Source organism: Nonomuraea sp. SYSU D8015 (assembly GCF_008065375.1).
Lineage (GTDB): Bacteria > Actinomycetota > Actinomycetes > Streptosporangiales > Streptosporangiaceae > Nonomuraea.
The window spans coordinates 1-56,783 of the sequence record NZ_VJYI01000010.1; the positions used below are offsets into that span (position 1 = coordinate 1).

Sequence of the window (56,783 nt, forward strand, 5' to 3'; positions counted from 1 at the left end):
AGGATGGCGCGCTGGCTGTCGAGGGGTTTGCCTTCGCCGAAGTTGTGCCACAGGCCGAGGGAGACGGCGGGGAGCAGCAGACCGCTGCGGCCGCACCTGCGGTACGGCTGACGTGCGTAGTCCAAGGGTGAACCTTCCACCAAAGAGGAAATGAAACGTTTTACAAGGTCACGTTACCGAGCGCCGTGCCGAGCCGCCGCTCGGCGATCACCTCGGCGCCGTCAGAAGGGAAGCCGCGCCCGGACGGCGGCCAGCGTGTCGTCCAGGGTGGAGTGCACGGCCTCGTCCGGGCGCGCGAGCCGCGTCTGCCAGCGGACGTCCTCGACCCGCGGGTACCCGGGGTCGGCCCCGACCACCATCCGCCGGGCGGGGTTGTCCAGCGCCGCGCCCAGTTCCAGCATCGCGATCGGCTGGACGCTGTCGCCCGCCGGGAACCAGAACATCGTCAGCACCCCGGGCAGGTGCAGGTGGCGGTGCTCCCACGTGATCTGCACCGGCGTCTGGGCGGGATCGCCGATGGGGAACTCCCGGCGGCGCGGGTTGAGCACGATCACCCCGAGCGGCCCCAGCGCGGCCGCCGCCCGCCGCTGCCAGTCCTCCACCCCGGTGATCCCGCCGGCCAGGAAAACCGCGGGCGGATCGCCGGGTGCCGGCTCGTACGGGTCGGGAGCCTCGAAGTAGCTGCGCATGGGACGCATGCTTAGTCCATGACTGATCCATCGATGGTGCGTTTCTACGAAGACAACGGATACGTGCTGGTCAAAGGGCTGCTGACCAGGGAAGAGGCGCGGGCGTACCGGGAGGAGTGCCATGGGGTGCTGGCGCGGTTGCGGCGCACGGACCCCACGTGGGGGAGCGCCCGCGCGCTCGCCGGCCGCCCCACCGAGCTGCGGCACTGCCACGACGCGCAGTTCTACTCGGCGGCGTTCGCCCGGCTCATGGTCGATCCGCGCTTCACCGACGTGGCGGCGGCCCTCATCGGGTCGGAGAACGTGCAGCTCCACCACACCAAGATCTTCGTCAAGCCGGCGGAGAGGGGCTCGCCGTTTCCCATGCACCAGGACGCCGCGCACTTCCCGCACACCAGACACAGGGTCGGCGCGGCCATCTTCCACTTCGACGACGCGCCGGAGGAGAAGGGGTGCGTGCGCGTCGTGCCCGGCAGCCACCGGAACGGGCCGCTGCCGCACATCGAGGAGGGCGGCTGGCACCTGCCGCTCTCGCAGTGGCCGCTGGGGGACGCCGTGCCCGTGGAGGCCGAGGCGGGGGACGTGCTGTTCCTGAGCTATCTCACGGTGCACGGATCCGGGATCAACCGGGCGGCCGAGGCCCGCACGACCCTGCTCATCCAGTTCCGCGACCCTGAGGACCAGCCCGCCGACGACATGCACCTCTCGCGCGGGCAGGGGATGATGCTGCGGGGCGTCGATCCGACGACGCGCGGAGGATGAACGACCATGCGGACGCGGTGGATGTGGACCGTCCTGGCCGTGATCGCGGCGGTGGCCGTCGTGGCCGTCGCCGTCGTGGTCTTACGCGGCGCGCCGGCCTCCGAGCCCGGGGGCGGCGCGCGGATCGTGGCGCGGGAGAAGGCGGGTGAGCGCGGCTACGACCTCACCGTACGATCCCCGGCGCTCGGCCGGGAGACTCCCGTGCGCGTTCTGCTCCCGCAGGGGTGGACGCCCGGGTCCGGCCCGTGGCCGGTGCTCTACCTGCTGCACGGCTGCTGCAGCCCCAGCCACCTCGTCTGGGTCGACGAGGGCGGCGCGGAGCGGCTCACGGCCGGGATGCGGGCGATCGTGGTGATCCCCGACGGCGGTCAGGTCGGCTTCTACTCCGACTGGCTCCGTGGGCCGAAGTGGGAGACGTACCACATCAGGGAGCTCATCCCGCTGATCGAGGCCGAGTACGGCGCGGGACCCAGGCGGGCGATCGCCGGGCTGTCGATGGGCGGGCTCGGCGCCATGGGGTACGCCGCGCGGCACCCCGGCACGTTCCGCGCGGCGGCGTCGTTCTCGGGCGTCCTGGACACGACCGGCGACCGCAGCGGCCTGCGCGACCTCGTCCGCAGGAACGGCGAGGACCCCGAGGCCCTCTGGGGCGAGCCGGCCCGCGACCGGCAGGTGTGGGAGGCCCACAACCCCGCCGCGCTCGCCGGGCGGCTGAAGGACGTCCGGCTCTACGTGTCCTGCGGCGACGGCCGGCCGGGCCCGCTGGACCCGCCCGGCGCGTCGGCCGACTTCGAGGGCGCGTTGCTGGGCCAGGCGCTGACCTTCGCGGAGCGGGCCAGGCAGGCGGGCGCGCAGATCACCACAGACTTCTACGGCGCGGGCACGCATACCTTCCCGTATTGGGAGCGCGCGCTGGAGCGGGCGCTGCCGATGCTCCGCGCGGCCATCGGTGCCTGACCGGGACGGTCACGCCTTGAGGTGCTGCGTCGCCGGATCGACCGCGTGGCGCAGCGGCCGCCCGGCCGCGATGTTCGCGACCTCCGCCACCGCGCCCGCGGCCAGCCTGTGGAGCTCGGTGCCGACCGACCCGGCCACGTGCGGCGTCAGCAGCACTCCGGGCAGCGTGAACAGGGCGTCGTCCGGCTCGATCACGTCCAGCACGGCGTAGATGTGGCCGCGTGCCACGGCCTTGGTGAGCGCGTCCTGGTCCACGAGCGAGGGCCGGGCGGTGTTGATCAGGGTGGCGCCGGGCCGCATCAGCGCGATCTGGTCCGCGCCGACCAGGTGGCGGGTCTCGGGCAGCGCCGGGGCGTGGATGGTGACCACGTCGCTGCGGGCCATCAGCTCCGGCAGCTCCACCAGCTCGGCGTCCAGCCCGTCGGCGGAGTCGAGGGTGGGGTCGTACAGGAGGGCGTGCAGGTCGAAGGGGCGCAGCAGCTCCAGGAGCTTGCGGCCGACGGCGGAGGCGCCGATCACGCCCACGGTGCGGCCCGCGTTGCCGCCCGCCGACCAGATCGTGTCGAGGCCTGGCGCGCGCCGGCTCTCGGTGTACGCGCGCGACAGCTGCCACACCTGCTTGTTGGCCAGCAGGATCATCGCCAGGGTGTATTCCGCCACGGGGACGGCGTTGGCCGCGGCCTGGGAGCTGACCTGGATCCCGCGGGCGAACACCTCCGGCCCGGCGAGCCACTTCACCGTGCCGGCCGTGTGCACGACGTAGCGCAGATTGGGCGCCCCCGCCAGGGCGCGGGCGTCCAGCGTCGGGGCGCCCCAGCCGGTGATGAGGATCTCCGCCCGCGCCAGCGCCGGGTCGTCGTAGCCGGTCAGGACCAGCTCCGGGTCGATCTCGACGTGCCGGCGCAGCTCCGCCAGCAGCTCGGGGGTGAAGAAACGCCCGACCTGCGAGGGCGGGTCGAAGACGAAAACCGCGATCATCGTATCGATCTTACCCCGTCCGGGTTTCCCGGCCGGCTCGCCCTCGAGGCGGCTTGCCGAGGGCTCGCTATTGCGACCTTCTTGCAATAGCCATAGCTTAGCTCTAAGGTCGCCCTCATGAGGCGAAGATTCGCACTGTTCGGGGTGTTCGTCCTGGCGCTGGGCGCCTGTTCGGTTCCCTCGCAGCCCGCCGCAGGCCCGGCGCCGCAGGACACGGCCGTGCTCGGGCTGGGGTCGGAGCCCGACACGCTGAACCCGGTGCTCGGCTACGCGCCGGACGGCGGCTCGCTGCTGTACGACGGGCTGGTGCGGCGCACCCCCGACCTGCGGCTGCAGCCCGCGCTGGCCGAGGCGCTGCCCGAGGCGGCCGGCAAGGAGGTGCGGTTCACGCTCCGGCAGGGCGTCACCTTCCACGACGGCAAGCAGCTGACCAGTGCCGACGTCGCCTACACGTACGAGCAGGTGCTGAAGGCCGCCAACAACTCGCCGATCAGGGGCGACTACGCCGCCATCGAGAAGGTCGAGGCGCCCGACCCGCGCACGGTCGTCTTCCGCCTCAAGCACCCGTACGCGCCCATCCTGCAACGCGCCACGCTCGGCATCGTCCCCTCCGGGTCGGACCTGTCCGGCACGCCCGTCGGAACCGGCCCGTACGCCTTCGTGTCCTGGACCAAGGGAGACAAGATCACACTGAAGGCCAACGACCGGTACTGGGGGGAGAAACCCGCGATCAAGAGCCTGGTGCTGGCGTACACCTCCGACGACAACGCGCGGGCCACCAGGATGGCGGCGGGCGAGTTCACCGCCACGGAGCTGCCCCCCAAGGCCGTCGCCCGGTTCAGGAACCAGCCGGAGGTCACCGTGCACGAGGCGCCCAGCGCCGACTACCGGGGTGTGATGTTCCCCCTGGAGCGGCCCGTCACCGGCGACCTGGCCATCCGCAGGGCGCTGAGCCTGGCCGTGGACCGCGCCGCCATGGTGTCGGCCATCCTGGCCGGCTCCGGCACCCCCGCGTTCGGGCCGATCGCGCCCGGCACCACGTGGCACAACCCGGCCGTGACCGGTTCCGCCTCACCCGACCGCGCCAAGGCCGTCGCCACACTGGAGGAGGCCGGCTGGAGGGCGGGCCCTGACGGCATCCGCGTCAAGGACGGCACGCCCGCCAGGTTCACGCTCATGTACCCGGCGGGCGACTCGCTCCGCAAGGAGCTGGCGCTGGCCGTGGCCTCGGACGCCAAGCAGATCGGCATCGACGTCCGGCTGGCCGGGCTCGACTGGGACGCCATCGACCAGCGCATGTCCCAGGACGCGCTGATCATGGGCTGGGGGACCCCGTTCGACCCCGACTACACCAACTACGAGCTGTTCCACTCCTCCTACGCCGGCCAGGGCTACTTCAACCCGGGCCGTTACGACAACCCCGAGGTCGACCGGTTGCTGGAGGAGGGGCGGCGCACGGCCGACCCGGCCGCCCGCAAGAAGGCGTACGACGAGGTGCAGCGGCGCATCAGCGACGACGCCGTCTGGCTGTACCTCGTCTACCTGAAGCACACCTACGTCGTACGCGGCGAGTGGACCGGCGTCACCGTCGGCGTCGAGCCGCACGAGCACGCCACCGGCGGCCTGCTCGGCACCGTCGTGAACTGGAAGCCCGCCTCGTGACCTGGATCAGAATCGTGGCGTGGCGGCTGGCCTTCGCCGTGCCGCTGCTGCTGGCCGTGACGTCCGGGATGTTCGCGCTGGCCAAGGCGTCCCCGTTCGACCCGGTACGCCAGTACCTGGGGGAGCGGGCCATGGTCACCAGCCCCGAGATCATGGCCCAGATCAGGGCCAACTGGGGCCTCGACCGGCCGCTCATCGAGCAATACGCCACCTGGCTCGGCAACCTGCTGGCCGGCGACCTCGGCGAGTCGCGGTCGATGCGGCTGCCGGTCGCCCAGGTGATCGGCGAGCGGCTCGGCTGGACGCTGCTCGTCGTCGCATGCGCGCTGGTCGTCATGCTGGCCGCCGCGCTGGCCATCGGCACGCTGTCCGCCTGGCGGCGCGACTCCTGGCTGGACCGGCTGATCACCGGAACGGCGTTCACCACCGAGGCGGCACCCGTTTTCTGGGTCGGGCTGCTGGCGATCTGGGTGTTCTCCGTGTCGCTCGGCTGGCTGCCCGCCGGCGGCCTCACCGACGCCGCCGCCACCACGGTCACCGTGCCGGACCTGCTGCGGCACATGGTGCTGCCGGTGGCGGTGCTGGCGTTCTCGCAGTCGTCGTGGCTGCTGCTGTTCGTGCGGGAGTCGGTCATCGGCGTGCTGCGGGAGGACTTCGTGACCGGGGCGCGGGCGCGCGGGCTGCGCGGTCGCACGGTGCTGGTGCGGCATGCGCTGCGGTCGGCGCTGCTGCCGTTCATCACGATCATGGGGGCGCGGGTGCCCGAGCTGGTGACGGGAGCGATCCTGGTGGAGGCCGTGTTCTCCTGGCCCGGGGTGGCGGGGACCACGATCAAGGCCGCGCTGGCGGTGGACTTCCCGCTGCTGGCGGCGCTCACCCTGCTGGCCACGCTCGCGGTGGTGGCCGGGAACCTGCTGGCCGACCTGGCCTACACCGTGGCCGACCCGCGCGTCCGCGTGCTCGGGGTGAGCTGATGGCGATCTCACAGTCGTGGCGGCGGGCGTGGCCGGGCCGATCCGGCCGGAGGGCGAGGCGGCCCGCCCGCCGTCACCGCCTCGCGCTGGGCACGCTGGCCGTGCTGGTCCTGGCCGTGGTGCTGGTGCCGCTGATCGTCCAGCTCGACCAGCAGCTCGTGGACCTGCGCGCCGCGGGGCTCCCACCGTCGCCCGCGCATCCGTTCGGCACCGACGAGGTCGGCCGGGACGTGCTGATCCGCTCGATCTACGGGCTGCGGGTCTCGCTCGTGGTCGGGCTCGTGGCGGCGGTCGGCAGCGTCGTGATCGGCGGGCTCGTCGGCCTGGCGGCGGGGGCGGCCGGCGGGCTCGCCGACCGGATCCTCATGCGGGTCGTGGACGGCTTCAACTCCCTGCCGCACCTGCTGTTCGGCGTCTTCATCGTGGCGCTGTTCGCGCCCAGCGCGACCGCGGTGATCGTGTCCGTCGCCGTCACCCACTGGACGACGGCCGCCAGGATCGTCCGGTCGGAGGTGCTGTCGCTGCGCGGGCGGCCGTTCGTGGACGCCGCGATCTCCGGCGGCTCCGGCCGGCTCCGCGTCGTGCGCCGGCACTTCCTGCCCAACCTGGCGCCGCAGCTGCTGCTGGCCACCGTGCTGATGATCCCGCACGCCATCTGGCACGAGACCGCGCTGAGCTTCCTCGGCCTCGGGCTGCCCGCCCACCTGGCCTCGCTCGGCAACATGATCAACGATGGGCAGCGGTCGCTGCTGGCCGGCGACTGGTGGTCCAGTCTCTTCCCTGGGCTGCTGATCGTGGTGCCCACGCTGGCGGTGTCGGCGCTCGCCCAGTACGTCCGCGACCGCGCGAACCCGCGCTGGAGATCGGAGCTGATGTTGTGAGACTGCGTGTGGACGGGCTCTCCGTACGCTTTCACCTGCCGGGCGCGACCGTGCACGCGGTCACCGACGCCCGCTTCGAGCTGCGGGAGGGGCGCTGCCTGGCGTTGGTGGGGGAGTCCGGCTGCGGCAAGTCCGTCATGGCCCACGCCCTCCTCGGCCTCCTTCCGGCCAACGCCACCGTCACCGGCCACGCCTGGCTCGACCTCCCGGCCCCGGATCCCGCCGGCGGCCACGCCCGGCACGGCCTGCCGGACCTGGATGCCGCCGGCGGTCATGTCCGGCACGGCCCGCTGGACGAGGAGGCCACCGGCGGCCACACTTGGCACGGCCCACCGGATGATCCGGCCGTCGCCGACCGCCCCCAGCCCTCTCGGAGCGCCACGGTTCCGCAGGGTGCCCTTGAGGAGGCGGCGCTCGCCGGACAGGCCGTATCGGACGCCGCCGTCCCCGGACAGGGCGTGGCGGTCGCCGGGCGACGCGTGCCGGACGTCGAGGCCAGGCGGGCTCACGGCACCGCCGCGCGGGGGGATGCGGCGACGCGCGGCCGGCGGGAGAGGCCGGTCGCCGCGCCGGACGTTCCCGGGCCGGTTGCGTCGGAGGCCGGGGCCGGGGTCACGGGAGACGCGCCGGCGGCCGGTGGCGGCAGGATGATCGACCTGGTGGCGGCGCCGGAGAAGGTGCTGGCCAGGCAGGTGCGCGGACGCCTGATCGGGCTCGTCCCGCAGAGCCCCGCGGCCCATCTCACCCCCGTTCGCACGGCCCGCGCCCAGCTGGCCGAGACGCTGCGGGAGCTGGGCCGCCCGGAGACGCCGGAGGCCGTCGCCGAACGGGCCGGGCTGCGGCCGCACGACCTCGACCGCTACCCGCACCAGCTGTCCGGCGGCATGGCCCAGCGCGTCGCCAACGCGCTTGCCCTGGCCGGCGACCCGCCGTTGATCGTCGCCGACGAGCCCACCACCGGCCTCGACCGGCCGCTCGTGGACGCGACCATGGCCGAGCTGCGCCGCCTGTGCGACGAGGGCCGCGCGGTCCTGGTCATCACGCACGATCTGCGCGCCGCCGAGCAGGTGGCCGACGACCTCGCCGTCATGTACGCCGGCCGCGTCGTCGAGCTCGCCGAAGCGCGGCAGTTCTTCGCCGGACCCCGGCACCCGTACGCGAAGGGCCTGCTGGACGCCCTGCCGTCGCGCGGGTTCGTGCCGATCCCCGGCCAGCCGCCCGAACTCACCCGCCTGCCGGACGGCTGCGCCTTCCGGCCCCGCTGCACGCTGGCCACCGCCGCGTGCGACGAGCAGCCGATCATGAACGGGGTGGCCTGCCACCATGCTTGAGGCCACCGGCATCGCCGTCTCCTTCGGCCGCCACCGCGTCCTCGACGGCGTGACGCTGTCCGTGCGCCCCGGCGAGGTCCTCGGCCTCGCGGGCCCGAGCGGGTGCGGCAAGTCCACGCTGGCCCGCGTGCTCGCCCTGCTGCTGCGCCCGTCCGCGGGCGCGGTCGCCATCGACGGCCGGGCGGTACGCGGCTGGCGGCACCGGGCGCCGCAGCGCACCTCCATCGGGCTGATCTTCCAGCAGCCCCGGCTCGCCGTCGACCCCCGCTTCACGCTCCTGGACGTGATCGCCGAACCGCTGCGGGCCACCCGGCGTCCCGTGGACCGGGCGTACCGGCTGGCCGAAGAGCTGGGCCTGACCTCGGAGCTGCACGGACGCCGCCCGCACGAGGTCTCGGACGGCCAGCTCCAGCGGGCGTGCGTGGCGCGCGCCCTCGCCCTCGAACCGCGCTACCTGATCTGCGACGAGATGACCACCATGCTGGACGCCTCCACCCAGGCCCACCTCGTCCACAGGATCGAGGCCTACCGGGAGCGGACGGGGGCCGGGGTGCTCGCCATCAGCCACGACGCCGAGCTCCTGGACCGCTGGACGGGCGGGAACGTCCGGGAGTGGGACGGCGGCGGCACGCGGAAGAGGGAGGGCGGCGCGAGAGAGCAGGACGGCGGCGCGGAAACCCGTTCGCCCAGCGCCCTCGACCGGCACTAGCGTGAACCCCGTGCCGGACGTCTCCGATCATGAGCCTGACGGCTCACTGTCCGGGCCTGATCATCAGCCGGGCCGCCCGCGGTCGTGGCCCGATCACGAGCCGGACCGCCCCCAGTCGTGGGCCGACTGCGACCCCGACATCCGCGACCACGTCACCGGCACCCTCGACGCGGTAGGCGTCCCCCTGCTGGGCGCCTACCTCCACGGATCGCTGGCCATGGGCTGCTACCACCGCGCCAAGAGTGACCTGGACCTGCTGCTCGTGACCCCCGGCTCGCTGACGGCGACGCAGCGGGCGAGCGTCGCCCGCGCCCTCGCCCTGAGGAGCGCGGACCGCCCGGTCCCGGGCGACCTGGAGGTGTCCGTCCTGAGCCGCGAGCAGGCCGCGACACACCAGCATCCGCGCCCCTACGAGGTCCACTGCTCCTCCATGTGGACCGCTGACATCCTCGCGGGCGGCGTCGACCACGACGCGCCGCGCGCCGACCCGGACCTGGCCGCCCACATCACGGTCGCCAGGGAACGCGGTGTCACCCTGCTCGGCCCGCCCGCCGAGACCGTGTTCGCGCCCGTGCCACGGGACGACTACGTGGCGGCCATCACCGACGACCTCGCGTGGGCCATGGAACGGCTGCCGCGGTCGCCCTACTACGGCGTGCTCAACGCGTGCCGGGTGCTCGCGGTCCTCGACGGCGGCCCAGCGACCGTGCCCAGCAAGGAGGAAGGCGCCGCCTGGGCACTGGACGAGCTCCCGCAGCCGCTCCGGCCGATCGTCCGGCAGGCGCTGAGCTGCTACCGCAGCGCCCGCCCGGTCCCGGCGGAGGACCGGGAGACCGACGGGCACGCCTGGGACGAGGACGCGCTGCAGGCGTTCGCCACGTACGTCCTGCGCCGCGCGGGCCTCTCCCGCGCCGGGTGACGCGACTGAGCAGGATTCGAGAAGCGCGGTCACGGAGCCACACATAGGGTGACCTCCATGGACATCAGCGTCGTCGCGACCGCGCCGGCGAGATGACAGACCCACTGCTCGAAGCTGGTCAGATCCAGCCAGGTGACGCCGACGGCGGCGCCGTCCTACCAGATGGAGACACGATGAGCATGGCCACGACGACGGACACGCAGTCGCCTGCGCTGCACGTTGCCGACAGCCACGATCTGATCCGCGTGCACGGCGCGCGCGTGAACAACCTCAAGGACATCAGCGTCGAGATCCCGAAGCGACGGCTGACGGTGTTCACCGGCGTCTCCGGCTCGGGCAAGAGCTCACTGGTGTTCGGCACGATCGCCGCCGAGTCGCAGCGGATGATCAACGAGACCTACAGCACCTTCGTGCAGGGCTTCATGCCGACGATGGCGCGGCCCGAGGTCGACGTACTCGAAGGGCTCACCACTGCGATCATCGTCGACCAGGAGCGGATGGGCGCCGACCCCCGCTCCACCGTCGGCACCGCCACCGACGCCAACGCGATGCTGCGCATCCTCTTCAGCCGGCTCGGGCAGCCGCACATCGGCCCGCCCAGCGCGTTCGCCTTCAACGTCGCCTCGGTCCGGGCGAGCGGTGCGATCACCGTCCAACGCGGTTCCAGCAGCAAGGCGGAGAAGGCGACCTACACCCGCACCGGCGGCATGTGCACGCGCTGCGAAGGCCGGGGCGCGGTCTCCGACATCGACCTCACCCAGCTCTACGACGACTCCAAGTCGATCGCCGAGGGCGCGTTCACCATCCCCGGCTGGAAGTCGGACAGCTGGTGGACCGTGCGCATCTACGCCGAGTCGGGCTTCCTCGACCCGGACAAGCCGATCCGCGAGTTCACCAAGAAGGAGATGCACGACTTCCTCTACCGGGAGCCGACCAAGGTGAAGGTCGAGGGGGTCAACTACACCTTCGAGGGGCTGATTCCGAAGATCCAGAAGTCGTTCCTCTCCAAGGACCGGGAGGCGATGCAGCCGCACATCCGGGAGTTCGTGGACCGGGCGGTCACCTTCACCACCTGTCCCGAGTGCGACGGCACCCGGCTCAGCGAGGCGGCCCGGTCGTCGAGGATCGGCGGGGTCAACATCGCCGACGCGTGCGCGATGCAGATCAGCGACCTGGCCGCATGGGTCCGCGGTCTCGACGAGCCGTCGGTGGCGCCGCTGCTCGCCGCGCTGCAGCGGACGCTCGACTCGTTCGTGGAGATCGGGCTGGGTTATCTGTCGCTCGACCGGCCGTCGGGCACGCTGTCGGGCGGCGAGTCGCAGCGCGTCAAGATGATCCGCCACCTCGGCTCCTCGCTCACCGACACCACGTACGTCTTCGACGAGCCCACCACGGGCCTGCACCCCCATGACATCCAGCGGATGAACGACCTGCTGCAGCGGCTGCGGGACAAGGGCAACACGGTGCTCGTCGTGGAGCACGAGCCCGAGACGATCAAGATTGCCGACCACGTCGTCGACCTCGGCCCCGGCGCCGGCGCGGCGGGCGGCACCGTCTGCTTCGAGGGCACCGTCGAGGGGCTGCGGGCCGGCGACACCGTCACCGGCCGTCACCTCGACGACCGGGCCGCACTCAAGGAGTCGGTGCGGACGCCCACCGGGAAGCTGGAGATCCGGGGCGCGGCGACGCACAACCTGCGCGACGTCGACGTCGACATCCCGCTCGGAGTGCTGGTCGTGGTCACCGGCGTCGCCGGCTCCGGCAAGAGCTCGCTCGTGCACGGGTCGATCCCCGCCGGCGCGGGTGTGGTGTCGATCGACCAGACCCCGATCCGCGGCTCGCGACGGAGCAACCCGGCGACGTACACCGGACTGCTCGACCCGATCCGCAAGGCGTTCGCGAAGGCCAACGGTGTGAAGCCGGCGCTGTTCAGCGCCAACTCCGAGGGGGCCTGCCCCACCTGCAACGGCGTCGGCGTCGTCTACACAGATCTGGGGTTCATGGCCAGCATGGCCAGCACGTGCGAGGAATGCGAGGGGAAGCGGTTCGAGCCGTCGGTGCTGGACTACCACCTCGGCGGTCGCGACATCAGCGAGGTGCTCGCGATGTCGGTGGCCGAGGCCCGGGAGTTCTTCGGCGCCGGCGAGGCGCGCACGCCGGCCGCGCACGCCATCCTCACCCGGCTCGCCGACGTCGGGCTCGGCTATCTCAGCCTGGGCCAGCCGCTCACCACGCTGTCCGGGGGCGAGCGGCAGCGGCTCAAGCTCGCCACCCGCATGGCCGAGAAGGGCGGCATCTATATCCTCGACGAGCCGACCGCCGGCCTTCACCTCGCCGACGTCGAGCAGCTGCTCGGCCTGCTCGACCGGCTCGTCGACTCCGGCAAGTCGGTCATCGTCGTCGAGCACCACCAGGCGGTCATGGCGCACGCCGACTGGATCATCGACCTCGGCCCCGGCGCCGGCCACGACGGCGGCCGGATCGTCTTCGAGGGCACCCCCGCCGACCTCGTCGCCGCCCGCTCCACCCTCACCGGCGAGCACCTCGCGGCCTACGTCGGCGCACGCGATTGAGGTGAGACATCTCGGGGCCGAGCGGCCCGGCCTCGAAGAACCAGGAGAAGGAGGGCGGCCCGCTACTCGGGCCGGGACCGCACGCCGGACGTCAGGAGCGACAGCATCGTCGTGACCAGCACCCGCTCCACCTCGTCGGCCGCGAGCCGGCCAGCCTCCCGCTCCTGCGCGGCGCTGTGGATGATCGCGAAGAACGTCGTCACCAGCCAGGGCAGCGGCAGGTCGGTGCGGAACACACTTTCCCGCTGCCCGCGCGCGATCAGCCGCTCCACCCGCCGCAGCGGCCGGTCGTGGTGCTCCCTGATCCGCTCGGTGGCCATGACCCGGTCAGCGGCCACGAACAGGCGGCGGTGCCGGTCGAGGATCTCCCACGACGACCGCAGCAGCCCCGCCATGGCCTCGGGCGCCGGGGCCGTGTCGATCGAGGGATCCTCCAGCACCGTGTCCGCCACGCCGCCCGCGTGGTCCAGCACGGCGTCCACCAGCGCCTCCCGCGACGGGAAGTGCCCGTACAGCGTGACCCGGCCCACCCCGGCGGCCTTGGCGATGTCGGCCACGCTGGCGCCCGGGTCGTAGCTGAGCAGCCGGGTGCCGGCCTCGAGGATCGCGGCGATGTTGCGCTCCGCGTCGGCCCGCCGGGTGGGTACGGGCTGTCGTGCCGCGGTCTTCGCCATGCGACCACCCTACGACGTCCGGCGGGGAAGGCCGGGCGACACGCTCGGCGGACGGGGACAGGAGCCTGGACCGGATCACAGCTCCAGCACGTGGTCCATCAGCGACTGCAGCGTGACCGCCCCCGCCAGCCGCCCCTCGCCGTCCACGACCGCGGTGAGCGGGCTGCGCGTGCGGGCCATGAGCGCCGCCAGCTCCAGCACGGTCGCCTTCATGTCGGCCACCGGCAGCTCCCGCGGCTGCTCGGGCAGGCACTCGCGGACGGTCTTGTCACCCAGCCGGCGCAGGAACAGGTCGGCGTGGGCCTCGTCCACCACCCGCGCCAGCGCCGGGTCGTCCTGGCAGTAGGGCGGGACGGCCAGTCGCAGCACCTGGGTGCCGGGCAGGATGCTGAGCGGCCGCCGATCGTCGTCGACGATGATGAGGCCGGGGAGATCCTGCTCGGCCAGCAGCTTGGCGGCGTCCAGCGCCGGGCTGTCCAGCGTGACCGTCGGGAACTCGACGGCGAGATCGCGTGCGCGCATCGATGCCTCCACTTCCAGCCTAGCCAACTCGCGGCGGAGCCCCCGGGTTCCCGGGGATCCGGTCGTCAGGGCAGCTCGGCGAAGCGCTCGACCTGCTCCGTGCGCCCCGACACGAGGATGACGTCGCCGTAGGACAGTTCGGTGTCGGCGGTGGCGTACGTGAAGTCCTCGCCGGGGGCCTTGACGGCGACGATCGTGACGCCGTACTTGCGCCGCAGGTTGGACTCGCCCAGGGGCAGGCCGACGTATTCCTTCGGCGGCTTGGTCTTGGCCAGCGCGAAGTTCTCGTCCACCTGCATGTAGTCCAGCATCCGCCCGCTGACCAGGTGTGCGACCCGCTCGCCCATGTCGTGCTCCGGGAAGACGACGTGGTGGGCGCCGATGCGGCTGAGGATGCGGCCGTGCTGGGTGCTGATCGCCTTGGCCCAGATGTCGTTGATCTCCAGCTCGATCAGCAGCGACGTGGTCAGGATGCTGGACTCGATGTCGCTGCCGATGGCCACGACCGCCCGGTAGAAGTCGGCCACGCCCAGCTGTTGCAGCGCGTCGATGTCGGTGGCGTCGGCGGTCGCGATCTGGGTGATCTGGCCGGCCAGCGCCTGCGTGATCTTGGGCCGGTTGTCGATGGCCAGGACCTCGGTGCCGCGCCGGGTCAGCTCCAGCGCCAGCGAGCTGCCGAACCGGCCCAGCCCGATGACGACGACCGGGTTGCTTGTGTACTCAGCCAACGATGACTCGCTCCTCGGGTAGCTCGTAACGGCGGGCGCGCCGGTTGAGCGCCAGCGCGGACCCCAGGGTGAGCGGGCCGATCCTGCCGATGAACATCAGCACGGCCAGCAGCACGTGACCGGCGGGTCCCACGCTACCCGTGATGCCGGTGGACAGCCCTGCCGTGCCGAACGCCGAGACCACCTCGAACAACACCTGGTCCAGCCCGTGCGGGGTGAGCGCCAGCAGGATGTACGTCGAGACGGTGACCAGCCCGACGCCCATCACGGCGATGGTGATCACCTGACGCTGGGTGGTCTCCGGCAGCCGCCGGTGGCCGATGTTGACCCGGCTCTCGCCGCGCATCTCGGCCCAGATGATGAAGGCGAGCATCCCGAACGTGGTCACCTTGATGCCGCCCGCGGTGCCCGCGCTGCCGCCGCCGATGAACATCAGCACGTCGGTGGCCAGCCAGCTCGACGGGTACATCTGGGAGATGTCCAGGACGTTGAAACCGGCCGAGCGCGGCATGACCGAGGTGAAGAACGCGGCCAGCAGCTTGGTCGAGTCGTCCAGCTGTCCCAGCGTCCTCGGGTTGCGCCACTCGGTGACCAGGAAGATCAGCGTGCCGAGCACCAGCAGGATGACGGTCGTCCCGACGGTGATCCTGGTCAGGATCGTCCACTTGCGGGGGTGCCGCCAGTGGCGGGCCAGCTCGAACACCACGGGGAAGCCCAGGCCGCCGACGATGGCCGCGATCGAGACGGTGAGGCAGATCCACGGGTCGGTGACGAACCGCATGAGGCTGTCCGGCCAGAGCGTGAACCCGGCGCTGTTGAACGACGTGACCGCGTGGAAGCCGCCCAGGTAGAGGGCGCGCCCGAAAGGCTCGCCGTACCCGATGAGGAAGCGCCCGGTGAGCACGACGGCGAAGACGGCCTCGCACGCGAGGCTGAACACGACCACCTTGCGCACCAGCTGGCGCACGTCGCTCATGCTCGGCGTCTTGGTCTCCGCCTGGGCCGCGATCCTGGCCCGCAGCCCCAGCCGCCCCGAGAGGAGCAGGGTGAACAGCGTGGCCATGGTCATGATGCCCAGCCCGCCCACCTGGGCCAGCCCGGCGATCACCAGCTCGCCGAAGACCGACCAGTGCGCCTCGGTGTCGACCAGCACCAGCCCGGTCACGCAGACGGCCGAGGCGGATGTGAACATCGCCGTCACCCAGCCGGCCGACTCACCGGCCGTGGTGGCGACGGGCAGGGACAACAGGGCCGTGCCGATCCCGATGGCCAGCCCGAAGGCCGTGGCCACCACCTGGGTGGGATGCCGGAATCGAGCTAAGAACGGCGGCGCCGCTGCCATCATCGATCACCGCCATACGCGTCACTCACCGTGGAACGCCCCCGCGAGAAAGCACAGCCGACAGTCCGAGCCGACCAGGCTTCCCGGCGCACCGCGCACCAAAGTAGCAGCATCAGAGGGCGGCCCAGACCATATGCCTCCTTGACCGGGTGACTGGCGGTCAAGGCCCATATTTCACATGATCACCTCTCCTGTGCCTGCTGACGCCCTATGTGGCCGGTGCGGTGATCAGATGGAGATCGTTCTTGCCGGTGAGACGCCATGAAGTGCGGGGCCAAAGGGTGGCGCGCGGAGTCGGTCGTGCGAAGAACGGGGCAAGGGGGCAGAGGGGCCCGGGTCAGGAGAGGGAGCGGAAGAACGCGCGCAGGTCGGAGATCAGCACGTCGGGCGTCTCCAGGGCGGCGAAGTGGCCGCCGTGGCCGAACTCCGACCACCTCACCACGTTGTGCACCCGCTCGGCCAGCGGCCGCACCGAATAGTCGGTCGGGAACACCGCCACCGCCGTCGGCACGGTGCCGCGCTCCACCGGCCCCCACGCGCTGAAGTCGTTGAACCGCTCGAAGTACGTGTGCGCCGCCGACCCAGCGGTCTCGGTGAACCAGTAGATGCTCACGTCGGTGAGGATGCGGTCCCGGTCCACGGCGTCCTCGGGCAGCTTGGCCGCCGGGTCCGTCCAGTCCTTGAACTTCTCCACGATCCAGGCGAGCTGCCCGGCGGGGGAGTCGTGCAGCGAGGCGGCGATGGTCTGCGGGCGGGTGCCCTGCAGGTTCATGTACGCGCCCAGCTTCTGCTGCCACTCGCCCATCCCGGCCAGCCGCTCGCGCTCGGCCTCGGTGAGCTCGTCAGCGACCGCCGGGTCGGGGAAGGTGAGCAGGCCGTTGACGTGCACGCCGATGACGTGGTCCGGCGCGGCCCGGCCCATCAGCGGCGCGATGAAGGCGCCGACGTCGCCGCCCTGGACGCCGTACCGGTCGTAGCCGAGCCGGGCCATCAGCTCGGCCAGCGCGGCGGCGGTGCGCCCGTCGGTCCAGCCGGTGCCGGGCAGCGGGCCGGAGAAGCCGTAGCCCGGCAGCGACGGGATCACCAGGTGGAAGGCGTCCGCGGCCGCGCCGCCGTGCGCGACCGGGTCGGTGAGCGGGCCGATGAGGTCGAGGAACTCGACCACCGAGCCCGGCCAGCCGTGCAGGAGCATGAGCGGGGTGGCGTCCGGCTCCGCCGAGCGGACGTGCAGGAAGTGCACGTCCGCGCCGTCGATCGTGGTCGTGAACTGCGGGTACGCGTTCAGCGCCGCCTCCTGCGCGCGCCAGTCGAAGCCGCCGGCCCAGTATTCCGCCAGGCCGCGCAGGTAGCTCGTGGGCACGCCGCGCTCCCAGCCGGCGCCGGGCAGTTCGGGGGCCCAGCGCGTACGCCGGAGCCGGTCGCGGAGGTCGTCGAGAGCGTCCTGGGGGATCTCGATGCGATACGGCGTGACCTGGGCGGTGATGTCGCTGTGCGTCATGTCTGCGACAGTAAGAGGGATTGGTGACAGGCCCTGGCACCGATGTCGAGCAGAATGAGATTCATGTTGGAGACTTCGGCCCGGTTGCTCCGCCTGCTGTCCCTCCTGCAGTCGCGTGCCGACTGGACCGGCGCCGAGCTGGCCGGACGGCTCGGCGCCGGGCTGCGTACGGTGCGGCGCGACATCGACCGGCTGCGCGAGCTCGGCTACCCGGTCGACGCCACCCCCGGCGTGGCCGGCGGCTACCGGCTCGGCGTGGGGGCCGCCCTGCCGCCGCTGCTGCTCGACGACGAGGAGGCGGTCGCGGTGGCGATCAGCCTGCGGACCGCCGCCACCGGCAGCGTGGCCGGACTGGAGGAGGGCTCGCTGCGCGCGCTGGCCAAGCTGCAGCAGATCCTGCCGTCGCGGCTGCGGCACCGGGTGAGCGCGTTCCAGGCGGCCACGGTGCCGCTGGCCGGCGCCGCCGCCCCGGCCGTGAACGCCGACCTCCTGACCGCCATCGCCGCGGCCTGCCGCGACCACCGCCGGCTGCGGCTGCGATACCGGGGGCGGGACGGGGTCTCGGAGCGGGAGGTGGAGCCGCACCGGCTGGTGCACACGCCGCGCCGCTGGTACCTGCTGGCCTGGGACCTGGGTAAACAGGACTGGCGGACGTTCCGCGTGGACCGGATCGAGGCGCCGCTCGGGATGCCGGGCGCCCGGTTCACGCCGCGCACGCCGCCGCAGGACGACGTGGCCGCGTACGTGTCACGCTCCATCACCTCCGCGCCGTACCGCTATCAGGCCCGCATCCTCTTCCACGCGCCCCTGGAGGCGGTCGCGCCCCAGACCTCGGCGGGGGCGGGGCGGCTGGAGGCGGTCGACGCCGGCACGTGCCGGTACGTCACCGGCTCCAACTCGCTCGACGAGCTGGCGATCTACGTCGCGGCCAAGGGCTTCGACTTCGAGGTGCTGGATCCGCCGGAGCTGGTGCCGGTGCTGCGCGAGGTCGCCGACCGGCTGCGCCGCGCCGCCGATGACACCTGTGGCACGGTTGAGTCATGAACGATCTCCCCATGAGCGTCGAGGAGGCCGTCGCCGCCGAGCGGTCCGGCCGGCAGCTCGAATATCTGTACTTCTGGGGCCACCAGCCCGCCCGCGACGGCGGCGTCGGCCCCGGTTGCCTCAGCCAGTGGTGGCCCGTGACGTTCACCGAGGACGGGCACGTGTTCGCCTCGGCCGAGCACTACATGATGGCGCACAAGGCGTGGCTGTTCGGCGACGAGGAGGGCGCGGCCAAGATCCTCGCGGCTGGCCACCCCGGCGAGGCCAAGGCGCTCGGCCGGACCGTACGCGGCTTCGACGAGGCGACGTGGGAGGCGCGGCGGTTCGACATCGTCGTGCGGGGCAACGTCGCCAAGTTCGGGCAGCACGCCGACCTCGGCGCGTTCCTGCTCGGCACGTCGAACCGGGTGCTCGTGGAGGCCAGCCCGCGCGACCGGGTGTGGGGCATCGGGCTGACGGCCGGCGACGAGCGGGCCGCCTCACCGGCGACGTGGCGGGGCCTCAACCTGCTCGGCTTCGCCCTGATGGCCGCCCGCGACGCCCTTCAGGAGGGAAACCACAGATAGCCGGGTGGCACGTGCTCGGCCAGCCACACCCCGTTGGCGCTGCGCCGGAACTCGTGCCCGTCGGCGTGCATCGCCCCCGCCGCCACCGTCAGCACGACCGGGACGCCCCGGCGCGCCCCGACCCGGGCCGCCGTCTCCCGGTCGGGTGACAGGTGCACGTGATGGCGGCTCATCGGCCGCAGCCCCTCCTTCTTGATGGCCGCCACGAATCGCGCCACGGTGCCGTGGTAGAGCACCTCGGGTGGCTCGACGGCGGGCAGCTCCAGATCCACCGGCACCGAATGCCCCTGGCTGGCGCGGATCCGGCCGTCCTCGATCGCGTACCGCCGCTTGTCGTTCGACTCCACGACGTGCTGCAGCTCGTCGGCCGTGATCGGGAACCCGTGCTCGGCGGCGGCCCGCAGCAGCACGTCGACGGGCACCCAGCCGCCCGCGTCCAGCGTGATCCCGATGAGCTGCGGATCGTGCCGCAGATGCCTGGCCAGGTATTTCGAAATGCGCACCATGCGCCGCTCGTCCATCACCGCCATGCTCCCGCGCCCCGTCCGGCCCTCGCTACCCGATTTCCGGCGGACGTGAGACCCTGCCGCGGTGTCCGCGCAGATCCCGGACACCGTCGCCGTCGACGGCACGGAGCACGACGTCGTCGCGATCGACGGCGGCCCCCTCTTCGACCCCGCCGGCCACGGCATCCGGCCCGCCCCGCTGCACACCGGCTGCTACCGGGGCTTCGTCTGCGCCTACACGATCAGAGACCGCCTGTTCCTGCACGCCCTGACCCTCGGCTCCGGCGCGACGGCCGAGGGCGCCCCGATCTCCGCCCGCGCCACGCTCCTGGGCGGGGAGCTCGCCGCCGGCGAGGACGGCGAGTGGACGGCGGCCACGTGAGGGAACGTCGGGACCGCTCGCCCGAGATCGCCGAGATCCGCCGGGCCGTCGTCATGGGCGAGATCCCTGAGCCGGACGGCGGACGCGGCGCCCCGGACTGGGTGAGCCGGACGTTCGACCAGGACTACGGCCGCACCTTCCCCAGGTAGAGCGGCATGTCCGCCCCGCGCCCGGAGCCGGGGCACTGGGTCAGGACTCCAGGGACAGGGAGAGGCGGCGGGCCAGGCCCGTGTTGCGGCGGTGGCCGATGCGGTGGACCGCCATTTCGAGCGCCTCGCGCTGCCCCACCAGCACCACCCACGCCTTCGCCCGGGTCACCAGCGTGTAGAGGAGCTTGCGGCGCAGCATGATCCCCCCGGACTCGGCCACGATGGGCGCCACCACGAAGGGGTATTCGCTGCCCTGCGACCGGTGCACGCTGATCGCGTACGCGTGGGTCAGGTCGTCGAGCTCGTCGAAGCCGTACGAGACGATCTCCCCGTCGTCCGTCCTGATGGTGATCGTGCGCTCCGACGGCACGACCGCCGTGACCGTCCCCGTCTCGCCGTTGAAGACGCCCTTGTCGTAGTTGTTGCGGATCGGCATGACCCGATCGCCCACCCGGAACACGGTCGCCCCCGACCAGTGCTCGGGCTTGTCGTCGGCGGCCGGGTTGAGCTGGTCCTGGATGAGCCGCCCCAGCGCGGTGGCGCCGGTCTCGCCCTTGCGCATCGGGCACAGCACCTGGACCTGGTCGGGCTCGACGCCCTGCTTGCGGGGGATCGCCACCATGGCCAGGTGGGCGACCCGCTTGGCGACCTGCTCGGGATCGTCCAGCTCCTCGAACCAGAACCCGCCCCGCCCCGGCGTCACGGGCATCCGGCCGGCGCGGATGCGGTGAGCGGCCTCGATGATGCCGCTGCCGCCCGCCTGCCGGAAGACGTGGGTGAGCTGGACCCGCGGGATCTCCGGGACGCGCAGCAGGTCGGCCAGCACGTCGCCGGGCCCGATGCTGGGCAGCTGGTCGCTGTCGCCGATGAGCAGCAGGTGGCTGCCGGTCGGGACGGCCGCGGCGAGCCGGGTGGCGAGGTGGAGGTCGAGCATGGACGCCTCGTCGACCACGATCAGGTCGGCCTGCGACGGCGTCTCGTGGAACAGCGTGTCGGGGTCGGGGTCGGGCTGCTGGGCGAGCATGCGGTGGACGGTCATCGCGGGCATGCCGGTCAGCTCGGACAGGCGTTTGGCCGCCTTGCCGGTGGGGGCGGTGAGCGTGACCGTGCCGCCCGCGGCCCTGACGGTGGTGGCGATGGCCTTGACCGTGTGGCTCTTGCCGCATCCAGGGCCGCCGGTGATGACCGAGACGGTGCTGGTCAGGGCCATGGTGACGGCCGCGCGCTGGTCGTCGTGGAGCCCCGGGTCCTCCCGGAAGGAGCGCAGCGGCAGGGTCGAGCGGGCCTGCGCGAGCCTGGTCAGCTGGGCGGCCAGCGCCGTCTCGCGGGCGTGGACGTGTTTGGCGTAGGCCACCATCTGGCCCGGCTGATCGGGGGAGGTCTCGACGACCAGCCGGCGGTCGGCCACGAGAGCGTCGAGCATCGGCCGCACCAGATCCTGATCTTGCTCGATGAGCTCCGCCGTCTCCCTGACCAGCGCGGACACCGGCAGGTAGCAGTGGCCGTCGCGGGTGGCGGCCGCCTCGAGCCGGTCGAGCAGCGCCGCCTTCACCCGTTGCGGGCTCCGCTCGGGCACGCCTGACTGCAGCGCGATCCGGTCGGCGATGCGGAACGCGATGCCCCTGACCCGCCCGATCAGCCGGTACGGATCGGTGGCGAGCACCTCGTCGGCGTCCTGCCCGAACGCCTGGTAGATCTTGGCGGCCAGCAGCGGGCTGACCCCGAGCCCCTGGAGCGTCACCATCAGCGCGGCGATGGCCTTCTGCTCCCGCCAGGCCTCGACGATCTGCGCCTGCCGCAGCGGCCCGATGTTGACCACCTCGGTGAGCCGCTCCGGCTCGGTGTCGATCACCTTGAGCGTGGCCTCGCCGAAGTGGTCGACGATCGCGTACGCCAGCCGCGGCCCGATGCCCCTGACCAGCCCCGACCCGAGGTAGATGCGGATGGCCCGCACCGACGACGGCGTCACCCGCTCGCAGTCGGCGACCGCGAACCGCCGCCCGTACCGCGGATGCCGGCCCCATTCGCCGACGATCCGCAGCGTCTCGCCCGGCTGCACCCCGGCCAGCGCCCGCCCGGTGGCCACGAAGTCGGGCATGCCGTCGGCGCTCATGCGCGCGACGGTGTATTCGTCCTCGCGCACGTACACGAGCTGCTCGACCGAAGCCTCCACAGCTCAGATCAAACCATCCGCCACTGACAATCGAGTTCACATGGCGCTGGTCGCGTAACTCTCATGGGGCCTACGTCATGGTGGTCGCCGTGGGTGCGAAAAGGGCGTCGCCCCACGGCTCACCGTGCAGCGGGTGCAGGGCCTTGGTCTCGTCCAGCCAGAGGAACGCGTCGTAGCGGCGGCCCACCACCGTGGGCACGTAGTTGCCCCACCGCTCCTGCTCCGGCCGGTACACGACGCCGATGGCCCGGTGCCCCATCGGCTCGTCGTACCAGTCGGGTCTCGGGCCGGAGGGCACCACGAACAGGGCGCTCGGGGCGGCGAGGGCGTCGTACAGCAGGGACTCCAGCGACGCCGGCCGGGCCGGCGGCACCCGCATGACGTGGTGCTGCGCGCCCCACCGGTCACCGGCCACCACGGACCCCCGGTGGCAGCCGAACCCCACCAGCACCGCGTCCGCGCCGTGCCGCTCCCTGGCCAGCTGCCCGAGATTGGTCATCCCGGCGGCCGCCATGTCCGTGGCGCGGGCGTCGCCGACGTGCGTGTTGTGCGCCCACACGACCCCCTTGGCGTCGTGGTGCTCGGCGAGCCGGTCGAGGGTGTCGGCCATGTGCACGTCCCTGACGTTCCACGACTCGGGGCCGCCGCGCACCATGGCACGGTAGTAGCGCTCGGCGCCGGCCACGACCTCGGCGTTCTGCCGCACCCCGAGCTCGCCGGGCGCGGCCCTGACCACGGCGGCGAGCAGGTTGACGACCTCGTCCTCGCAGGTGTCGGGGACGAGCCGGACGGCCAGGCCGTACTGCTGCGGGTCGTGGCCGTAGGACTCGAAGCAGGACAGCGCCTCCATCACCGCGTCGAGCTCGCCGGGCAGGTTCGCGGCGGCGTAACGGCGGACGGCGCGCAGCGAGTCCCACAGGCTGTAGACGTCCAGGCCGTGGAAGCCGCAGCGCTCGCCGGGCGGCCGGCCGGCGTTCCAGTGGCGCAGCCAGCGGCAGAAGTCCACGACCTCGTGGTTGGCCCACATGAACGTCGGCCAGCGCGCGAAGGCGTACAGGGCCTCGAACGGGTCCGTGCCGGAGGTGACGGCCCGGTGCACCCGTTCGCAGTCCGGCCAGTCGCCCTCCACCGCGACGAACCGGAAGCCCTTCTCGGCGATCAGGCGGCGGGTCAGCTCGGCCCGCCAGACGTAGTAGTCGTGGGTGCCGTGGCTGGCCTCGCCGATCAGCACGTACCTGGCCTCGCCCACGCGGTCGAGCAGCGGGTCCAGGTCCCCCGGGCCGGTCAGCGGGAGCGCGGCGCCGCGCACCCCGTCGAGGTAGGTCATTCGTCCTCCTCCGCGAGCACATCGAGGCATTCGCGGGCGAGCTGGAGCTCCTCACGCACCTGCACCACCAGGACCGGCACGGCGGCGCCGTCCGCGCTGACGGGGCCGTCGTCGTGGCGGTTGCCCCGGACGGGCGGCTCGACGCCGAGCAGGCCGAGGCGGCGGCAGACCGCCTCGCGCACCTCGGGCTGGTCCCAGCCGATCTCCCCGGTGAACACCAGCGCGTCGATCCGCGTGAGCGACGTGGCCGCGGCGGCGATCTCACGGGCCACCCGGTGGCTGAAGACGCTCAGCGCCAGCGCGGCCGCCTCGTCCCCGTCCCGCTCGGCGGCCACGAGATCCCGCGTGTCCCCGGACCGCCCGTCCGACAGGCCCAGCAGCCCCGAACGCCGCTCCAGCCCCTCGCTCAGCTCGTCCACGGAGAGGTGGCCCTCGGACAGCAGCCACACCAGCATCCCCGGATCAACGCTGCCCGAGCGCTTGACCATGGGCACGCCCTCCAGGGGCGTGAACCCCATCGAGGTGTCCACGCTGCGCCCGCCCGACACCGCGCACACCGAGCAGCCGCCGCCCAGGTGGGTCAGCACCAGCTCCAGCTCCGTCACGGGCCGGCCGAGCAGCTCCGCCACCCGGTCGGCGGCCCAGGCGTAGGACAGGCCGTGGAAGCCGTAGCGGCGCAGGCCGTGCCGTTCACGCCACTCGCGCGGCAGGGCGTACGTGGCGGCCGCGGCCGGCAGACCGGCGTGGAAAGCTGTGTCCGGGCAGAGAATGTGCGGCACGGCCGGCAACTGCTCGCGGGCCGCCTCCACCAGCGCCAGCGACGGCGGCAGGTGCAGCGGCGCGAGGCTCGTCACGCCGCGTAGCGCCGCCAGCGTCTCGTCGTCGGCCACCGTGGGTGCGCGCACGACGTCGCCGCCGTGCACGAGCCGGTGCGCCACGGCCCTGATGTCGCGGTCGAAATGCCCTCCGAGGAACGCCGCCAGCTCCTCCCCGGCCGCCCCCGGATCCGTGGCGTGCTCCGCGTGCGCGCTGTCCAGCACGCTCCCGCCCTGCACCAGGTCCAGGCGGAGGCTCGACGAACCGGCGTTGACGGTGAGTATCGCGGCCGGCCCGGTCACCTCGAACGCCTCACTCATGCGGCTCGGCTACCCGTCACCACTATCGCAAAACGGACGTCCGGCTTTACCGCGCCCAGAGGTTGCCGGGCTGAGGCGTCGGGTAGGCGATGCGCCATGGACATCACCCTTCAGGTCAACGGCCTGCCCCGCACCGTGGACGTCGACCCCCGGATGTCGCTGCTCGACCTCCTGCGCGAACGGCTCGGGCTGATCGGCTCGAAGAAGGGCTGCGATCACGGGCAGTGCGGGGCCTGCACCGTGCTCGTCGACGGGCGGCGGGCCAACTCCTGCCTGGCGCTGGCGGTCGCGATGGACGGCTCGGAGATCACCACCGTCGAGGGCCTGGCGAACGGGGACGAGCTGCATCCCCTGCAGGCCGCGTTCATCGAGCACGACGCCTTCCAGTGCGGCTACTGCACGCCCGGGCAGCTCTGCTCGGCGGCCGGGATGCTGGGCGAGCCCGGGCCGAGCGCCGTCACCCCGGACGTCCTCGTCGACCCCGACCTGACGCCGGAGGAGATCAGGGAGCGGATGAGCGGCAACCTGTGCCGGTGCGGCGCGTACGTCAACATCGTCAGCGCGATCGCGGAGGTCGCCCGGTGAAGCCCTTCGAGTACGCCCGCGCGGGCAGCCCGTCGGACGCGGTGCGCCGGTTCCGGCCCGGCACGATGTACCTGGGCGGCGGCACCAACCTGGTCGACCTCATGCGCCTCGGCGTGGCCCGGCCGGAGCGGCTCGTCGACGTCAGCCGCCTGCCGCTCGACGCGATCGAGCCGGTCGGCGACCGGCTGCGGATCGGCGCCGCCGTGCGCAACAGCGACCTGGCGGCCGACCCGCTGATCCGCCGCCGCTACCCGATGCTGGCCCGCGCGGTGCTGGCCGGCGCGTCCGGGCAGGTCCGCAACATGGCGACGGTGGCCGGCAACCTGCTGCAGCGCACCCGGTGCGCGTACTTCCAGGACGTGAGCAGGCCGTGCAACAAGCGCCGGCCCGGCTCCGGCTGCCCGGCCATCGAGGGCGACCACTCGAACCTGGCCGTGCTCGGCGCCTCGGACGCCTGCGTGGCCACCCACCCGTCGGACCTGGCCGTCGCGCTGGCCGCGCTGGAGGCCGAGGTCCACGTCACCGGGCCGGGCGGCGACCGGATCATCCCGATGCCGGGCCTGCACCGCCTGCCCGGCGACGCGCCCGAGCGGGACACCGTCCTGGAGCCGGGCGACCTGATCACCGCGGTCGAGCTGCCCGCGCCGCCGCCCGGCGCCTCGGCCTACCGCAAGGTCCGCGAGCGCGCGTCGTTCGCGTTCGCCCTGGTGTCGATCGCCGCCGTGCTCGACGTCCGCGACGGCGTCGTCAGCGGCTGCCGCATCGCCCTCGGCAGCCTCGCCCACGCGCCCTGGCGGGCGGAGCGGGCCGAGCAGGCGCTGATAGGCGGCCCGGCGACCGGCGAGGCGTTCCTGGAAGCCGCCGAGGCCGAGCTCGCCCAGGCCCGCCCGCTGCCGCGCAACGCCTTCAAGGTGCCCCTGGCCCGCAACCTGATCGTCAACACGCTCGAGGAGCTGGCGCCTTGACGTCCGCACGGCCCGGCCGCAGCGGGGACCGCGAGCTGAAGAGCATGTCCCGGAGTTCCACACGTCCCGGAGGAGGAGTGCGGTGAATCGCGTCGAGGGCCGCGTCAAGGTCACGGGGCTGGCCACGTACGCCGCCGAATACCCGGTCGAGGGCGTCGCCCACGCCTACCCCGTGCAGTCGCTGATCGCCAAGGGCCGCGTCGCCCGCGTGGACGCGAGCCAGGCCCTCGACATGCCGGGCGTGCTGGGCGTGCTGTCCGTCGAAGACCCGCCCCAGCTGGCCCCCGACGCCGACGGCGAGTTGGCCCTGTTCCAGAGCCGCGACGTCGCCTACCGCGGCCAGCTGATCGCCGCCGCCGTCGCCGACACCTACGAGAACGCCCGCGCCGCCGCCGACGCCGTCCGCGTCGAGTACGAGCCCGCCGACCACGACGTCGGCCTGCGCGCCGACCACCCGGGCCTGTACCGGCCGGAGGTCGTCAACCCGAACTACCCGGCCGACACCGAGCACGGCGACGTCGAGGCGGGGCTGGCCGAGGCCGCGACCACGGTCGACGTGACGTACACGACCCCGGTCCTGCACAACAACCCGATGGAGCCGCACGCCGCCGTGGCCCTGTGGGACGCGGAGGGCAGGCTGCTGGTCTACAACTCCACGCAGGGCGCGTCCCCGGACCGCGACACCATCGCCGGCACGCTCGGCCTGCCGCCCTCCCGGGTCCGGGTCGTGGCCCGGCACGTCGGCGGCGGCTTCGGCTGCAAAGGCAGCACCCGGCCGCACGCGGTGCTCGCGGCCCTGGCGTCCAGGGCCGTGGGCCGCCCGGTCAAGGTGGTGCTGACCAGGCAGCAGATGTTCGACGTGACCGGCTACCGCACGCCCACGATCCAGCGGCTGCGCCTGGGCGCCGACGCCGAGGGCCGGCTGACCGCCCTGGAGCACGTCGCCTACGAGCAGAGCTCCACGCTCGTGGAGTTCGCCGAGCAGACCGCGACCCCGGCCCGCACGATGTACGCCGCGCCCGCGCTGCGCACCGCGCACCGGCTCGTCCGGCTCGACGTCGCCACCCCGTCGTGGATGCGCGCCCCCGGCGAGTGCCCCGGCATGTACGCCCTGGAGTCCGCCCTCGACGAGCTGGCCTGCGCCGCCGGCATCGACCCCGTCGAGCTGCGGGTGCGCAACGAACCGGAGACCGAGCCGGAGAGCGGCCTGCCGTTCAGCTCCCGCAACCTGGTGGCCTGCCTGCGGGAGGGCGCCCGCCGCTTCGGGTGGGACCGCCGCGACCCGGAGCCAGGCGTCAGGCGCGAGGGCGAGTGGCTGGTCGGGACCGGAGTGGCCGCCTCGACCTACCCCGCCAGGCGGCGGCCGTCGCAGGCCGTGGCCACCGTGCGGAACGGCGACTTCCTGATCCAGGTGGCGGCCGCCGACATCGGCACCGGCGCGCGCACCGTGCTCACCAGGATCGCGGCCGAGACGCTCGGCGTCGCCCCCGACCGGGTGCACGTCGAGCTGGGCGACAGCGACCTGCCGGACGCGCCCGTGGCCGGCGGCTCCATGGGCACCGCCTCATGGGGGTCGGCCGTCGTCCGGGCCTGCGAGGAGCTGATGAAGAACGGCAAAGAGGGCCGCGCCGACACCACCGACGAGGTCGCCACCGACGCGGAGCTGGCCAGGCACGCCTTCGGCGCCCAGTTCGCCGAGGTCCGGGTCAGCGCGGTGACCGGCGAGGTCCGCGTGCCGCGCCTGCTCGGCGTCTTCGCCGCCGGCCGCATCCTGGACGCCGGGCTGGCGCGCTCCCAGTTCATCGGTGGCATGACGATGGGGCTGGGCATGGCGCTGATGGAGGAGACGCTCACCGACGAGGAGTTCGGCGGCTTCCTCCGGCGCGACCTCGCGCAATACCATGTGCCGGCCTGCGCCGACGTGGCGGACGTCGAGGCGGTCTGGCTGGAGGAGGAGGACGACGCGCTCAACCCGATGGGCAACAAGGGCATCGGCGAGATCGGCATCGTCGGCACCGCCGCCGCCATCGGCAACGCCGTCCACCACGCCACCGGCCGCCGCATCCGCGACCTCCCCATCACCCCCGCCAAGATCCTCGCGCCGAGCCCTTGACCCGTTCGAGCGCGCCGCCGAGCGGCGCCGTCGCGGCCACGCCGGGCCCGGACCCTTCGCCGGCTGCTCACCCTGCTCGTCGTCGCGGGAACGGCCGGTCGTTGCGATGGCGCGCTCCTCACCGCGAGGCAGCCGCGCTAGGGGGAAAGAAGGCCAAGGTTTTGACCTGCCTTGGGGTGGAAGTAGAGGTCTCTCGTGTGAATGGGCGGGAGACAGCGTGGAACGAGTGCCTGAACATATGGAACGCCGCGAGTCGCAGCTGGAGCGCGCGGACCGCAATTTCGTGGAGCTCCTGCAGGGCGCCCGCGTGGCGGTCACCGGCGTGCAGGTGCTGTTCGCGTTCCTGCTGACGGTGCCCTTCTCGCCGGGGTTCTCCCGGCTGGACCTGGCCGACCGGTGGCTGTTCTACGTGGCGCTGGTGGGGGCGGCGATCGCGTCGATCTGCTACATCGCGCCCGCCGCGCAGCACCGCGTGCTCTTCCGGCAGGGCCGCAAGGAGACGCTGGTGCGCCGCTCCAACTTCTACGGCATCCTGGGCGCGCTGGCGCTGGCGGTCTCGATGACCACGGCCACCATGCTCGTGATCGACTACCTCTTCGGCGTCGTCGTGGCCTGGGTCACCGCCGGGGTCATCGCCGCGCTGGCCCTGTGGACCTGGTTCGGCCAGCCGGCGCTCAACCGGGCGAACGGTAACGGTCAGGACGGCAAGGCGGTCCCGTCGTCATCGTCGTCCCGCGACGACTGACGCGCGTACGCGGCCCGCGCCACCAGGTACGCCGCCACCGCCACGGTGATCACCTGCGCCGCCGCCACCAGCAGCAGCGGCCCCGCCGTCGCCCAGGACGGCCGGTGCAGCCACATGGCCAGCAACACCAGCAGCACTCCCGCGACCTGCGGCTTCGTCCCCGCGTGCATCCGGTCCAGCGTGGTGCGGAACCTCACCAGCCCGGCCCCGGCCGACAACGCCAGGCCGGCGCCCAGCAGCAGGCAGGCGGCCACCGCCGCGTCCAGCGCGCTCACCGCGACCTGCCGGCGAAGAACCTGGCCAGCGACACCGACCCGACGAACCCCAGCAGCGACAGCACCAGCATGATCGGCAGGTCCGAGTAGTCGTCCCTGGCCACGGCGAACACCCCCACCCCGCACATCGCCAGCGCCGTCATCACGTCCAGCGCCACCGCCCGGTCCAGCATCGACGGGCCGCGCGCCGCCCGGTACAGCGTGGCCGCCGCCGCGCATCCGAGCAGTGCCAGCGTCACCGCGTACACCAGCGTCATCCCAGCTCCTCCCGGTCGGGGCGGGTGCCGAAGGCCGCCACGACCCGCGACTCCAGCCCGGCCACGTGCGCGCGCACGGCCTCGGCGGCATCGCCGGGCAGGCCCAGCACGTGCAGCAGCAGGCACCGCTCCGCGACGTACGCGTCCACGACGATGCTGCCGGGCACGTTCGCGAGCGCCGCCATGATCAGCGCGATCATCGACTCGGACGACGTGCGCAGCTCGACCCGGACCAGCAGCGTCGGCGGCGGGCCCGGCCGGATCACCCACCACACCACCCGCGCCGTCGAGAGCACCATGTCCCAGCCGAACCACGCCACGAAGCGCGCCAGCGCCACCGGGCGGAGCCTGATGCCGGGGTCCAGGACCGGCAGCGGCAGCAGCCACGTCACCACCAGCGCGGCCGCGATCCCGCCGAGCGCGGTGCCCGCCGACGGGTCGCCCCACAGCATCACCCAAACCAGCGTGAGCCAGCCGATCAGCGCCAGGCGCGGGCTCATCGCCGGCTCCCCAGCACGGCCGTGATGTACGGCTCGCGGGCCATCAGCTCGCCGGCCGCCCGCTGCGCCAGCGCCGACAGCGGCCCGGCCAGCACGGTGAACGACAGCCCGAGCGCCACCAGCGCCACCACCGGCGCCGACATGGTCAGGGGGAGCGCGGTCGTGGTCACGGTCGGCTCCTCACCGGTGTACTCCTCGCTCTCCACGACCCGGCCCGCCCGGATCTCCCTGGGGACGCGCCAGAACGCCTTGCCCCAGGTCTTGGCGACGGCGTACAGGGTGAGCAGGCTCGTCACCAGGCCCGCGGCCACCAGCGCGGCCGGCAGCGGCCCGCCGGCGGCCAGCCCCGCCTGCACCAGCATCAGCTTCCCCAGGAAACCCGACATCGGGGGAATGCCGGACAGGTTCATGGCGGGCACGAAGAACAGCACGGCGATCAGCGGCGCCGTCCTCATCAGCCCGCCGAGCCTGGTCACCGAGGTGGTCCCGGTCCGCCGCTCGATCAGCCCCGTCACCAGGAACAGCCCCGTCTGCACGGTGATGTGGTGCAGCACGTAGAAGACCGCGCCCGCCATGCCCGCCACCGTGGACAGGGCCACCCCGAACACCATGTACCCGATGTGGCTGAGCAGCGTGAACGACAACATGCGCTTGAGGTCGGTCTGCGCCACCGCGCCGAGCACGCCGGTCAGCATCGTGCCCAGCGCCACCCACATGAGCAGCGTCGCCACCGGCCCGCCGGGGAACAGCAGCGCCTCCAGCCGGATGATCGAGTAGACGCCGACCTTGGTGAGCAGCCCGGCGAAGACGGCCGTGGCCGGGGCGGGCGCGGTCGGGTAGGAGTCGGGCAGCCACGCCGACATCGGGAAGATCGCCGCCTTGATCGCGAACACCAGCAGGAGCATGAGCTCCACGAGCAGCTTCACCTGTTCGGGCAGCGTCGCGAACCGCACGGCGAGCTGGGCCATCGACAGCGTGCCCGTGGCCGCGTACGTGATCGCCAGCGCGATCAGGAACACCATCGACGACACCAGCGCCATCAGCGTGTACGTGGCCCCCGCCCGGATCCGCGACTCGGTGCCGCCGAACGTCAGCAGCACGTACGAGCCGCTCAGCAGCAGCTCGTACGCCACGAACAGGTTGAACAGATCCCCCGACAGGAACGCGTCCGCCACCCCGGCCACCATCACCAGGAACCCCGGGTGGAAGATCGCCATGGGCGCGTCGTGCTCCTGCTCGTCGTAGGCGTTGGCCACCGAGTACGCCATCACGCAGAGCGTCACCGCCGACGACACCACCAGCACCAGCGTGGACAGCCGGTCGGCCACCAGGCAGATCCCGATCGGCGACGGCCACCCGCCCAGCTCCGTGACCAGCGGCCCGCCCCGGTCCACGGCCACGAGCAGCAGCACCGACACCACCAGCGACACGGTGAGCGTGCCGAGGCTGATGAGCGACTGCAGCCGGCGCAGCCGCCCGCCGATCGCGAGCTTCACCCCCGCCGCCAGCAGCGGCAGCAGCACGGGCACGCAGACGAGACCCTCAGTGATGTGAGCCGCCACTAGTCCTCGCCTTTCAGCTCCGGGTCCTGCGCGAGGGCCTGGCGCTCCAGCTCTTCCCTGATGGCCGCCCGCATCTGCCTGCGCGCCTCCCGCTGCCGCGCCCTGAGCTTCCTGCGCAGCTCCCGCTCCCTGGCCGCCTGCTCCCCTCGCCGCCGCTCGTGCTCCTCGCGCAGCTCCTCGATGCGCATGACGTTGTCCATGGACGCGGTGTCCGCGCGGAGCCCCGCCTCCTCCAGACGGGCGTGCAGCTCCTCCTCCGTCAGCCCCTCGTCCAGGAGCCCGCGCGTCCAGCGGTCCAGCTCGGTGTGCACCCGGTCGATCCGCCGCTCCAGGTCGGCCTCCTCCAGCCGCTCCCGCTCGGCCCGTTCGGCCTCCAGGTGCGCCAGTTCGGCCCGTTGTTCGAGGACGAGCCGCCGGTAGGCGTCCCGCCTGTGGCGCACGGCATCGGTCAGCTCGCCGCGCCGGGCGCGCAGCCGCACCCGCCGGTCCTCGGTGTCGTCCTGGACCTCGTCGCTGCCGGTCAGCTGCCACGAGCGGTGCACCAGCGCCAGCAGGAACGCCGTCACGCCCAGAGTGATCACGATGGCGGTGAGCACCATGGCCTGCGGCAACGGGTCGGCCATCGCCGCGGTGCCGACGAAGGGCGGGCCGCCCGCCTCGCCGCTCGCGGTCACGATCAGCAGGTTCACCCCGTTGCCCAGCGTGATCACACCGGCCAGCACGCGGACCAGGCTCCGCTCCAGCAGCAGCGTCACCCCGGCCGCGATCAGCGCGCAACAGGTCGCGAAGGGCAGCAGCGGCGCGGTCACGGCCGCTCCTCGGCGTCGATCTGCCGGTCCAGCTCCGCTCCCAGGCCGCGCAGCACGTCCTGCACCATGCCGACCACCGACACGTACACGCCGAGGTCGAACAGCAGCCCCGTGGACAGGTGCACGTGCCCGACCAGCGGCACGGTGACGTCGGTGCTGAGCATGTCCAGCGCCGCCCGCCCGGCCAGCAGCCCGATCAGCGCCGTCCCGGCCGAGAGCGTCAGCCCCACGCCCATCAGCACGCCCGCGTGCACCGGCACGGCCACGGCCAGCTCGTTGCGGCCGCCCGCCAGATACCGGACCATGATCGCCAGCCCGGCCACGATGCCGCCCGCGAACCCGCCGCCCACCCCGCTGTGCCCGACGAACAGCAGGAACAGCGACACCACCAGCACGGTGTGGAACGTCAGCCTGGCCGTCACCTCGAACGCGATCACCCGCTGGCCCCGCGGCAGCGTGGCCGCCAGCCAGTGCGTGCGCTCGGCGGGCGGGTGCTCGCCCGGCTCGATGTGGTACGACCTGCGCCGCAGGAACACCAGGCTCGTCACGCCCAGCGTCAGCACGACGATCACCGTGCTCTCGCCCAGGGTGTCCCAGGCGCGGATGTCGACGATGAGCGCGCTGACCACGTTGCGCGTGCCGGCCTGCTCGGCCGCCGCCTCCATGAGCGCGCCGACCGGCGCGGTGTCGCGCGCGCCCATCGCCAGCACGCCCGCGACAGCGGCCGTCCCGCCCACGGCGAGGCCGATCCCGGCCCGGAGCGGCGCGGCCAGCCTGCTCTTGGCCGGGGCGATCGGCAGCCGCCGCAGCACCAGCGCGAACACCACCAGGCTCAGCGTCTCGGCCAGGAACTGGGTGAGCGCCAGGTCGGGGGAGCCGTGCGCGAGGAACATCAGCGCCGTGCCGTAGCCGGCCAGCCCCACGAGCAGGGCCAGGAGGATGAACGCGCGGGCGAACAGCGCCAGCACGGCCGCCGCGATCGTCAGGACGGCCACGACCGGCTGCTCGGGCCGCTGCCATGCGGTGACCGGCGCCTCCAGGCGGGGCGCGCCCCCGTAGGAGAGGGCGAACACGCCGACGCCCACCGTGGCCAGCAGCGTGAGGATCAGGTAGTCCGGCAGCGAGCCCCGCTGGATCAGGCCGGTGACCTGGATGGCGAGGCGGTCGAGGCGGCGTACGGCGGCCCAGAAGACCTGCCCGGAGTCGAACACGTGCAGCGCCGCCCCCATCCTCGCCACCGGCTCCCTGGCCAGGAACAACGCCGCCCCCGCCGCCAGCGCGCCCGCCGACAGCAGCAGCGGCAGCGGTTCGAGGTGTCCAGGCCACGAGACCAGCCCGAGGACGGACAGCAGCGCCGCCGGCCCGAACATGATCGCGGGCACCGCATGCGCCCGTACCTCCGCCACGCCCGGCTTCGCGGCGAACGCGCCCCACAGGAACCGCAGCGTGTACCCCGCGGTCAGCGCCGACCCCGCCACCACGCCCGCCAGCACGACCGGATCGCCGAGCAACGCCTGGAAGGCGGCCTCCTTCCCGACGAAGCCGAGGAGCGGCGGCAGCCCCGCCATCGACGCCCCCGCCAGCACCGCGACCGCGCACACCCACGGCATCGCCCGCCCGGCCCCGCTGAGCAGACCCACGTCCCTGGTGCCCGTCGCGTGCTCCACGATGCCCGCCACCAGGAACAACGCCGCCTTGAACAGCCCGTGCGCGAGCAGCGTCGCCGCCCCCGCCCGCGCGGCCTCGCCGGTCCCCGCGCCGAAGAGCACCACCAGGAACCCCAGCTGGCTGACCGTGCCGTAGGCGAGCAGCCGCTTGAGATCCGTCTCGCGCAGTGCCCGCCAGCCGCCCAGCAGCATCGTCACCACGCCCAGCGGCACCGCCGCCCGCCACACCGGCACGTCGCCGAGCGCCGGCCCCAGCCGCGCGAGCAGGTAGACCCCGGCCTTCACCATGGCGGCCGCGTGCAGGTACGCCGACACCGGCGTCGGCGCCGCCATCGCCGCCGGCAGCCAGGTGCTGAACGGGAAGATCGCCGACTTCGCCAGCGCCCCCGCCAGGATCAGCGCGACGGCCACCGGGCCCGCCGCGCCGAGTTCGGAGATCCGGTACGTCCCCGTCGCCTGGCCTATGAGCACGAACCCGGCCAGCATGGCCAGGCCGCCGAACGTCGTGACCGACAGCGCCTTCATCGCGGCCTGCCTGCTCATCCGGCTCTCCGGGTCGTAGCCGATCAGCAGGTAGGAGAAGACGGTGGTCAGCTCCCAGAACACGTACAGCAGGAGCAGGTCGTCCGCCGTCACCAGCCCCAGCATCGAGCCCGCGAACGCCACCATGGCGCCGCCGTACCGCCCGAGGCCGTCGTCCCCCTCAGGGAAGTAGCGGACGCTGTAGCACAGCACCAGCACCCCGACGCCCGTGACCAGCGCCATCATCAGCACGGCCAGCGGATCGACCCTGAAGGCCAGCTGCAGCCCGATCGCGGGCGCCCAGCTGGTGACCTGTACCGAGGGCACACCGGGCCAGAACGTGTAGGCGAAGCCGGCCGCCGGGGGAAGGGCCAGGAGGACGAAGGAGCGGCGGCCCATGCGGCGGGCCAGCCAGGGAGCGCACACCGCCGCCACCGCGTGCAGGACCAGCAGCGATTCCATGGGCTCCTCGGGAGGGAATCTCCGGTTACGTCCGCCCAATCTGCCCTGCCGCGCGACCGCCACCACGCAGGCACGACGGGGATTGACCCGCCCTTTAGCGGGGGTGGAGCAGATCCCCTGCAACAAGCGCGGCCATGCGGGTAGCGGACCTGGACGGAACGACTCGTGGGGGGAGCAGTCCCATGGCGCAACAGCACCGGCCGATCCGCGGCGAGCACAAGTACGAGCAGGTCATCACCTCGGTCGAGGAGCACGAGGAGCGGCCGGGACGCAGCCTCATCACCACCGACCACGAGGTGATCCGCCACTGGGCCGAGGAGCGCGACGCGCACCCCGCCAAGGTGCCCGGCACCGAGCACGAAGGCAGGCCGGGTGTGCTCAGGTTCGACTTCCCCGGCTATGGCGGAGAGGACCTGGAGGAGATCTCCTGGGACGACTGGTTCAGGACGTTCGACGAGCGCGAGCTGAACTTCATCTTCCAGGAGCACAAGAAGGACGGCTCGCAGAGCAACTTCTTCCGCCTGGAGAGCCCGTACCGCGAGGACGCCTGAGCTTTCTCACGACCCAGGGGCGGGCGCCGTGCTGTGCCGCTCCACCAGGACGCTCGGCACCAACCGCTGGGCCGGCTCGGCCTCGGGCGCGGCCAGGTGGTCGATGAGCGCCTCCACGGCGGCGGTGGCGATCTCTGTGGCGGGCGGGGTCGCGGTGGTCAGCTCCGGGTCGGTGGACTCCGGCTCGCCGTTGGAGCACAGCACGAGCGACAGCCGCTCCGGGATCGGCCGCCCGAGCGCGCGGGCCTCGTGCATCGCGCCCAGGGTGGCCTCCCAGTTGTAGGAAATGACGCCCGTCGTGCCGGGAGCGGCCTCAAGGAGCTCGCGCAACGCCTCCCGGCCGGCGCGTACGGTGTGCTGGCTCTCGACGATCGTGCAGCCGAGTTTCCGCTCCTCGCAGGTGCGCCGGACGGCGTCGGCGAAGCGCACCGCCGCGCCGATGCCGCGGGTGCCCCGCTCGTACGGCGCGTTGAGCATGCCGATCGTCCGGTGCCCGAGACCCGCGAGGTGGTCGACCACCAGCCGGGCGATCTGCTCGAAGTCGGCGTCCGCGAAGGGCACGTGGCCCGGCGCGCGGGTGCGCCCGATCAGCCCGACGGGAATGCCCGCCGACCTGAGGAACCTCACCCGCTCGTCCGACATCGCCACCTGCATCAGCAGGAAGCCCTGGACCAGCCCGGCCCGGACCAGCTGGCGCAGCTCGTTGAGGTCGTCGGCGCCGGACGTCCACAGGACCACGTGGTAGCCCCGGCGGCGGGCGGCCTCGGTGGCGGCCAGGACGTATTCCAGGTCCGAGCCGACGATCGTGCGCGGCTGTGACGGGAAGACGATGGCGATGATGCGGCTGCGACCGCCGGCCAGGGCGCTGGCCATGGCATTCGGGGTGTAGCCGAGCTGCTCCATGGCGTCGAGCACCTTGCGGCGGGTCTCCGGGCGGATCGAGCGCGCTCCGGTGAGCACATGCGAGACGGTGCCGGTCGAGACACCGGCGAGGCGAGCGACATCAGCTCTCGTGACCATGCGTGAAGTGTCCTGGGGTTCGGGGGGACGGGACTGACGACTACCACATGTTACGTAAATGTTACCGGCGGATCGGTTCAGCGTTTCCGTGAATCATACCTATCTTTGACTCGCGTCAATTCACCCCGAGGGCGTGCTTTCCCGCCGTCAAGTCCGCCTCAGGGGAACGGCGTGGGAGCGTCGGCGGCCCCACGCGTCACTTCAAGGGAGCACGGATGCGACGGACCAAATTCTTCACGACACTCATGCCGATCACTGCGGTCGCCCTGCTGGCCACGGGCTGCCTGAACGACGCGGGCTCCACGCAGTCCGGAGGGGCGGGGAACGGCAACACCGGCAACACCGTCGAGATCATGACGGGGATGGGAGGCGACCTCTTCAACGCGGTGAAGGCGTCGCTGGACCCGTACGCCAAGGAGCAGGGCATCACGATCAAGTGGTCGCCCTCGGACAACTTCAACCAGCTCATCGTCACTCGCGTCCAGGGCAACAACCTGCCCGACATCGCGCTGTTCCCGCAGCCCGGGATCATGAAGGACCTCGCGGCCAAGGGCAAGCTCGCCCCGCTCGACGACGTCCTCGACATGAACGCGCTGAAGAGCAGCATGACGCCCGGGACCCTCGAGGCCGGCACCCAGGACGGCAAGCTCTACGGGCTCATGATGAGCATGAACGTCAAGAGCCTGGTCTTCTATCCCAAGCAGGCCTTCGAGTCCGCCGGTTACCAGGCGCCCAAGTCCATCCCCGAGCTCCTCTCGCTCACCGACAAGATCCGCTCCGAGGGCAAGACTCCCTGGTGCCTGGGCATCGAGTCCGGGCCCGCGACCGGCTGGCCGGCCACCGACTGGATGGAGGAACTGGTCCTGAAGTACGGCGGGCCGGCCAAATACGATGACTGGGTCGCCCACAAGATCAATTTCGACTCGCCGCTGGTTCGCCAGGCCGCCGGCACATTCGAGAAGATCGCCTTCACCGAGGGGAATGTCCTGGGCGGCCGCAAGTCCATCTCCAGCAACAACTTCGGCACGGCCGGCAACCCGATGTTCCGCAACCCGCCGGGCTGCTTCATGTTCAAGCAGGGCAACTTCGTCGCCGCCAAGGGCATCTTCCCCGATGACGTGGTGGCCGACATCGACAACCGCGTCGGCGTCTTCGGATTCCCGCCCGCCACGGCCGGCGGCGAGAACCCCGTCGAGGGCGGCGGCGACCTCGCCGGCCTGTTCAGCAAGGACAACGCGGCGGCCAAGAAGCTCCTGCAGTACATGAGCACCAAGGACTTCGGCGCGGCCGGCGCCAAGACGGGCGCGTGGATGTCGCCCCACAAGGACTTCGACCTCGCCAACTACCCGACCAACACGATCAGGGACATCGCGAAGATCGCGTACGGGTCGACCTCGCTGGCCTTCGACGGCTCGGACGCCATGCCCGGAGCCGTCGGCTCCGGCAGCTTCTGGAAGGGCATGACGGGGTGGATCAGCGGCCAGCAGTCCCTTGACCAGGCGCTCAAGACGATCGACGACAGCTGGCCGGCGAGCTGAGGGGCCGCCGCCATGCTGATCAAGTCGATCAACGCCGTCCTGGCCGTCGTCGCGGGGGTCGGCGGCGCGCTGGTCCTGTTCTGGGTGCTCAACCGGCTGGTCGGGCTGCTGCCCGGCAAGTGGGAAGATCGCTTGAAGCCGTACGTCTACATCGGCCCGGCCTTCCTGGCGATCAGCCTCTACCTGATCTATCCGGCGATCCAGACGATCCACTTCAGCTTCGCCAACGCCGACAGCACCGCCTATGTCGGGCTGGACAACTACACCTCGCTGCTGGGGTCGGCCGGCTTCCGGTCGACCCTGGTGAACACGCTCCTGTGGATCGTGATCGTGCCCGCGGTGACGATCCTCCTCGGGCTCGGGATCGCCGTGCTGGCCGACCGCCTGCGGCCGCGGGCCGAGAAGCTGGCCAAGACGGCCGTCTTCATGCCCATGGCCATCTCGGCGGTCGGCGCGGGGACCATCTGGCGCTTCGTCTACGCGGCGAACCCGCCGGGAGAGCCGCAGATCGGCGTGCAGAACGCGATCGTGACCGCCCTCGGGTTCGACCCGGTCAACTGGCTGCAGATCACCGACTTCAAGTTCAACAGTTTCGAGCTCATGGTGATGCTGCTGTGGGCCCAGGTCGGCTTCTCCATGGTGTTGCTGTCGGCGGCCATCAAGGGCGTGCCCGCCGACACCCTGGAGGCGGCCAGGATCGACGGGGCGAACGAACGCCAGATCTTCCTCAAGGTGATCGTCCCGCAGATCCGCGGGACGATCATCACGGTCTTCGTCACGGTGACGATCGGCGTCATGAAGCTGTTCGACATCGTCTACGTCATGACGAACGGCGACTTCGACACCAACGTCATCGGCGTGCAGTTCTTCAACGAGCTCTTCACGAACTTCGACAACGGCAAGGCGGCCGCCATCGTGGTCATGCTGATGATCGCCATCATTCCGATCATGATCTACCAGGTGCGCCACTTCCGCACCGAGGAGGCGGGGCGATGAGCGTCACGGAACGTCTCGCGCCCCGTCCCGCGGCCCACGCGCCGGCCGCCCCGCGCCGCGCGCTCCGCCGCCAGGGCGAGGCCAGCCCGGTCGCCAAGGCCACGGTCGTGTTCGTCTGCACGCTGTGGATCATCCCGACGCTGGGGCTGCTGATCACGTCGTTCCGCACCAAGGACGACGCGAACACCCTCGGGTGGTGGACCGTGTTCACCGATCCCGCGTCGCTGGCGCGCTTCACGACCAGCGCGTACGGCGAGGTCACCGCCCAGGCCAACCTCGACCAGGCGTTCGTCAACAGCTTCGCCATCGCGCTGCCGGCGACGTTCATCCCGCTGCTCATCGCGGCGTTCGCGGCGTACGCGTTCGCGTTCATGCGGTTCCCCGGGCGGAACGTGCTCTTCATCGTGATCGTCAGCCTGCTCGTCGTGCCGAACTACGTGGCCCTGGTGCCGATCCTGCAGTTGTACGGTGACTTCGGCATCAACGGGACGTTCCCGGCGGCGTGGCTGGCCCACATCGGGTTCGGCATGTCCCTGGCGATCTACATCCTGCGCAACTACATGGCGACGCTGCCGAAGGCGGTGCTCGAGTCGGCCAGGATCGACGGCGCCACCCACTTCACGATGTTCTGGCGGCTCATCATGCCGATGTCGGTGCCGGCGCTCGCGTCGTTCGCGATCTTCCAGTTCCTATGGGTGTGGAACGACCTGCTCGTCGCGCTGGTCTTCATCGGGCCGGGGGAGAACCAGCCGATCACGGTCGCCGTCCAGGGCCTTATGGGGCAGCAGGGGCAGGGCTGGCAGCTGGTCACGGCGGGAGGATTCATCTCGATGGTGGTGCCCATCCTGTTCTTCCTCTCCCTGCAGCGCTTCTTCGTCCGCGGCCTGACGGCCGGCTCGGTCAAGGGCTGACCAGCCCCGCCCACCGACCATCCCGGCCACCGACCATCCCGGCCACCGACCATCCCGGCCACCGGCCATCCCGCTCACCCGACCGGTCGGTCACCGACCGGTCGGTCACCGACCGGTCGGTCACCGACCGGTCGGTCCCCGGGCCAGTGGTCTGACCCGGTTCCCCCGGCCAGTGGCCTGACAACTCGGCCACCCCGCCGGTCGGCCCGGTCGCCCAGTCGGTCGGCCCGGTCACTTGGCCAGTCGTCTGACCAGCTCGGCCGCCCGGCCGGTTGGTTACCCGGCCACGCGACCGCTACGGTCGCCGAGGCCACGCTGGGCACGCGGCTGCGCCGGCGGCCTCGGTCACCGGGTCACGGCGGCCTTGCCGACCGCGCCGGTCACACCGACCGCGCCGGTCACAGCGACCGGTCACAGCAACCGCGCCTGTCACAGCGGCCGCACCGGTTACGCGGACTGCCGGGATCACGCTGCCACGTGGCTGCGCTGGCCGCCTCGGGCAGGCAGTCGGCCCCGCCGCCTCCGTCGCGCTGGCCGCCTTGGTCAGGCCGGTCGGCCCCGCCGTCTCGGTCGCGCCGCCGCTTCCGTCACGCCGGCCGGCCTCGTCGCCTCGTCGCGCCGGCCGCCTAAGGCCGCCCGGGCCGCCGGGTCACGCCGGCCCCCTCGCGTCGGCCGGCCGGGACCCTCCGGCCCGGGCGGGCGCCCCCTCAGTGGAGGGGTGCCCAGATCGAGCCGAGCGGTTGGACGGTGAGCGAGCGCAGGACCGCCGTCCCGCCCTCGGCGAACACGCCGAGCCCGCCGGGTCCGGGGAAGACGAGGTCGGTGATCACCGTCTGGCCCCCGTGACCGAAGAGCTCAACGGAGGACGTGTCGAGGTACGCCGTGAACCGCACCCTGCCGCCCTCGACAGGCGCCGGACCGCCGTGCCGGCCCGCGGCCGCCTGGCCGGGGCCCCGCTCCACGAACAGTTCGCCGGCGCGCACGTCGTAACCGAACCTGGCAACCTGACAGTCACCGCCGGTGGCGTCAGCGTCGTCCCCGGACGCCGCGCCGCCCCCCTGGGACTGGCCGATGTGTGCCTCCTCCCCGGACGCCGCGCCGCCGCCCTGGGAATCGCCGACACGCGCGCCGCCCCCGATCATCACACCGTCGGCCCGCTCATCTCCAGAGTGCGCGGCGTCCCCAGAGATCGCGCTGCCGGCCCTGTCGTCGCCGGAGTGGGTGTCGTCCCGGGAGGCCGCGCTACCCACCTGGTCATCGCCGGAGTGAGCGTCGTGCCCGGAGGTTGCGCCGCCGATCAGGAAGCCGAACCGCTCGGCCGTGCCGGGCTCGAACTCGGCGATGATCTCGATGGCGCCGCATCCTGCCGCAACCGGCAGGGAGGCGGGGCCGCTCACCTGCAGGTCGTTCAGCTGAACGGCCGGCCCGGTGCGCAGCCCGGTGACCGCCCCGACCGGGCGTTGCGCCAGCCGGACCCGGCCGCCGTCGGCGACCAGCGACAACTCCCGGGGCAGGGACATGGCCCCCCGCCAGGGCCGCGTGCCGATCGAGGCGATGTCGTCCCAATTGGCCATCCAGCCGATCCAGTAGCGGCGGCCGTCCGGCGCGCCGTTCCAGGAGACGGCGGCGTAGAAGTCGCGCCCGTGATCGGCCCACGCCGTGGAGACGTCGTCGGGGGTGAACGTGACGCCGTCGAAGTCGCCGACGAAATACTGCACGCCGGAGCCGCCGACCGGCCCTCCCGGGTTGAGGCTGACCGCCATCATCCACTTCGACCCGCCGCCCCCTCCCTCGACGGGCAGTTCGAACAGGTCGGGCACCTCCCAGACGCCGCCGGTCGCCCCGGCCGGGCCGAACTCGCTGAGCCGCGTCCACGCCTTCAGGTCGTCGGAGCTGTAGAGCGCGATCTTCCGGTCCGCGGCCAGCGCGACCACCATGACCCAGTAGCCGCCGTCGGCGTGCCAGAAGACCTTCGGGTCGCGGAACTCCGTCGAACCGATGTCGAGCACCGGGTTGCCGGCGTACCTCGTCCAGGTCCGGCCGTGGTCGGTGCTGTAGGCCAGGGACTGCGCCTGCCGGCCGGTCGCCGGATTCCACGCCGTGTAGACGGCGACGGCCGCCGCCTTGCCGAAGCCGGCCGTGTCGTGCTCGTCCACCACCACGCTGCCGGAGAAGACCTGCTCGTCCGGGGTCGCCGGGATGGCCGTGCCGAGCTCCTCCCAGTGCACCAGGTCGGGGCTGACGGCGTGCCCCCACGAGATGTTGCCCCATCTGTCCCCGTCGGGGTTGTACTGGTAGAAGAGGTGGAACTCGCCGTCGTGCCACACCAGGCCGTTGGGGTCGTTCATCCAGTTGCGCGCGGGCGTGTAGTGCACCTGCGGCCGGTACGGCTCGCTGTAGGGCGGCAAGGCGATCCTCCTGTTTCGGGGCTCCGGGTTTTCGGGGGCTAGAGCGCGGCCACGGAGTCGCGGACCACGAGCGTGCAGGGCATGAGCGCGTGCTCGCCGCCGGGCTCCGGCGCCGCGGAGGCCGCGCGGGCCAGCGCCCGGCGCGCCGCCCAGGCGCCCATCTCGTAGTGCGGCAGGGCGACGGTGGTCAGCGCGGGATCGAGGGCGTCGGCGACGTGCTCCTGGTCGTCGAAGCCGACCACGGACAGGTCGGCGGGAATGCTCAGCCCGGCCGCGCGGGCGGCGCGGTAGGCGCCCATGGCCATCCGGTCGTTGAAGCAGAACAGCGCGCTCGGCCGGTCGCGCCGGCCGAGGAGCTCGGCGGTGGCCCGCGCGCCGCCGTGCACGTCGCCGGTCTCGCCCCGGACGACCAGCGAAGGGTCGAAATCGGCGCCGAGCGTGGCCGCGAAGGCCTCCAGCCGCTCGCGGGCCGCCGGGACGTCCTCGCCCGTCGTGCAGAACCCGATCCGCCGGTGCCCGGCGGCGAGCAGGTGCTCGACCGCGGCCCGCGCGCCGCCGCGCTCGTCCGGCACCACCCAGTCGGCCGCCGGAGCGGACGTACGCCCGTCGCCGGTCGCCGGGGTGGGCCTGCGCCCGTCGCCCAGGGCGGACGTGCGCCGCTCGCCGGGCGCGGCGACCGTCGGGCGTCCGTCCAGTACGACCACCGGCAAGCCCTCGGGAATCTCCGGAACCTCGACCTCCCGGTGGTACATGCACGCGTACACCAGCGCGTCCACGTTCCGCTGGACCAGCGCCTGGACCGCGCTGCGCTCCAGGTCGGCGACGCCGCCGGTGTCGATGAGCAGCAGCACGTATCCCGCCTGCCACGCCGTCTCCTGCGCCCCCTTGAGCATCCGCCCGGCGAACGGCGTGGTGGCCACCATGTCCGACAGCAGGCCGATGGTACGGGTCCGGCGCGTGCGCAGGCTGCGCGCCAGCAGGTTGGGCGCGTAGCCGAGCTCGTCGGCCGCCTGCCGCACGCGCTCGCCGATCGCGGGCTTCACCCGCCTGGCGTCCTGGCCGTTCAGCACGAGGGAGACGGTGGACACCGACACGCCGGCCCGCTCCGCCACGTCCTTGAGTGTCGCCACGGGACCGCATCCTCTCACGTCAAACGTTTGACATCAATGTCGCGCCTGGTGAGAAGGGGGTCGCGATGTCGTCGGCAGGCGCGGGCTCAGGAGGACTCGACCGGCTGACCGGACAGGAGCCGGGTGTCACGCAGGATCAGCCGGACGGTCTCGTCCAGGGTGCTGGTCTCTCCGACGAGAGTCTCCCGCCCGCCCGGCAGCACGTCGCGCCGCACGTACCACTGCCGCATGTCCTCGGGCCCGAACCGGGAGCGCTGAGGCCGGGTCTCGCGCCGGCGGAGCGTCTCCTCCCAGGAGACGTCTGAACACCGGACGACCGTACCGGACGGCTCAGCCGGAGTCGTGGACCCGGCGGGTGACCTCGTCGGCCAGGCGGTCGAGTGAACGGTCCAGCAGCTCGCGGACCTCGTCGGCACGAGAGCCCGAGTCGGGCTCGTCGAGCAGCGAGATGTGCACGGTCACCTCGCTCGCCCCGGCCGTCGAGTCCGCCACCTGGAGCCAGCCGGCGTAGTCGGGGTGGTCGCGGCCGCCCCATTCCACCCGGAGCTGGTCCTCCGACGCGCGGAACAGGCCCTCGTGCGCGCCCTCGCCGGGCACGAGCTCGCCGTCGGCCTCCACGGTGCCGGGGCCGGCGTCCGTGACGTGCAGTCCCTGCGGCAGCCATCGGTCCATGACCGCGACGTCCGACGCGACCCCGTACACGATCATGCTGTCGGCCGGCATGCCGCGTGTTGCCTCGAATTCAGCCACTTCGGCCCCCTCCTGCTGCTTCGGCTCCCCGGGCCAATACACCGCCGTACCCGTGTGATCTGGTCGCAAACCGCGGCCGTCCTGCCGGGGTTCACCGCTACGGTTGCGTGGGTGGGAAGCGTGCGGCGAGGGGAGCGCGGCGATGGCGGAGCTGCCACGGGTGCCGCCGGAGATGTTCCGGTTCACCACCACCGAGCGGGCCGATCTGCACACGGCGGTCCTCTACGCCTTCGGCGAGGCCAACGAGCGGCTGGAGACCGCGCTCACCGTCGACGAGGTGCGCGAGCGGCTGCGCGCCGTCGGGTGGTACGCCCCGGTCGGGGAGCCCGAGCTGGCCGCGACACTCAAGCAGCTCGTCGGGTGGGGCCTGCTGGACGTGATCTTCAACCACGGCGGGAGCTTCGCCACCGCCGAGGAATACGAACGCAAGAACCTGCAATATTCGCTGACCAAACGGGGCGAGGCGGCGTTCGCCGGGGTGCAGCACGCGATGGCCATGCTGGCCTCCGCCGGGGCGCTGCAGACCGCGGTGCTCGACGCGATCGGCGACCGGCTGGGTGAGCTGGAGGAGCTGCTGCGGGATCCCGATCCCGGGCGCAACCGGCGGATCTTCAGCAGCCTCCAGGAGCTCGAAGGGCATCTGGACGGGCTGCGCAACAACACCAAGCAGTTCAACGGGGAGCTGCAGCGGCTGCTGCGTGTCGAGGGCACCGACCTCACCACGTTCCACGAGGTCAAGGCCGCCACGGTGGCCTACCTCCAGGAGTTCGTGACCAATCTCGAGCAGCGCGGTGACACCGTCGCCGCCGCCCTGGAGGCGGTCGCCCGCCACGGGGTGAGCGTGCTCCACGCGCGGGCGCTCGACGGGGCCGACCTGCCCACGGTGCCGGGGGTCGATCACGCCACGCCGTGGCTGGCCGTCCGGGCGGCCCGGTGGGAGGGGCTGCGGCTCTGGTTCGCTCCCGAGGACGGCGGCGTGCCCCGGGTCCGGCAGCTGCACGACGTGGCGCGGCGGGCCATCGTGGCGCTGCTCCAGGTGCTCGATCGGATCACCGACTCGCGGCGGCGCTCGTCCAGCGCGGCGGCCGACTTCCGCACGCTGGCCCGGTGGTTCGCCACGGCGGCCAGTGAGGACGACGCGCATCGGCTGTGGGACGCCGCGTTCGGGCTCGGGCCGGCCAGGCACGCCCATCTCGGCCACGCCGACGCCGAGCTCATCCCGGCCGGGGTGCCGTGGGCGGAGGCGGAGCCGGTCGAGGTGTCGGCGTTGCTGCGATCGCGCGGCCGCACCGAGCGCATGGGGCGCACGGGGAAGGTGCGCGACGTGGAGGCGTTGCGGGCCGAGCGGCGGGCCCGGGCGGAGAAGGAGCGGGCCGAGCTGGAGGCCGCGTGGTCGGCGCTGGCCACGACGGGCGCGATGCGGCTGTCGCAGCTGGGGGAGCTCGAGCACGACACGTTCGGGCGGCTGCTCGACCTGCTCGGGCGGGCCCTGGCCGAGCGGCCCGACTCGACGGGGTTCCGGCGGGCCGTGACCTCCGACGGGCGGGTGGAGATCGTGCTGCGCGACCCCGAGGACGGCGCGGTGGCCGTGCTGCGCACCTCCGAAGGGTGGCTCCGCGGCCCCGACTACCTCATCGACATCCGCTCGCTCGGCCGGCGGCGGGTGGTGGGCGCGTGAGCACGCTCGCCAACCAGCTCGTCAGAGCCGAGAAGGAGGAGATCGCCCGGGCGATCAGGACTCTGCTCGGGCGGCCTCTTGTGTCCCAGCACGACGACCCCGCCGCCTTCGACCTGATCAGGAAACGGCGGCACCCGCTCACCCAGTGGTTCGACTACTTCTGCGGGTGGCGCCTGGTCGTGGAGCCGCGCCAGGGGTACGCCCGCCTGGTCAAGGTCCGCTCCGAGGCGAGCGCGACCCGGCCCGCGCGGCGGCGGCGCACCACGCGGGCGCCGTTCGACCGCCGCCGCTACACCCTGCTGTGCCTGTGCGCGGCCGAGCTGCTCACCTCACCGGTCACCACGATCGGCATGCTGGCCCAGCGCGTCGTGCAGGCCGCCGCCGTCGAGCCGGACGTGCCGGCGTTCGACCCGGTCAGGGCGGAGGAGCGGGCGGCGTTCGTCGACGCGGTCAAGCTGCTGGAGCACTACGGCGCCGTCACCGCCATGGACGGGACGACCGACTCCTACCTCGCCGACGAGGCCGCCAAGGTACTCTACCGGGTCGACACGACCCGCGTGATCCGGCTGCTCGCCGCCCCGGTGCCGCCCTCCAGGGCGTCCGGCATGACCGAGCTCACCACGGAGGCTCGCTACGGCGGCGACGAGCCGACCGAGACCCAGCGCAACCTGTGGGCCAGGCACTCGCTCATCCGCCGCCTCCTCGACGAGCCCGTCGTCTACCGCGACGAGCTGACCCCCGCCCAGGCCGCGTACGCCGCCTCCCTCACCGGCCGCCAGATCATCCGCCGCGCCGCCGAGGAGGCCGGTTTCGTGCTGGAGGAACGCGCGGAGGGCTTCCTGCTCGTCGACCCCGACGCCACCGCCACCGATGCCAGGTTCCCCGACGACGGCAGCCACGCCAAGGTCGCCGCCCTGCTCCTGCTCGACCTGCTGGTCTCCACCGGCCCCGTGACCGCCGCCCGGCTCGACGCCGAGGCGACCGAGCTGCTGCGCCGCTTCCCCCAGTGGGCCAAGGCCTACCAGTCGGACGGCGGCGGGCCGCGGCTGGCCGCCGACGCGCTGGAGGTGCTCACGCTCTTCGGGCTGGCCCGCCGCACGGGTGACCGGGTCACCGCCCTGCCCGCCGCCGCCCGCTACCGGGTCGGCCGCGGCGCGGACCTCGTGGAGGAGGACGTATGACAGTCACCGAGCTCAGCCCCTCCCGGGACGCCGGCGGGGGAGAGGCCCGCTGGAGGCCCGTACGCGCCGGGATACTCAACGTCTGGCGCTACTACGACGAGGTGTTCGAGTTCCACCGGGGCCGGCTGCTGCTGCGTGGGCCCAACGGGAGCGGCAAGTCCAAGGTGCTGGAGCTGCTGCTGCCGTACGTGCTGGACGCCAGTCTCAAGCCGAGCCGGCTGTCCACGTTCGGCGGCACCGAGCGGACCATGCACTGGAACCTCATGGGCGACGGCGCCACCGGCACCACCCGGGTCGGCTACGTGTGGCTGGAGTTCCAGCACTCCGACGGGCGCTGGTTCACGTGCGGCGCCCGCCTCCAGGCCACCATCCACACCAAGAACGTCACCGCCGCCTATTTCACGACCGAGGCCCGCATCGACACGCCGGACGGCGTCCGGCTCAGCGGCGAGGGCGGCCAGCCGCTCACCAAGGCGCAGCTCGCCGAGGAGCTCGGTACGTCGGGCAAGGTGCACGAGTCCGCCGAGGCCTACCGCACGGTCGTCCGCCAGACCCTCTACCGGGGGCTCAACGAGCAGCGTTACGACTCGCTCCTCACCGCTCTGCGGCAGCTGCGCACCCCCAAGCTGTCCGAGCGCCTCGACCCCGGGCTGCTGTCCGAGCTGCTGTCCAGCGCGCTCCCACCGCTGGGGGAGGGCGAGATCCACGAGATCGCCGAGGGGTTCGAACGCCTGGACCGGCAGCGCGAGGAGCTGCGGCTGCTCGATCGGGACGTGGAGGAGGCCGACCGGCTCGCCGCCCGGCAGCGCGGCTACGCCCAGCGCGTGCTGCGGGCGGCGGCCGCGGCCGTCACGTCGGCCGGCTACGCCATGGACTCCCTCGCCGCCGAGGCCAAGGCCAAGCGGGAGGCGCTCAAGGAGGCCGAGGGCGAGCTCCTGGCCGCGACCGCGCGGCTGGGGGAGGAGGAGGCCCAGGAGCTGGCCCTGGCGGCGCAGATCGACGGGCTGAAGGAGAGCGAGGCGTACAAGGCGGGCGGTGACCTGCACCGGCTCCGCACGGAGGCCCAGTCCGCTCACGAGGCGGCGACCCGGCTCCGCGACCAGGCAGGGGTGGCGGCCCGGTCCGCCGCCGCCAAGCAGGAGCAGTCGGCCCGTGCCGAGACCGCCGCCCGGACGGCCGCGTCACTCGCCGACCGCGCGCGGGCCGAGGCCCGGCAGGCCGCCGAACGCGCCGGGCTTCTGGCGATCCATGAGGAATGCGAACGCCCCGCCCCGGCTCTCCGCCTCGCCGGCCACCGGCCCGACGCCGGTGGCGGCACCTGGGAGGGTGACCGCGACGCCGGAGACGATGGTCGTGCGCAGGGCAGGGGCGAGGCCGCAGGCGCCGCACCGGCCGCCTCGGGGTCCGATCCCGCAGGTGACGCGGGCGGTCGCACGCGAGACGGCCGGCGGCATGACGTGCCCGGCGTCGCGCGTGCGGACCGGCGGGACGCGGCCGGCACAGGGCGGGCCGGCCCTGAGCAGGGCGCGGCCGACGCCGATCGGGAGGGACGGCGCGGCGCCTTCCGCGGTGATGGACGGCCCACCGCCGACACCGCGCATCAGCGGGGCGGCGCCGCTCAGGAGGGCGGCGCGGGTCAGCGGGGCGGCGCGGCTCAGGAGGGCGGCGCGGGTCAGCGGGGCGGCGCGGCTCAGGAGGGCGGCGCGGGTCAGCGGGGCGGCGTGTCCCGGGACGGCGAGGGCGTGCACGCCGGCGTCGACAGTGAGGAGAGCGTGCGGAGGGCACGGGAGCTGCTCCGGGCCGCCGTGACCAGCCGCAACGCCCAGATCAGGGAGGTGAGGGCCGCCGCCCTGGCCCACGGGGAGGCGATCAACCGCCGCACCGCCGCCGAGCAGGACCGCGCCCGCGCCCGCGAGGACCTGGCCACCGCCCAGGAGGCCCACGACCGCGCCGAACGCCTCCGCGACGACCGGTTGCGCGACCTGGCCGCCGCCCTGGCGGAATGGGCCGGCGGCTGCACCCAGCTGCAGCTCGACGCCGAGGAGCTGGCGGGCCTGGCGGACCGGTTCGAGCAGGCCGACGACCTGGTCACCACGGCCCGCACCACCGCCGCCGTCCGGCTGGCCGCCCGGGAACACCACCTCACCTCCCTCCGCGACAAGCTCCTGGACGAGCGCGCCGAACTGGCCAGGGAACGCGAGAGCCTCGACGGCCGGGCCGTCCTGGAGCCGCCCGCCCCGCACACCCGCACCCCCGCCGCCAGGGAGGGACGCCCGGGTGCGCCGCTGTGGCGGGCGGTGGCGTTCAGGTCGGGCGTCGACCCCGTCGCGCAGGCCGGAGTGGAGGCCGCGCTGGAGGCCGCGGGCCTGCTCGACCTGTGGCTGCTGCCCGACGGCGGGTTCGACGCCGGGGAGCACGACGCGTTCGCCGTGGCCGCGCTGTCCCGGCCCGCGCCCGGCTACAGCCTCGCCCACGTGCTGTTCACCGAGGCGGACTCCCCGGCCCCGGCCGACGCGGTGCTGGCCGGGATCGCGTTCGGGCCCACCGCGATCGGCGTCGACCATCCCGCCGTCGTGGGCGCGGACGGCACGTGGCGGCTCGGCCCCGCGGCGGGCCGCTGGGTCAAGCCCGAGCCCTCCTACATCGGCGCCACCGCCCGCGAGCGGGCCAGGCGGCGTCGCGTCGCCGAGCTGGACGAACGGCTGAGCGACCTCGCCGGCACGATCGCCGAGTGCGACCACCTGCTCGCCGTCATGGCGGGCGAGCGCGAGACACTGGCCGCCGAGCTGCGGCGCAGGCCCGGCAGGAGACCGTACGCCGACGCGGTCCAGGCACTCGACGGCGCGGTCAAGAAGGTCGCGCTGCTGGAAGACCAGCTGCGGGCGTACGAGGGGCGGTTGCACGAGCGCGAGCGGGACGTCGGCAGGTCGCTGCGGCGGCTCACCGAGCTGGCCGCGGCCCACGCCCTGCCGACGTCGCCGGCCGCGCTGGACACCCTGGAGGAGGCGCTGCGCACCGCCGAGACGACCGGCGCCGTCTGGCACGACCGCCGCGGCGACGCCCGGGCCGCCCGCGAGCGGGCCGAGCACGCCGCGGAGACCGCCCGCGAATACCAGGACCTCGCGGTCCGGGCGGTCGAACGCGCCGAGGAGGCCGCGGCCGCCGCCGTCGTGCTGGCCGAGCGGCTGGCCGCCATCGAGTCCACGGTCGGGGTCGAGCACCAGCGCGTGCTGGAGCAGCTCCAGCAGACCCAGGCCGCATACCAGGCCTGCCGCCGCCTCATCAAGTCGGTCAACGACGACCTGGCCCGGCTCAACGCCCGGCTCGGGCAGCTCAAGGGCGAGCTGACCACGGCGGAGGAGAAGCATGCCGAGGCGGGCCGGGCGCGTGACGCGGTGTCCGAACGGTTCCGCCGCCTGGCGGCCGGGCACCTGCCGGCGGACGCGCGGGTGACGGCCGAGCTGTCCCCGGACGCCGGGGTGCGGGCCGTCCTGGAGGCGGCCAGGGCCGTGGCCGAGCAACTGGCCGCGGTGCCGTACGAGCAGAAGAACGTCAGGGAGGCCGAGGCGCGCCTGCAGGACGCCTTCCACCACGCCAGGGAGATCCTCGCGAACCGGGCGGACCTCGAGCTCACGCCCGACGACGACGTCCAGGTGCTGACCGCCGCCTTCGGCGGCGTCCGAGCGGGGGCGGCGGCGCTCAGCAAGGCCCTGCGCAAGGAACGCGACGAGCGGCGGTCGGACATCACGGAGGCGGAGCGGGACCTGTTCGACCGCACGCTGGCCGGCGACACGCGGCGGCACCTGGCCGACCGGATCAGGCAGGCGACCGCGCTGGTCGACGGCATGAACCAGCGCCTCGAACGCGTCCGCACCGCCTCCCGCGTGGCGGTCCGGCTGGTGTGGCAGGTCGACCCCGCCCAGTCGGCCGGCACGCGGGCCGCCCGCGACCTGCTGCTGCGCGATCCCGCCGGGCTCAACGAGGCCGACAGGGAGGCCCTTTACGTCTTCTTCAGGGACCGGGTGGAGGAGGCGCGGGCCGACGACTCCTCGGCGAGCTGGGAGGACCAGCTCATGAAGGTGCTGGACTACACGGCCTGGCACCGGTTCGTGGTCAAGGTCGACCGCGGCGACGGCCAGGGCTGGCAGGACCTCACGAGGAAGCTGCACGGGGCGCTGTCGGGCGGGGAGAAGGCGATCGCGCTGCACCTGCCGTTGTTCGCCGCCGTGGCCGCGCACTACCAGACCGATCCCGGGTGCCCGCGGTTCATCCTGCTGGACGAGGTGTTCGTCGGGGTGGACCGGACGAACCGGGGGCAGGTGTTCGATCTGCTGGTGGATCTCGGGCTGGATCTCGTGCTCACGTCGGATCATGAGTGGTGCGAATACCGCGAGCTGGACGGGATCGCGATCCACCAGCTCATCACGGGGGACGGCGACGACGCCGTGACGACGGCCCGCTTCGTGTGGAACGGCTACCGGACGGTGGCGACCGAATGACCGCCGGCGACCGGACGACCGCTCGCGACACGTCCGCCCCGGCCGGGAGCGCCCTCGACCCGTCCGCCGTTCCCGAGCGGCTGCGCCGTGCCGCGCTGCGCCCTGTTTGGCAGGCGGTGCACGAACGGCTCTCCTCAGGCCACCAGGTCAGCCGGGTCAAGGTGAGCGGGCTGGGGGAGGAGCAGCAGGCCGCCGTCGCCGACCTGCTCGGCCTCGACCGTTACCCGGGCCCGTCGATCACCATTGACGTGGCCCGGCTGGAGGGCGCGCTGGGCGGGCTCGACGTGCGTACCGTCACCGAGCACGTCGTCGGCCCGCTCGACGACCGCAGGCGGCGGCGGGCGGAGGAACGGCTGGAGCGGGAGGCGCTGCTGGAGTGGTTCGCCGCCCATCCGGTGGTGGCCGCCGAGCCCGCGCTCCTGGCCCTGTCCGCCGTCCGCGCCGGTCGCGACCTGCTGGAACAGGCCCTCGCCGTGCTGGCCGCGCTGCCCGCGTCGGGACGGCCGCTGGCGGCGGTGGCGGCCGACGTGACCGGCGATCCGCACGCGCTCGACGAGGGCACGCGCCTGGGATCGCTGGTGCTGAAGGCCTTGTCGGCGCTCTATGACGTGCCCGCGCCGGAGGGCGCGGAGGCGCGGCGGGCGCTCTGGGAGCGCGCGGGCGTGGCCTGCGACGCCCTGTCCACGACGGTGCTGGTCGCCGGATTACGCCCGGCGGGCGACTCCGCGCTGGCCCGGGTGCTGCGGATCTGGGACGGCCAGGCCAGCGTGATCACCCTCGCCCAGCTCGGGGACCCCCTGGAGCTGCGGGAACGGGACGTCTGGGTGGTCGAGAACCCGACCGTGATGGCACTCGCCCAGCGACGCTTCGGCCCGTCGTGCCCGCCCATGGTGTGCACCTCCGGCTGGCCCAACAGCGCCGCCGTCCGCCTGCTGCGCTCGCTGCCCGGCACCACGCTGCGCTACCACGGCGACTTCGACGGCGAAGGGCTGCGGATCGCCGCGTACACCATGGCCAAGACGGGCGCGGCCCCGTGGCGCATGTCCACCGCCGACTACCTGCGAGCCCTGGAGGAACGATCGGCCGCCGGCCCCGGCGACGACCGGCCCGAGGCCGGCGGGTTGCCCGCCCCGGGCAGGGTGACGGACGCGCCGTGGGATCCGGGCCTCGCCCCGGCCATGCGCGCGCACGGCCTCGCCGTCCCGGAGGAACTGGTGGCCGAACGCCTGCTCGCCGACTTGGCATGACGCCGCACTCGCCGGGCGCCTGCCCTCACGAAGCGGTGGCCAGTTGCGCCGCCCAGGGCGGGTTCGCGCCCGCCACCGAGCAGGTCAGCGCCGACACCTGGACCGCGAAGGCCGCCGCCTCGACCGCCGTGGGCAGGTCGAGGGCGTCGAGGCGGCCGCCGAGCAGGCCCTTCACGCCGAGGTGGTGCAGCAGCCCGGCCGTGAAGGAGTCGCCCGCGCCGACCGTGTCCACGACCTCGACCTCCGGGGCCGGCACGGCGGCGCGTTCCCCGTCGAGGGACACCAGCGCGCCCGCCGCACCCCTGGTGATCACGATGAGCCGGGCGCCGGCGGCGTGCCAGGTGTCGCAGGCGCGGTCCATCGGCACGCCGGGGAGCAGGAACTCGAGGTCGTCGTCACTGAGCTTGAGGATGTCGGCCCACTCGCACCACCGGGCGACCTGGTAGTCGTCCTTGGAGGCGAAAGAGGGGCGGACGTTCGGGTCGATCGAGATCGTGGCACGTGCGGCGGCGGCTCGCGCGAACTCCTCGATCGCCGTCCGGCCGGGCTCCCTGACCAGAGCCAGTGAGCCCGTGTGCAGGCAGACGGCCGGGCCGAGGCGGTCGAGGTCCAGCTCGTACGGGCTCCACCCCCAGTCCGCGGTGCCGTCGGCGTAGAAGGTGTACTCGGCATGGCCGCGTCCGTCGAGGGCGGCGATCGCGAGCGTGCTGGGCTCCCGGGCCGCCACGGACGCCGACAGGTCCACGCCCGAGGACGCCAGGTGCTCGCGGAACAGCTCGCCGAAGACGTCTCCCGAGATGCGCCCGAGGAAGCGTGTCGGGGTGCCGAGACGGGACAGTGCGACGGAGGTGTTGGCGGGTCCGCCGCCCGGCAGCACGCGCAACGCCAGCCCGTCCGCCGCCCCGCCGGGCTCGGGTCTGTCCGGGGACGACGCGTCGGACGTCCTCGCGGTGCCGGTCTGGCTCGAGCCGGGCGGGGAGGTGGGACGCCGGTCGGTGAAGCCGTCGGCGACGCATTCGCCCAGGACAGCGATCATCGGGCCAGCCTTTCTGACACGTTGCCGATTTGTTACGGCGTGGGGGCATTGACGTTTCTGGAACGGGAGTCCATCATCGCAGCACGGCGGATGTCAACGTTGACATATGTCAACGATGACATTGAATCCCCCCAGATAGGAACCGCTCATGAACGCAAGACTTTCGGCCGGCCTGCTGATCACTGCCCTCCTCGTCACCGGGTGCGGCGGCGGTGGCGGCGGCGACACGACGACCACCACCACGCCCAAGGTCGGGCTGATCACCAAGACCGAGACCAACCCCTTCTTCGTCAAGATGAAGGAGGGCGCGCAGAAGGCAGCCCAGGCCAACGGCGTGGAGCTCATGACCGCCGCGGGCAAGTCCGACGGTGACAACGCCTCCCAGATCACCGCGATCGAGAACATGGTCGCCGCCGGTGTGAAGGGCATCCTCATCACCCCGAGCGACACCAAGGCCATCGTCCCGGCCGTCAAGAAGGCACGTGACGCCGGCGTCCTCGTGATCGCCCTCGACACTCCGACGGAGCCGCAGGACGCCACCGACGCGCTCTACGCCACCGACAACTTCAAGGCGGGCGAGCTGATCGGCCAGTACGCCAAGGCCGCCATGGCCGGCAAGCCCGCCAAGATCGCCACGCTGGACCTGGCGCCCGGCATCACGGTCGGCCAGCTCAGGCACGACGGCTTCCTCAAGGGGTTCGGCGTCCCGGCGGGCGACCCGTCCATCGTCTGCTCCCAGGACACCAACGGCGACCAGGCCAAGGGCCAGACCGCGATGGAGAACTGCTTGCAGAAGGCCCCTGACATCAACGTCGTCTACACCATCAACGAGCCCGCCGCGATGGGCGCGTACACCGCGTTGAAGGCGAAGGGCCGCGAGAAGGACGTGCTGATCGTCTCCGTCGACGGCGGCTGCACCGGCGTCAAGGCCGTGCAGTCCGGACAGATCGCCGCCACGAGCCAGCAGTACCCGCTCAAGATGGCCGAGGACGGCGTCAAGGCCGTGGCCGAGTTCGCCAAGACCGGCAAGAAGGCCTCCGGCTACACCGACACGGGCGTCACGCTGATCACCGACAAGCCCGTCTCCGGCGTCGAGGCCAAGGACACGGCCTTCGGCCTGGCCAACTGCTGGGGCTGACATGGCCGTCATGGAAGCGACGCTGCCGCGCCGCCTGATCAGCACGCCGGTCGCGGGCCCGCTGGGCGCGCTCGTGCTGGCGTGCGCGTTCTTCGGACTGAACACCGAGCAGTTCTTCACCGGCCCGAATTTCTCGCTGATCATCCAGCAGGTCATGGTGGTCGGCACGCTCGCCATCGGGCAGACCCTGATCATCCTCACGGCCGGCATCGACCTGGCCAACGGCGCGATCATGGCGTTCGGCGGGATCGTGATGACCAAGCTGGCCGTGCAGAGCGGGCTGCCGCCGCTGCTGGCGGTGGTGGCCGGGCTCGCGGTGTGCGCCGGGTTCGGGCTGGTCAACGGGCTGCTGGTGACGCGGATCTCGCTGCCGCCGTTCATCGTGACGCTCGGCATGCTCAACGTGGCCTTCGCGCTCACCCACATCTACTCGGAAGAGCAGACGATCACGGACCTGCCGCCGCTGCTGACGTTCCTGGGGCAGACGTTCCAGATCGGGCAGACGAACGTCACGTACGGGTCGCTGCTGACGATCCTGCTGTTCCTGCTGTTCGCGTACCTGCTGGGGTCCACGGCGTGGGGCCGGCACGTGTACGCGCTCGGCAACAGCCCCGAGGTGGCGCGCCTGACCGGCATCAGGACGCGGCGGCTGACGATCGGCGTCTACACGCTGGCCGGCTTCGTGTACGGCATCGCCGCCCTGCTGCTCGTCTCCCGCACCGGCGTCGGCGACCCGCAGGCCGGCCAGACCGACAACCTCGACAGCATCACCGCGGTCGTCCTCGGCGGCACCAGCCTGTTCGGCGGCCGCGGCCTGGTGATCGGCACGCTGGTGGGCGCCCTCATCGTGGGGGTCTTCCGCAACGGTCTCCAGCTCATGGGCGTACCGTCGATTTACCAGACCCTCATCACCGGCATCCTGGTGATCCTCGCCGTCACCGTCGACCAGCTGTCCAGGAGGAGGAACCGATGACCACCCCTGTGCTCCAGGCCCGCGGCCTGGTCAAGCGGTACGGCCACGTGACGGCGCTCGACGGCGCCGACTTCGACCTGATGCCCGGCGAGGTGCTCGCGGTCATCGGCGACAACGGCGCGGGCAAGACCAGCCTGATCAAGGCGCTGACCGGCGCGCTCGTGCCCGACTCCGGCGAGATCCTGCTCGACGGGAAGCCGGTGCGCCTCCGCTCTCCCATCGACGCGCGCCGGCACGGCATCGAGACCGTCTACCAGGACCTCGCGGTCGCGGCCTCGCTCGACATCGCCACGAACATGTTCCTCGGCCGGGAAATACGCAAGCCCGGCATCCTCGGCAGCGTCTTCCGGATGCTCGACAAGAAGCGCATGCGCGAGGAGTCCGCCAAGCACATGGCCGCGCTGAAGATCGGGCTGCGCTCGCTCACCCAGCCGGTCGAGTCGCTGTCCGGCGGTCAGCGGCAGGGCGTGGCCGTGGCCCGGGCGGTGGCGTGGGCCACCCACGTCGTCGTCATGGACGAGCCCACGGCGGCGCTCGGCGTCAAGGAATCCGGGCAGGTGCTCGACATGATCAGGCGGGTCCGCGACGGCGGCACACCGGTCGTGCTGATCAGCCACAACATGCCCCACGTGTTCGAGATCGCCGACCGCATCCACGTCCAGCGCCTCGGCCGCAGGGTCGCCCAGATCAAGCCGGGCGACCACAGCATGGCCGAGGTGGTGGCCATCATGACCGGTGCACTCCAGGTTTCGGAGGGCAAGGCGGTGGTGGCGGACAAGGACG

At 72.7% G+C, this 56,783-nt stretch carries 52 protein-coding genes and 1 pseudogene (1 of these 53 running past the window's edge); 28 read left to right on the top strand and 25 right to left on the bottom strand.

Annotated elements, in window-relative coordinates:
• Together ID574_RS34245 and ID574_RS34250 are read right to left on the bottom strand one after the other, a co-directional pair.
• Positions 1-125 (bottom strand): annotated as a pseudogene (locus ID574_RS34245) (L-glyceraldehyde 3-phosphate reductase); the annotation flags it as partial.
• Positions 126-221: 96 nt separating this feature from the next.
• Positions 222-698, bottom strand: coding sequence for a nucleoside 2-deoxyribosyltransferase domain-containing protein (locus ID574_RS34250; RefSeq protein ID WP_188193156.1), 477 nt, complete (start codon positions 696-698; stop codon positions 222-224).
• A gap of 9 nt (positions 699-707) precedes the next feature.
• Between ID574_RS34250 and ID574_RS34255 the strand changes: the two genes are divergently transcribed.
• Together ID574_RS34255 and ID574_RS34260 are read left to right on the top strand one after the other, a co-directional pair.
• Positions 708-1,451 carry a phytanoyl-CoA dioxygenase family protein gene (locus ID574_RS34255; protein ID WP_188193157.1) on the top strand — a complete coding sequence of 248 codons (744 nt, stop codon included), beginning with the start codon at positions 708-710 and terminating at the stop codon, positions 1,449-1,451.
• 6 nt (positions 1,452-1,457) lie between these two features.
• A complete protein-coding gene (locus tag ID574_RS34260; protein ID WP_188193158.1) occupies positions 1,458-2,408 on the top strand; it encodes an alpha/beta hydrolase in 951 nt (316 codons plus the stop codon).
• A 9-nt stretch (positions 2,409-2,417) separates the two neighbouring features.
• Here ID574_RS34260 and ID574_RS34265 read toward each other — a convergent pair whose 3' ends face one another.
• On the bottom strand, positions 2,418-3,386 hold the full coding sequence (locus tag ID574_RS34265; RefSeq protein WP_188193159.1) for a hydroxyacid dehydrogenase: 969 nt from the start codon (positions 3,384-3,386) through the stop codon (positions 2,418-2,420).
• A gap of 117 nt (positions 3,387-3,503) precedes the next feature.
• Here ID574_RS34265 and ID574_RS34270 point away from each other — a divergent pair, with 117 nt between their 5' ends.
• From ID574_RS34270 to ID574_RS34305, 7 genes are all read left to right on the top strand, one after another.
• Positions 3,504-5,048: an ABC transporter substrate-binding protein gene (locus tag ID574_RS34270; RefSeq protein ID WP_188193160.1), complete on the top strand. Its 1,545-nt coding sequence runs from the start codon at positions 3,504-3,506 to the stop codon at positions 5,046-5,048.
• A complete protein-coding gene (locus tag ID574_RS34275) occupies positions 5,045-6,022 on the top strand; it encodes an ABC transporter permease (RefSeq protein WP_223167352.1) in 978 nt (325 codons plus the stop codon). The genes ID574_RS34270 and ID574_RS34275 overlap by 4 nt, the downstream gene beginning before the upstream one ends.
• A complete protein-coding gene (locus ID574_RS34280; protein ID WP_188193161.1) occupies positions 6,022-6,903 on the top strand; it encodes an ABC transporter permease in 882 nt (293 codons plus the stop codon). Before ID574_RS34275 ends, ID574_RS34280 begins: the two co-directional genes overlap by 1 nt.
• The gene (locus tag ID574_RS62295) at positions 6,900-8,234 is read left to right on the top strand and encodes an oligopeptide/dipeptide ABC transporter ATP-binding protein (protein ID WP_270094313.1); all 1,335 of its coding nucleotides are present in this window, start codon (positions 6,900-6,902) and stop codon (positions 8,232-8,234) included. Before ID574_RS34280 ends, ID574_RS62295 begins: the two co-directional genes overlap by 4 nt.
• Positions 8,227-8,943 carry an ABC transporter ATP-binding protein gene (locus ID574_RS34295; RefSeq protein ID WP_188193162.1) on the top strand — a complete coding sequence of 239 codons (717 nt, stop codon included), beginning with the start codon at positions 8,227-8,229 and terminating at the stop codon, positions 8,941-8,943. Before ID574_RS62295 ends, ID574_RS34295 begins: the two co-directional genes overlap by 8 nt.
• 10 nt (positions 8,944-8,953) lie before the next feature.
• Positions 8,954-9,862 (top strand): aminoglycoside adenylyltransferase domain-containing protein, encoded by a 909-nt coding sequence (locus ID574_RS34300; RefSeq protein ID WP_188193163.1) that lies wholly within the window; start codon positions 8,954-8,956, stop codon positions 9,860-9,862.
• A 173-nt stretch (positions 9,863-10,035) separates the two neighbouring features.
• Positions 10,036-12,435 (top strand): ATP-binding cassette domain-containing protein, encoded by a 2,400-nt coding sequence (locus ID574_RS34305; protein WP_188193164.1) that lies wholly within the window; start codon positions 10,036-10,038, stop codon positions 12,433-12,435.
• Between the two features lie 62 nt (positions 12,436-12,497).
• Here the strand turns inward: ID574_RS34305 and ID574_RS34310 are convergent, their stop codons facing one another.
• The 5 genes from ID574_RS34310 to ID574_RS34330 all read right to left on the bottom strand — a co-directional run bounded on the left by ID574_RS34310 (position 12,498) and on the right by ID574_RS34330 (position 17,199).
• Positions 12,498-13,109: a TetR/AcrR family transcriptional regulator gene (locus tag ID574_RS34310; RefSeq protein ID WP_188193165.1), complete on the bottom strand. Its 612-nt coding sequence runs from the start codon at positions 13,107-13,109 to the stop codon at positions 12,498-12,500.
• A gap of 75 nt (positions 13,110-13,184) precedes the next feature.
• Positions 13,185-13,631, bottom strand: a complete 447-nt coding sequence (locus tag ID574_RS34315; RefSeq protein ID WP_188193166.1) for a CBS domain-containing protein — start codon at positions 13,629-13,631, stop codon at positions 13,185-13,187.
• 65 nt (positions 13,632-13,696) lie between these two features.
• Positions 13,697-14,359 carry a potassium channel family protein gene (locus tag ID574_RS34320; RefSeq protein WP_188193167.1) on the bottom strand — a complete coding sequence of 221 codons (663 nt, stop codon included), beginning with the start codon at positions 14,357-14,359 and terminating at the stop codon, positions 13,697-13,699.
• The gene (locus tag ID574_RS34325) at positions 14,352-15,704 is read right to left on the bottom strand and encodes a TrkH family potassium uptake protein (RefSeq protein ID WP_188193168.1); all 1,353 of its coding nucleotides are present in this window, start codon (positions 15,702-15,704) and stop codon (positions 14,352-14,354) included. The genes ID574_RS34320 and ID574_RS34325 overlap by 8 nt, the downstream gene beginning before the upstream one ends.
• 334 nt (positions 15,705-16,038) lie before the next feature.
• A complete protein-coding gene (locus ID574_RS34330) occupies positions 16,039-17,199 on the bottom strand; it encodes an epoxide hydrolase family protein (RefSeq protein WP_188193169.1) in 1,161 nt (386 codons plus the stop codon).
• 63 nt (positions 17,200-17,262) lie between these two features.
• On the opposite strand from ID574_RS34330, the gene ID574_RS34335 reads away from it, so the two are divergent.
• Together ID574_RS34335 and ID574_RS34340 are read left to right on the top strand one after the other, a co-directional pair.
• Entirely contained in the window at positions 17,263-18,243 is a 981-nt protein-coding gene (locus ID574_RS34335; protein ID WP_188193170.1) for a helix-turn-helix transcriptional regulator, read from the top strand.
• Entirely contained in the window at positions 18,240-18,809 is a 570-nt protein-coding gene (locus ID574_RS34340) for a riboflavin biosynthesis intermediates N-glycosidase (RefSeq protein WP_188193171.1), read from the top strand. Before ID574_RS34335 ends, ID574_RS34340 begins: the two co-directional genes overlap by 4 nt.
• Here the strand turns inward: ID574_RS34340 and ID574_RS34345 are convergent.
• A complete protein-coding gene (locus tag ID574_RS34345; protein ID WP_188193172.1) occupies positions 18,788-19,330 on the bottom strand; it encodes an RNA 2'-phosphotransferase in 543 nt (180 codons plus the stop codon). The genes ID574_RS34340 and ID574_RS34345 overlap by 22 nt on opposite strands.
• 70 nt (positions 19,331-19,400) lie before the next feature.
• Here ID574_RS34345 and ID574_RS34350 point away from each other — a divergent pair, with 70 nt between their 5' ends.
• Positions 19,401-19,697 carry a hypothetical protein gene (locus tag ID574_RS34350; protein ID WP_188193173.1) on the top strand — a complete coding sequence of 99 codons (297 nt, stop codon included), beginning with the start codon at positions 19,401-19,403 and terminating at the stop codon, positions 19,695-19,697.
• Positions 19,694-19,846 carry a hypothetical protein gene (locus ID574_RS34355; RefSeq protein ID WP_188193174.1) on the top strand — a complete coding sequence of 51 codons (153 nt, stop codon included), beginning with the start codon at positions 19,694-19,696 and terminating at the stop codon, positions 19,844-19,846. Before ID574_RS34350 ends, ID574_RS34355 begins: the two co-directional genes overlap by 4 nt.
• 40 nt (positions 19,847-19,886) lie before the next feature.
• Here ID574_RS34355 and recD2 read toward each other — a convergent pair whose 3' ends face one another.
• From recD2 to ID574_RS34370, 3 genes are all read right to left on the bottom strand, one after another.
• On the bottom strand, positions 19,887-22,019 hold the full coding sequence (gene recD2, locus ID574_RS34360; protein WP_188193175.1) for an SF1B family DNA helicase RecD2: 2,133 nt from the start codon (positions 22,017-22,019) through the stop codon (positions 19,887-19,889).
• Positions 22,020-22,089: 70 nt separating this feature from the next.
• Positions 22,090-23,346 (bottom strand): erythromycin esterase family protein, encoded by a 1,257-nt coding sequence (locus ID574_RS34365; protein WP_188193176.1) that lies wholly within the window; start codon positions 23,344-23,346, stop codon positions 22,090-22,092.
• Positions 23,343-24,482, bottom strand: coding sequence for an acetate/propionate family kinase (locus ID574_RS34370; protein ID WP_188193177.1), 1,140 nt, complete (start codon positions 24,480-24,482; stop codon positions 23,343-23,345). Before ID574_RS34370 ends, ID574_RS34365 begins: the two co-directional genes overlap by 4 nt.
• Before the next feature lie 96 nt (positions 24,483-24,578).
• Here ID574_RS34370 and ID574_RS34375 point away from each other — a divergent pair, with 96 nt between their 5' ends.
• The 4 genes from ID574_RS34375 (at position 24,579) to ID574_RS34390 (ending at position 28,890) form a co-directional block, all read left to right on the top strand.
• Positions 24,579-25,067 (top strand): (2Fe-2S)-binding protein, encoded by a 489-nt coding sequence (locus tag ID574_RS34375; RefSeq protein ID WP_188193178.1) that lies wholly within the window; start codon positions 24,579-24,581, stop codon positions 25,065-25,067.
• The gene (locus ID574_RS34380; protein WP_188193179.1) at positions 25,064-26,032 is read left to right on the top strand and encodes an FAD binding domain-containing protein; all 969 of its coding nucleotides are present in this window, start codon (positions 25,064-25,066) and stop codon (positions 26,030-26,032) included. The genes ID574_RS34375 and ID574_RS34380 overlap by 4 nt, the downstream gene beginning before the upstream one ends.
• A gap of 82 nt (positions 26,033-26,114) precedes the next feature.
• Positions 26,115-28,145, top strand: a complete 2,031-nt coding sequence (locus ID574_RS34385) for a xanthine dehydrogenase family protein molybdopterin-binding subunit (RefSeq protein WP_188193180.1) — start codon at positions 26,115-26,117, stop codon at positions 28,143-28,145.
• A gap of 217 nt (positions 28,146-28,362) precedes the next feature.
• Positions 28,363-28,890, top strand: a complete 528-nt coding sequence (locus ID574_RS34390; protein WP_223167353.1) for a DUF6328 family protein — start codon at positions 28,363-28,365, stop codon at positions 28,888-28,890.
• Here the strand turns inward: ID574_RS34390 and ID574_RS34395 are convergent.
• The 6 genes from ID574_RS34395 to mbhE are packed head-to-tail and all read right to left on the bottom strand — an operon-like array spanning position 28,842 to position 34,944.
• Positions 28,842-29,165 carry a cation:proton antiporter gene (locus ID574_RS34395; RefSeq protein ID WP_188193181.1) on the bottom strand — a complete coding sequence of 108 codons (324 nt, stop codon included), beginning with the start codon at positions 29,163-29,165 and terminating at the stop codon, positions 28,842-28,844. The two genes, ID574_RS34390 and ID574_RS34395, sit on opposite strands and share 49 nt — an antisense overlap.
• Positions 29,162-29,422 (bottom strand): MrpF/PhaF family protein, encoded by a 261-nt coding sequence (locus tag ID574_RS34400; RefSeq protein WP_188193182.1) that lies wholly within the window; start codon positions 29,420-29,422, stop codon positions 29,162-29,164. Before ID574_RS34400 ends, ID574_RS34395 begins: the two co-directional genes overlap by 4 nt.
• Positions 29,419-29,922, bottom strand: a complete 504-nt coding sequence (locus ID574_RS34405; protein WP_188193183.1) for a Na+/H+ antiporter subunit E — start codon at positions 29,920-29,922, stop codon at positions 29,419-29,421. Before ID574_RS34405 ends, ID574_RS34400 begins: the two co-directional genes overlap by 4 nt.
• Positions 29,919-31,484, bottom strand: coding sequence for a Na+/H+ antiporter subunit D (locus ID574_RS34410; protein ID WP_188193184.1), 1,566 nt, complete (start codon positions 31,482-31,484; stop codon positions 29,919-29,921). Before ID574_RS34410 ends, ID574_RS34405 begins: the two co-directional genes overlap by 4 nt.
• Positions 31,484-32,293: a Na(+)/H(+) antiporter subunit C gene (locus tag ID574_RS34415; protein WP_188193185.1), complete on the bottom strand. Its 810-nt coding sequence runs from the start codon at positions 32,291-32,293 to the stop codon at positions 31,484-31,486. Before ID574_RS34415 ends, ID574_RS34410 begins: the two co-directional genes overlap by 1 nt.
• Positions 32,290-34,944 (bottom strand): hydrogen gas-evolving membrane-bound hydrogenase subunit E, encoded by a 2,655-nt coding sequence (mbhE, locus tag ID574_RS34420; RefSeq protein ID WP_188193186.1) that lies wholly within the window; start codon positions 34,942-34,944, stop codon positions 32,290-32,292. The genes ID574_RS34415 and mbhE overlap by 4 nt, the downstream gene beginning before the upstream one ends.
• Positions 34,945-35,126: 182 nt before the next feature.
• Between mbhE and ID574_RS34425 the strand changes: the two genes are divergently transcribed.
• A complete protein-coding gene (locus tag ID574_RS34425) occupies positions 35,127-35,495 on the top strand; it encodes a hypothetical protein (protein WP_188193187.1) in 369 nt (122 codons plus the stop codon).
• A 6-nt stretch (positions 35,496-35,501) separates the two neighbouring features.
• Here the strand turns inward: ID574_RS34425 and ID574_RS34430 are convergent, their stop codons facing one another.
• Positions 35,502-36,515, bottom strand: coding sequence for a LacI family DNA-binding transcriptional regulator (locus ID574_RS34430; protein ID WP_188193188.1), 1,014 nt, complete (start codon positions 36,513-36,515; stop codon positions 35,502-35,504).
• Positions 36,516-36,730: 215 nt separating this feature from the next.
• Between ID574_RS34430 and ID574_RS34435 the strand changes: the two genes are divergently transcribed.
• The 3 genes from ID574_RS34435 to ID574_RS34445 are packed head-to-tail and all read left to right on the top strand — an operon-like array spanning position 36,731 to position 39,960.
• Positions 36,731-38,053, top strand: coding sequence for an ABC transporter substrate-binding protein (locus tag ID574_RS34435; protein ID WP_188193189.1), 1,323 nt, complete (start codon positions 36,731-36,733; stop codon positions 38,051-38,053).
• A gap of 12 nt (positions 38,054-38,065) precedes the next feature.
• Positions 38,066-39,049 (top strand): carbohydrate ABC transporter permease, encoded by a 984-nt coding sequence (locus tag ID574_RS34440; protein ID WP_188193190.1) that lies wholly within the window; start codon positions 38,066-38,068, stop codon positions 39,047-39,049.
• The gene (locus ID574_RS34445) at positions 39,046-39,960 is read left to right on the top strand and encodes a carbohydrate ABC transporter permease (RefSeq protein ID WP_188193191.1); all 915 of its coding nucleotides are present in this window, start codon (positions 39,046-39,048) and stop codon (positions 39,958-39,960) included. The genes ID574_RS34440 and ID574_RS34445 overlap by 4 nt, the downstream gene beginning before the upstream one ends.
• Here the strand turns inward: ID574_RS34445 and ID574_RS34450 are convergent.
• The 5 genes from ID574_RS34450 to ID574_RS34475 all read right to left on the bottom strand — a co-directional run bounded on the left by ID574_RS34450 (position 39,950) and on the right by ID574_RS34475 (position 44,248).
• The gene (locus ID574_RS34450) at positions 39,950-40,195 is read right to left on the bottom strand and encodes a hypothetical protein (protein ID WP_188193192.1); all 246 of its coding nucleotides are present in this window, start codon (positions 40,193-40,195) and stop codon (positions 39,950-39,952) included. The genes ID574_RS34445 and ID574_RS34450 overlap by 11 nt on opposite strands.
• A 472-nt stretch (positions 40,196-40,667) precedes the next feature.
• The gene (locus ID574_RS60375) at positions 40,668-42,368 is read right to left on the bottom strand and encodes a glycoside hydrolase family 32 protein (protein WP_223167354.1); all 1,701 of its coding nucleotides are present in this window, start codon (positions 42,366-42,368) and stop codon (positions 40,668-40,670) included.
• A gap of 38 nt (positions 42,369-42,406) precedes the next feature.
• The gene (locus ID574_RS34465; protein WP_188193193.1) at positions 42,407-43,498 is read right to left on the bottom strand and encodes a LacI family DNA-binding transcriptional regulator; all 1,092 of its coding nucleotides are present in this window, start codon (positions 43,496-43,498) and stop codon (positions 42,407-42,409) included.
• 86 nt (positions 43,499-43,584) lie between these two features.
• On the bottom strand, positions 43,585-43,728 hold the full coding sequence (locus ID574_RS34470; RefSeq protein WP_188193194.1) for a P-loop NTPase family protein: 144 nt from the start codon (positions 43,726-43,728) through the stop codon (positions 43,585-43,587).
• Between the two features lie 100 nt (positions 43,729-43,828).
• Entirely contained in the window at positions 43,829-44,248 is a 420-nt protein-coding gene (locus ID574_RS34475) for an SRPBCC family protein (protein ID WP_188193195.1), read from the bottom strand.
• 142 nt (positions 44,249-44,390) lie between these two features.
• On the opposite strand from ID574_RS34475, the gene ID574_RS34480 reads away from it, so the two are divergent.
• The 4 genes from ID574_RS34480 to ID574_RS34495 are packed head-to-tail and all read left to right on the top strand — an operon-like array spanning position 44,391 to position 52,853.
• Entirely contained in the window at positions 44,391-45,926 is a 1,536-nt protein-coding gene (locus ID574_RS34480; protein WP_223167355.1) for a TIGR02677 family protein, read from the top strand.
• Complete coding sequence (locus ID574_RS34485) at positions 45,923-47,107, top strand: TIGR02678 family protein (RefSeq protein ID WP_188193196.1); 1,185 nt, start codon at positions 45,923-45,925, stop codon at positions 47,105-47,107. Before ID574_RS34480 ends, ID574_RS34485 begins: the two co-directional genes overlap by 4 nt.
• Positions 47,104-51,606, top strand: coding sequence for a TIGR02680 family protein (locus ID574_RS34490; protein WP_188193197.1), 4,503 nt, complete (start codon positions 47,104-47,106; stop codon positions 51,604-51,606). Before ID574_RS34485 ends, ID574_RS34490 begins: the two co-directional genes overlap by 4 nt.
• On the top strand, positions 51,603-52,853 hold the full coding sequence (locus ID574_RS34495) for a TIGR02679 family protein (protein ID WP_188193198.1): 1,251 nt from the start codon (positions 51,603-51,605) through the stop codon (positions 52,851-52,853). Before ID574_RS34490 ends, ID574_RS34495 begins: the two co-directional genes overlap by 4 nt.
• A gap of 25 nt (positions 52,854-52,878) precedes the next feature.
• Here the strand turns inward: ID574_RS34495 and ID574_RS34500 are convergent, their stop codons facing one another.
• Complete coding sequence (locus ID574_RS34500; RefSeq protein ID WP_188193199.1) at positions 52,879-53,889, bottom strand: carbohydrate kinase family protein; 1,011 nt, start codon at positions 53,887-53,889, stop codon at positions 52,879-52,881.
• A 148-nt stretch (positions 53,890-54,037) separates the two neighbouring features.
• Here ID574_RS34500 and ID574_RS34505 point away from each other — a divergent pair, with 148 nt between their 5' ends.
• The 3 genes in view from ID574_RS34505 to ID574_RS34515 are tightly spaced (at most 10 nt apart) and all read left to right on the top strand, a layout consistent with a single transcriptional unit that may run on beyond the window.
• Positions 54,038-55,027 (top strand): sugar ABC transporter substrate-binding protein, encoded by a 990-nt coding sequence (locus tag ID574_RS34505; protein WP_188193200.1) that lies wholly within the window; start codon positions 54,038-54,040, stop codon positions 55,025-55,027.
• 10 nt (positions 55,028-55,037) lie between these two features.
• Positions 55,038-56,000: an ABC transporter permease gene (locus ID574_RS34510; RefSeq protein WP_223167356.1), complete on the top strand. Its 963-nt coding sequence runs from the start codon at positions 55,038-55,040 to the stop codon at positions 55,998-56,000.
• Positions 55,997-56,783: the 5' portion of an ATP-binding cassette domain-containing protein gene (locus tag ID574_RS34515; RefSeq protein WP_188193202.1), read on the top strand. The gene runs 26 nt beyond the window's last position; the window shows 787 of its 813 coding nt (coding positions 1-787); the start codon lies at positions 55,997-55,999; the stop codon falls past the right edge of the window. Before ID574_RS34510 ends, ID574_RS34515 begins: the two co-directional genes overlap by 4 nt.

Bases quoted from the DNA above. Each gene is read 5' to 3' on its own strand.
- ID574_RS34250 (WP_188193156.1), bottom strand. From the start codon at position 698: ATGCGTCCCATGCGCAGCTACTTCGAGGCTCCCGACCCGTACGAGCCG.
- ID574_RS34255 (WP_188193157.1), top strand. From the start codon at position 708: ATGACTGATCCATCGATGGTGCGTTTCTACGAAGACAACGGATACGTG.
- ID574_RS34260 (WP_188193158.1), top strand. From the start codon at position 1,458: ATGCGGACGCGGTGGATGTGGACCGTCCTGGCCGTGATCGCGGCGGTG.
- ID574_RS34265 (WP_188193159.1), bottom strand. From the start codon at position 3,386: ATGATCGCGGTTTTCGTCTTCGACCCGCCCTCGCAGGTCGGGCGTTTC.
- ID574_RS34270 (WP_188193160.1), top strand. From the start codon at position 3,504: ATGAGGCGAAGATTCGCACTGTTCGGGGTGTTCGTCCTGGCGCTGGGC.
- ID574_RS34280 (WP_188193161.1), top strand. From the start codon at position 6,022: ATGGCGATCTCACAGTCGTGGCGGCGGGCGTGGCCGGGCCGATCCGGC.
- ID574_RS34295 (WP_188193162.1), top strand. From the start codon at position 8,227: ATGCTTGAGGCCACCGGCATCGCCGTCTCCTTCGGCCGCCACCGCGTC.
- ID574_RS34305 (WP_188193164.1), top strand. From the start codon at position 10,036: ATGAGCATGGCCACGACGACGGACACGCAGTCGCCTGCGCTGCACGTT.
- ID574_RS34310 (WP_188193165.1), bottom strand. From the start codon at position 13,109: ATGGCGAAGACCGCGGCACGACAGCCCGTACCCACCCGGCGGGCCGAC.
- ID574_RS34315 (WP_188193166.1), bottom strand. From the start codon at position 13,631: ATGCGCGCACGCGATCTCGCCGTCGAGTTCCCGACGGTCACGCTGGAC.
- ID574_RS34325 (WP_188193168.1), bottom strand. From the start codon at position 15,704: ATGATGGCAGCGGCGCCGCCGTTCTTAGCTCGATTCCGGCATCCCACC.
- ID574_RS34330 (WP_188193169.1), bottom strand. From the start codon at position 17,199: ATGACGCACAGCGACATCACCGCCCAGGTCACGCCGTATCGCATCGAG.
- ID574_RS34335 (WP_188193170.1), top strand. From the start codon at position 17,263: ATGTTGGAGACTTCGGCCCGGTTGCTCCGCCTGCTGTCCCTCCTGCAG.
- ID574_RS34340 (WP_188193171.1), top strand. From the start codon at position 18,240: ATGAACGATCTCCCCATGAGCGTCGAGGAGGCCGTCGCCGCCGAGCGG.
- ID574_RS34345 (WP_188193172.1), bottom strand. From the start codon at position 19,330: ATGGACGAGCGGCGCATGGTGCGCATTTCGAAATACCTGGCCAGGCAT.
- ID574_RS34365 (WP_188193176.1), bottom strand. From the start codon at position 23,346: ATGACCTACCTCGACGGGGTGCGCGGCGCCGCGCTCCCGCTGACCGGC.
- ID574_RS34370 (WP_188193177.1), bottom strand. From the start codon at position 24,482: ATGAGTGAGGCGTTCGAGGTGACCGGGCCGGCCGCGATACTCACCGTC.
- ID574_RS34375 (WP_188193178.1), top strand. From the start codon at position 24,579: ATGGACATCACCCTTCAGGTCAACGGCCTGCCCCGCACCGTGGACGTC.
- ID574_RS34400 (WP_188193182.1), bottom strand. From the start codon at position 29,422: ATGACGCTGGTGTACGCGGTGACGCTGGCACTGCTCGGATGCGCGGCG.
- ID574_RS34405 (WP_188193183.1), bottom strand. From the start codon at position 29,922: ATGAGCCCGCGCCTGGCGCTGATCGGCTGGCTCACGCTGGTTTGGGTG.
- mbhE (WP_188193186.1), bottom strand. From the start codon at position 34,944: ATGGAATCGCTGCTGGTCCTGCACGCGGTGGCGGCGGTGTGCGCTCCC.
- ID574_RS34425 (WP_188193187.1), top strand. From the start codon at position 35,127: ATGGCGCAACAGCACCGGCCGATCCGCGGCGAGCACAAGTACGAGCAG.
- ID574_RS34430 (WP_188193188.1), bottom strand. From the start codon at position 36,515: ATGGTCACGAGAGCTGATGTCGCTCGCCTCGCCGGTGTCTCGACCGGC.
- ID574_RS34435 (WP_188193189.1), top strand. From the start codon at position 36,731: ATGCGACGGACCAAATTCTTCACGACACTCATGCCGATCACTGCGGTC.
- ID574_RS34440 (WP_188193190.1), top strand. From the start codon at position 38,066: ATGCTGATCAAGTCGATCAACGCCGTCCTGGCCGTCGTCGCGGGGGTC.
- ID574_RS34445 (WP_188193191.1), top strand. From the start codon at position 39,046: ATGAGCGTCACGGAACGTCTCGCGCCCCGTCCCGCGGCCCACGCGCCG.
- ID574_RS34470 (WP_188193194.1), bottom strand. From the start codon at position 43,728: ATGCGGCAGTGGTACGTGCGGCGCGACGTGCTGCCGGGCGGGCGGGAG.
- ID574_RS34480 (WP_223167355.1), top strand. From the start codon at position 44,391: ATGGCGGAGCTGCCACGGGTGCCGCCGGAGATGTTCCGGTTCACCACC.
- ID574_RS34490 (WP_188193197.1), top strand. From the start codon at position 47,104: ATGACAGTCACCGAGCTCAGCCCCTCCCGGGACGCCGGCGGGGGAGAG.
- ID574_RS34495 (WP_188193198.1), top strand. From the start codon at position 51,603: ATGACCGCCGGCGACCGGACGACCGCTCGCGACACGTCCGCCCCGGCC.
- ID574_RS34500 (WP_188193199.1), bottom strand. From the start codon at position 53,889: ATGATCGCTGTCCTGGGCGAATGCGTCGCCGACGGCTTCACCGACCGG.
- ID574_RS34505 (WP_188193200.1), top strand. From the start codon at position 54,038: ATGAACGCAAGACTTTCGGCCGGCCTGCTGATCACTGCCCTCCTCGTC.
- ID574_RS34510 (WP_223167356.1), top strand. From the start codon at position 55,038: ATGGAAGCGACGCTGCCGCGCCGCCTGATCAGCACGCCGGTCGCGGGC.